Here is a 53,991-nt window from a genome sequence, read left to right on the forward strand (position 1 = left end):
GACACCCGCTCGGCCTCGGCTCGCCTCATCGACCGGGAGCGGCTGATGGTCCAGCTTGCCGACCAAGTCGCCCAGACCCTCGAGCGCACCCGCGCCGAGTCGGCTTCGGGCGAGGCCGACCAGCCCCGCGGTGGCGAAGGCTCGTTGGGTCCGCTCCCGCCCGGCTTCGAACCAGCGAGGCGGCCCACCCCTCCGCCCCCACCCGGCACTTCATCTCTGAAGGGATACCGACCCATGAGCCAGACTCAGCCCTCCGACCCTGCCTGTACTAGGGACGTCTATCTGCTCTTCGCGCACGAGCCCTACTACCTCGGCAATGGCGCGCAGGAGATCAACACCACCGTGATAGCCGCCGACTCCCTGCTCCACCCCCAGGTGCAGCAACCCGACGGCGCTCGGATCCACGACCGCCTCACCCAGGGACGCCAGCCGGGCGAGATCATCCCGCTCTCCACTCTCACCCACGAACTGGACGGCGGCGCCGAGTGGCCGAGGGTCGGCGACTGGGAGAAAGTCACCACCGACCTCGTGCAACTCGTCCATGCAGGAGAGTGCGACGCCCTCAACCTCGGCCTGCCGGAAATCGCGCGCGCCCTGATCTGCACCGGACCCCACGGCCACGTCCGCACCCTTGATGCTGCGTCCGGCAAATTGATCGACCACGGGCCCGCGCAGCGCGACGAAGTCCTGGCCCGGATCAGCGGCTTCCTCGCCGGCCTGGTGGCCGAGCGGGACCTGTGGCCCGGAGACAACCTGCTGCCGGCGCCGGCCCGTGACGAAGCCCGTTGATGTTCGGCTACGAACCGCGCGCCGTCTGGGCCGACCTTCGGTGACTGCTCCACCGACGAACAACCACTCACTCCGCACGCACGGTCCGACCACGAGCCGTGCAGACACACCGCGTTCCTCCGCCTGCCGGGCAGACCCCTTGCACGACTGTACGGAGTTCCATACAGTCTTCGGTGCACGGAGTTCCGTACACCGAACCAAGGGGGATTCCATGATCCGTAGCAAGTTTCGCCCCGATGGCGGCATGGACATCACGGTGAGCCTGACGGCCGAGGAGGTCGCCGCGATCGGCGCGGCCGAAGCCGAGGGCCTGGCCGACTGGTTCGACACCGCGCTGTGGGGGCTGGCCATGCTCCGCACGGGCCAGGTCTGCCGCGATGAAGGCGCCGGCACCACCGAGGTCCACGACTCGGAGATGGACACCGTGATCCGGGACCTGGACGTGAAGCTTCTGCCTCGGCTGGCGGGCATCCGGGATGCCGCGATCCGCCAGCACCGCGAACTCGGCGGGTCCGTCGGGGCGCTGGCCGCCGCGATGGACGCCCCGCGGTCGACCGCCCAGACCCGGCGGGAAGCGCTGGAGAACCCCGGCCCGCGCGGAGTCTCCTCCCGGGCCTGGCAAGAGTGGGCGACCACTCCCCAGCAGCAGGCCTGAGCCCCGGCCGGGGCGGCCGTCCACTGCCAGGCGCACGGCCGCCCCGTCTCGCACCCATCCGTCGCAGACAGGAGGCCACGCATCATGAACCAGTCCGCTGCCACCTTTGCCGCCGTGTTCGCCACCCTGTACGTCGCCCATGAGGTCGGGGACCAGTGGGTTAACGCGGCGAAGGCCGTGTCCGCCTTCGCCGGTGTCTCGCTCCGGCAGGGAAGCTCATGTTCTTAGCCTTTCGGGAGAATCGGGTGTCTGTCTCGGTCGAATGGCGTCCATGTTGCGCCGCCCACTTCCTTCATGTGGGTGACATGCCCAGGCAGGTCGACGACCCTGACGGCCCTGTTCGTTTACGCACGCACGGCTGCACCGCCGTCGGAGGAAGAGCCGACGGCGGTGCAGCCCGTAGGCGCTGGGACGGGCGACCATCGGGCACACCGTAGACCGGCGGGTGTGCCGCTGTGGTGGGCGTCATGAGCGTGGCTTGCGGAGCCCCACGGACGGAAACCGAAGAGGGAGGTCAGCGGCGGTACATCACGTACAGCTTGCCGTTGTGGGAGGCGAGGGCCGGTTCGCCCTCCATGGCGCCAGCAGGGACGGTAGGAGCGCTCTGCCAGGTCTCGCCAGTGGTGTGCAGGAACCACAGCTTGCTGTCGTTTCCGCGGGCGGCCAGCCACAGTTTGCCGTCGTGGACGGTGATTGTCGGCGATTCGGGGGTAAGCCAGTTCGAGGGCATGGCGAGTTCACCGTAATGGGCGCCGGATACGATGCACCAGCCGGTGTGGTTGTGGCTGTTGGCCGTGCGGCAGGCGTACCAAATCCTGTCGTCGTAGCAGGCGATCGAATACGGCCCGGCCGCCGGCGACCATCGGCCGCTGGGGTCGCCGGCGGCGAACCAGCCGTCGGAGCCGGAGCCGTGGGTCATGCTGTGAAGCTTGGCCTGGCCCCCCATGTTCCGGTGGCAGAGTACGAGCTGATTGCGAACGACGGGGACGTTCGGGCCGTGAAGGGTCAGGGACGGCGCGCGTTCGGTTTGCAGGTCGGGCACTTTGGTTTCCGTGCTCCACGGCCCGCTGCCGGCGTAGCTGCACACATACACTGCTCCGTCCGTCCCGGTGTGCGCCATGTACAGCTTGTTCCCGTATGCGGCCAGGGCCGGTGCGTAGTCGCTGGCGAAGTAGCGCACCTGTACGGGTTCCGACCAGGTGCCGTTGTCCAGGACGCTCCACATGACGGCCCGGTCGCCTGGGCGGATGTAGGCGGCGTGGAGCTTGCCGTCGTAGGAGGCCAGTGCCGGGGGTGCGGAGCTGGTCCAGCCCAGCGCGAGGGGTGCGCTCGCCTTGGTGGCGGCGCCGGAGCCGGTGAGGGTGACGTACTCCAGGTCCCCGGCTGGGAAGACCGGGCGCTCACCGCTGTAGCGGATGCGCAGGGAGTGGTGGCCTTCACCGTTGAATTCCCAGGTGTCCTGCCCGCGGTTGTACAGCGTGACCAGGGTGTGGCGGTCGAAGATGAACATCCGCTCGCAGGACAGGTCGTCGTTGTTGCGCAGGTACTCCTTGAGGAAGATGAACAGCTTCGTGATCTCCAGTGCGTAGCCGATGAGATCACCTGCGAATGTGGGGTTGAAGTTGTTGAGGAGGTCCAAGATCTCCAGTCCGTCGATCACCTCTTGCAGGACTTCGAAGAGTTTGTCGTACCACTCGGAGCTGCTCTGGTCGGCCTCCCAGGCAGCGATGTGCAGGCCCAGATGCGTGCCGGCCTGCCCGTCGAAGACCACCCGGTCCGTTCCCGTGAACCGACGCGTGTTGCCCCTCTTGATCGAGCCGAATTCCCCGGACTTGTAGGTGGGGGCCTTGTGTTTGTCGGAGGAGGCCGCGACGGTCCAGTAGATCTCGTCCTTGCCGCCCCACTGGTCGCCCACCGCCCGGCGAACGTAGAAACTGTCGAACTCCACCTTGGCCTGGTAACCGGGCACGGGCTTGCCCCGCTCTTCCGGGGGCACCGGGGGTCGGTTGAACACGGTCGCCCCATGACCGAACTCGGTGAGGCCCTCGGTGAACTCCGCCGTGTCGATCGGCTGCCCGGCAGCGAGTACCGCAGGATCCACGATCGCAGCATTGGGCAGCGTGACCGCCTCCCGGCCGATTACCGGCAGGCGCTCCGCGAAATCGGCACGCGTGTACCCCGACGTTAGCGACCGAGAGGTGACCGAGGCCGGCACGATGTCCAGCGACCCCAGATCCGCGACCGCCGACCGGTACTCCTGCCCGCACGCGTGCACATCCGCCTGCGGCATCAGATCCCCCAACGCCTTCAGCAGCACCCGCTCCAAGTCGGTAGGGGCCTTCCCCAGCCTGGACCGCTCGGCGGCATGGAGCGCGGCACCGACCAGCACCCCCAGCTCCTGACCCTGCCGCAGGCCACGCATGAGCCGGCTCTCGCCTGCGGTGGCCGTACCGCGCAGCATCTCCCTCAGCCGCACAGCGCCCGACGCCGGCGCAACTTCTTCGATCGCCATACCCACTCCTCACCCTCGCCCATAGGAAACGACCAGGTGCGACCGTCCCCCGTCACAAGAGTCAATACGCAGCGCAACTGGATGCATGCGGAAAGTCGCGCAATTAGCTAGATGTCGCTACCTATGCGAAATCGGAGATGTGTGGCTGGAGCCCTGGAATCCCACCTCGGCCGGCGTCATTTCCGGTGATCCGCAGGCGGGTCACAATTGCGGCGGCTCCTGTTGCTGGTGAACGGCGCCGGGTGAGCCGTCGGAGCAGATCCAGCCCGACCTGATCATCCTCACCGGCAAGCGCAAGGGGGCAAAACCCTAGCCTGTCCAGCATCTACCGAGTCGACGCACCGGGGCAGGGGGACGACGCCCTCGGTGTTGTCCCCCTGCCCTTGGTCCGGGACCGAATCGAACGTACTGAGCTGGCGACGCAGACGCTGCAGCTCGTCGTCCTTGGCCGCCAGGACCGACAGCAGGTGCCGGTGACGCTCCTTGAGCTGGGTGAGCTCGTGTGGGTGCGGGCGAGTTTGCTGGTGAGCCGCTGGTTGAGGTCCCGCAGTCGGGCGATGCGCGCCTCGCGGGGGTCGGGCTGCTGGCCGGCTGCCCAGGCGGCTGCCCGCCGCTTCTCGAACTCGTCCTTGAGGTGGCCCCAGGTTCGGTAGAGGGAGGCGCGGGAGATGCCCGCCTCGCGCGCGAGCGTCTTGACGTCGCAGGCGCCGCCGGGCGGGATCTGCCCGGCCAGCAGCCGGTCGATAGCCGCGCGGACGCGCCGTTCGATCTGGTCGCGCTGCTGGTGGCTCAGTGCCATGTCATCCCGGCCTTTCCGGCTGCCGTGTCGATCTCTTCGAGAACCCGCATGGACCGCTCGTGCTCGGCCCGCAGCCGGGTCTTCTCCACGGGCGGGATCCGAGGGCTGGCCAGCAGGACGACGCCGTTGTCGGCTGTGGTCTGCCAGACGGAACGGTGAATGATGTGGTGGGTGGCCTGTGGGCAGCGGGCGCTGTCACACAGCCCGGTCAGCGGAGCTGCGGCGGACCTGGTGCCGGCGAGCTTGAGACACAGCGCCTTCGCCGGGTCCTCGAACCAGCAGTAGTTCGCCGCGGAAAGGTGCAGGACCGATGCCTTCTTCTTCAGCAGCAGCTCGATCTGTCGGTCGGTGACCGCCTTCGCCGGGCCCGGCTCGTGGTCGGCCAGTTCCTTCTCGACGGCGCGGAAGGAAGCCAGCAGCGCGTCGGCTCCCGGGCCGGCGGGCATCTGGCCTTGTTCGAACAGCCGGTATGCCTCGACCGTCCGCTTGAGCTTCTCCTTGGCCTCCTCCTTCTTCCACTCGTGGTGGAAGACGGCCTGGGCGCCGCCCGGTCGGCCGGCGTATCCCTCGCTGGTGGCCACCTGCAGATGCTTGAAGTGGACCTTGGTGGCCAGCAGTCCCCCAGGGCGGGCGGCCATCTCGACAGACAGTGTCCGCCGCAGGCGGCGGGGGTGCACCGGCTCGTCGGGGATCGGCTCCAGGCCCATGCGGCGCCCGGCGGGCGAGGCGACCCACTGCCGCAGCCAGGTCATGGCCCCGTTGGACTCGAAGCCGTTGAACGCGCCGAACAACGGCTGTCCAGGCCTAGAGTCGGTGAGCTGCTCGGCCATGGCGATGACACGGACGACTTCCTCGATGACGACCCACTCGTCGACCTCGCCGCCCCGTAGACGCCCCTTGACGACCTTGCTGACCAGGCGGTGCCGGGCCAGGCCGGTGCCTTCGGCGTCGTCCGTGCGGCGGCAGCCGACCGTCAGCTCCAACAGTTCGCTGGACCGCATCCCCGTCAACGCGGAGGTGGCGACCGTGCAGGCGTGACCTGCGATCCGGATCAAGGCATCAGAGGACCTGTTCGACAGGGGCAACGACCATGGGATCAACTCGCCGGTGTCCGCGCGAGGGGCGTCGGCAGGGTTGCGACACCAGAGGTACTCGGTGCCGACCTCGGCGACCGCATCCTCCAGCAGCGGCCGGGCCTGGGCGAAGAGAGCCTTGTGAATGTCCCGGTGTCCCGTCGGCCGTAGCACGTGCTGGAAGTTGGCTGTCAGCAGCGGATCCTTCGGGTCCCACCCCGAGCGGAGGCGCTTGGTCACTTGGAAGTCCTCAATCCGCGGCAGCGGCTGTCCCGTCCGCAGATGTTCCTCGACCAGCGCGGCAAGCCGGTCGCCGTCCCGCAGATTCCTCGACCACTCGACGTTGCGCCAGGACTCGCGCTCGGCCCGCAGCTGGTGCGGTCCGAGCACGTCGACCAGGTGGAGGGCCTTGAGCTTGGGCGCGGCCGGTGGCCCGGACCTCACGGATTGCGCGCTCGCGGAGCTCGTCCGGGTATTTACGAGGCGCTGCCAAGGTGCTGGTGGATCTCCTTCACCAGGATCGTAACCCTGGCATCAGGGCCTCCATGAAACGGGGTGCCGCTCAGTTTCTCGTTCTCGGTGGCGGGTTTGATGCCGAGGATGTGTTCGCACATCCATTGCTGCACGGTGGCGAAGCCTGGCCGATGGGGATCGATCGATGACCGGTCCAGCACCGAGTTGGCGCCGAGTGTGGACGCGGGTTGCCGGCCGTGGCCGTTCTCCCGCCCGCGTGTCTTTCGGGGGCCTATGGTGTGCCGGGCGCGGTGGTCGAGGGGGCTGCCGGTCGGCCGTATCCGTGAGGGGGCGAGGGGTGTTGGATGAGTTGGCCGCATTGGCGGTAGCCGGTGGGGGCGCGGTGGTCCAAGCCGCCGGTACCGACGCGTGGCATTCGGTGCGGCAGCTGGTGGCGGGTCTCATCGGCCGCGGTGACACGGCGGACGAGGAAGCCGAACTGCGCCGCCTGGAGCGGACCGCCATGGTCCTCGGCTCGGGTGCCAACGGAGACCGGGGCGCGGAGCGCATGCGGCAGGAGACGCTGTGGCAGGGGCGGTTCGAAGTGCTGCTGGAAGGACTCGACGCTTCCGGGCAGGAGCGGGCTGCCGAGCAACTGCGCGAGCTGACGGCATATGTGGCTGCTTGCGTCGGTGACACCGCTGAGAGGACGGGCAGTGCCACTGCTCGTGCCGGCGGGACGGCAGTCAGCGGGGTACGCCGTGTCGGGACCGCAGCCGTCGGTCCGGCACGGGCAGCGGACACCGGGGACGCCGAAGCTGACGGCCCGGGCTCCACGGCGGTCAGCGGTGTCGAGATTCAGTAGGCGCACGGCACCGCACTGCTGCGGTTGATCGACGGCGGTCGGAGAGGAAGTGGTCATGGGTAAACGGCGCGGAAAGAAGAACGGCCCGGCAGCCGGCTCGCGTAGCACCCCGCAGCCGGCGACCGGCAGTGCGGAACAGGGGACCGAGGGCGGCGGCACGGGTCCGGCTGCGTCAGGGGCGGGGATCACGTGGCAGGAGGCACGTGGCACCGGAGACGCCGTAGCCGTCAACGGTGGGACCGCCGTAAGCGGCATCTACAACGCCGTGCACCTGCCCGCCGGAGCGCTGCGCGAGCCCGCGGAGGTCGATGCCCCCGCGGGGATCGACAACCTGCCGTACCGGCCTGAGGTCTTCGTCGGACGCGAGACGGAGCTGGATCGGCTGGATGCGGCGCTGCGCACGCCGGGTGCGGCGTTGGTGCAGGCGGTGCACGGGCTGGGTGGGATCGGCAAGAGCGCTCTTGCCGCACACTGGGCCGCCACCCGGCCTCACGGCCGAGCCCCGGTCCGGTGGATCACCGCCTACAGTCCCGTCGGCATCCGGCAGAGCCTTGCCTCGTTGGCCGTCGCCCTCCAGCCCGTCCTCGATACCGTCCTGACCCAGAAGGGTTTGGCCGAGTACGCGCTGAAGTGGCTGGCCACTCACCCGGGCTGGCTGCTGGTCCTGGACAACGTCGACGACCCCGCTCACATCGCCGACCTGATCAGGAAATTCCCCGACGGTCGGTTCCTGATCACCAGTCGGCGTGCCAACGTCTGGCCCGACGCCGTCCCCCTGGTGCGGCTGGACACCCTGGGCCCGGAAGAGTCCCTCGACCTCCTCACCCGCAAAGTCACCCAGACCGGTCCTCGGAACCTGGACGGCGCAGCCGCACTGTGCGAGGAACTCGGCCACCTTCCGCTGGCCGTCGAACAGGCCGGCGCCTACCTGGCCCGCAACCCGCTGCTCACTCCCCGTGACTACCTGGGCCTGCTGGCCGCAGATCCCGCCGAGGTGTACGGCTGCGCGGACTTGGCCGCCGTGCCAGCGGTCTCCCGGGTCTGGCGCCTGACCCTGGACCGGCTTCACACGCTCCACCCCGCGACAACCGACATCCTGCGTGCCCTGGCCTGGTACGCCCCCGAACACATCCCCGCCGCCTTGGCGGGCGCGGACGTCGACCCGGTGGCCCGGGCCACGGCGCTGGGCCTGCTCCACGAGTACGGCATGATCACCCTCGACCCCGCCACGGACACCGTGGCCGTCCACCGCGTCGTCCAGGCTCTGGCCCGCACTCCCGATGGAGCCGATCCCCACCGCACTCCCGAGCTCATCGACCAAGCCCACCGGCAGGCCACCGGCAACCTCGGCCTCGTCTTCCCCGACGACCACGACGACCCCGCGAACTGGCCGGCCTGGCGCGCCCTGCTCCCGCACTTCGACGCCCTCATCGGCCGCAGGTCCGCGGACGCGGACACCGCCGAGACCGTCGACGTCATCAACCAGACCGCCCTGTTCCTGCGCAGCCAGGGCCTGGTCGTCGACGCCCTGCCGCGTCTGCGACGCGCCCTCGCCAGCAGCGAGAGGATCCTGGGTGAGGACCACCCCGACACCCTGGGTGTGCGCAACAACCTTGCCATGGCCTACGAGTCGGCCGGTGACTTGCGCCGGGCCGTCCCCCTCATGGAGCGGACCTTCAAGGACGCGGCGCGGGTGATGGGTAAGAAGCACCCCGCCACCCTGACCGCCCGCAACAACCTCGCGGGCGCCTACCGATCGACGGGCGACCTGCGCCGGGCCATTCCGCTCATGGAGCAGGCCCTGGAGGACCAGCTGCGGATCCACGGCGAAGACGACCCCGATACCTCCATGTTCCGGAACAACCTTGCTTACGTGTACGAGTCGATCGGTGACCTGAGCCGGGCCGTTCCACTGTTGGAACAGACCTTGAGGGACAGGGCTCGGGTGCTGGGCGAAGACCACCCCGACACCCTGACCTCCCGCAACAACCTCGCCTACATCTACCGGTCCGCCGGTGATACGGCACGCGCCATCCCCTTGTTCGAACAGACCCTCAAGGACCGCGTGCGCGTGCTGGGCGAAGACCACCCCGACGTCTTCATGTCCCGCAGCGACCTCGCCACCGCCTATCAGGAAGCCGGTGACCTGCGCCGCGCGATCCCCCTGTTCGAGCGGACACTGGAGGACCGGACACGCGTCCTGGGTGCCGACCACCCGCACACCCTCGCCTCCCGCAACAACCTCGCCAACGCCTGCCAGACGGCCGGTGAGCTGCACCGGGCTCTCCCCCTGCACGAGCAGGCACTCGCGGACGCCGAGCGCGTGCTGGGCAAGGACCACCCGCACACCCTGACCTGCCGCCACAACCTTGCCAACGCCTGCCTGGCGACGGGCGACCTGCGTCGCGCGCTTGCCCTGATGGACCAGACCGTCAAGGACCGGGTGCGGGTATTGGGCAAGAAGCACCCCGACACCCTGACGTCCCGCAGCTGCCTCGCCGGTGCTTGCCGGGAGGTCGGCGACGTGCGACGGGCCCTCTTTCTGCTGACGCAGACGGTGAAGGACCGGGTGCAGGTGTCGGGCACGAACCACCCCCACACCGTCATCGCCCGCAACGACCTCGCACTGGCCTACCTGGCAGTCGGTGACCTGCACCGGGCCGTCCCGCTGCACGAGCGGGCACTCGCGGACGCCGAGCGCGTGCTGGGCAAGGACCACCCGCACACCCTGACCTCCCGCAACAACCTAGCCACCGCCTACCAGGCCGCTGGCGACCCGCAGCGGGCCGTCCGCCTGCTGGAGCAGGCCGCGAGGGACTTGACGCGGGTGGTGGGCAAGGACCATCCCCACGTCGTGAGGTGCCGCAACAACCTTGCCAGCGCCTATCAGACCGCCGGCGACCTGCGCCAGGCCATTCCCCTATTCGAGCAGACCCTAGCCCAGTCCCGGAAACTGCTGGGCGAAACCCACCCGACCACGGCCAAGGTCCGAGAGAATCTCGACTCCGCCATCGTCGAAAAAGGGACTTGAGTCCGGCGCCCCTCAGGCACGACCTCTTCACCGTCTTCGCCGCACTCACCAAACGCAACCCCCATCGGCTCAGCGCATCCGCACTCCACATCCGCGCCGGGTTGTACGACGAGATCACGGTCCCACCCGGTGCCGTACGCGCCATGCGGCGCGAGATCGCATCGGCCAGAGGACGTGGTGTGCGGCCGATACCAGGCCAGACAGATGCCATGCTACGCACTGTCGCCGGCCCCCACACCAGATGCGGAGCCGTCTTGCCGCCTCCCGGCATGACGACGGGCTGAGCAGTCGCGTCTGGCGCCGGGACGGGTGACCAGCGGGCGCGCCACATCACCGGGGTGTTGCCTGCGGTTGGCGGGTTGCAGCGCTCGGATTCGTCTGCGGTGATCCCTCTGGCATACCTGCGCCGGCACGACCCCCTGGCACAACTCGCCGCGGGTTTCCGTATCTCCGTCGGCACCGCCCACGCGTACGTCACCGCCGTCGTCGAGCACTTGGCCGACAAGGCGCCCGGCCTGCTGAAGGTCCTACGCGAGACAGACCCCGACTACGTTCTCCTGGACGGCACGCTCGCCGAGTGCGACCGGGTCGGCGACGGGCGCGCGGACTATTCGACGAAGCACAAGCGACACGGCGTGAACGTGCAGGTCATCGCGGACCCGGCCGGTCGCACGCTGTGGCTCTCACCCGTCCTGCCCGGCCGCACACACGACCTGACCGCCGCCCGCACCCACAAGATCATCAGGATCTGTGAACGTCAGGGCGTCCCCGTCCTCGCCGACATGGCCTACATCGGCGCAGGCGAGTGGGTCACCACTCCCAAACGCCGGCCGCCCCAAGGCGAACTCACCACGATCGAGCAGACGGTCAACCGGGCCTTGTCCGACGCCCGCGTACCCGTCGAACGAGCAGTCGCCCGCCTCAAATCCTGGCGAATCTTCCGTCGAGCCCGCTGCAGCCCGAACCGCATCACGTCAATCACCAAGGCCGTCCTCACCCTGGAGCGGCACCGTTGAACCATCAGTGATGAAGGGTGAGGGTGTAGGGACGAGGACCGGAAAGCCAGCCGCCAACGATCTGTGCAGGGACCTACCCAGCCGATGCGGGGTAGGTCTCTGCAACAGCGGGTCAGCACCTCCCGTTCGCCCGGTCTGCTGCTGCCTGCCATTCGGCGAGGCTGCGTCGTGTGGCGAGGACATGGAGATGCTCGGGGCCGTGTACTGCGGTCATGGACTCCAGCAGCCCTTTGAGGGCTGTTGCGGCACCGGTAGGATCCCCTGAGCGGCCTCGCGAAGTGGCGAAGTTGTGCTGGGTGACAAGCGTCTCGGGGTGGTGAGGGCCGAGCACCCGGACGAAGTCCGCCAGTACGTCCTGCAAGGCGGCGGTGGCGGTGGCCACATCACCTGCCTTTCCGCGCCAGGTGGCCAGGTTGCGGCGGGTGACGAGGGTATCGGGGGCGTCATGGCCGGACAGGCGCGTGCGAGCCGCAAGAATTTCCTCGAGTTCGTCCGCAGCTCCGGCCGCGTCTCCCGCCATAGCCCGCGCGTTGGCGAGTCTTTCGCGCGTGGCGAGGGTCTCGAGGTGCTCGGGGCCAAATAGCTGGACCTTATCCCTCAAATCCTCCCGCAGGGCGGTGACGGCTCCGGCTGAATCGCCCGCCTGATCCTGCCAGATAGCAATCTGAGTGCGGGTCTGGAGGACGTGCGGATGGTCGGGGTCGAGTGCGCGCAGCAGGTCGGCCAGAAGTTCCTTGTACGCATCGGCGGCTCCGGCTGCGTCTCCCGCCATGCCTCGCCAGTGGGCAAGGCGGTAGCGGAGCAGGACAACGTCCGGATGGGCTGGAGCGAGAAGCCGCCGTTTCGTCGTCTGGAGTATCTTCCGGAATGCGTCCACGGCGCCTGCTGCGTCTCCCGCGTCTCCCCGGCAGTCGGCCAGCTGACGCTGGACGGTGAGGAGCAAGGGGTCCTCGGGGTCGCGCAGTCGTTCAAGATCAGTGAGCAGGTGCTGAAAGGTCACGGTGGCCCCGGCCTCGTCTCCCGCCAGCCCCTGGTTGATCGCAAGGTATTGACGGGTGGTGAGGGTGTGCGGGTGGTCCGGTCCGAGGACTTGTCCCATTCTCTCCGCCACCTGCTCCAGTATGACAGTGGCCTCCGCCGCTTCCCCCTGCTCTCCCCGCCACCGGGCGAGGGTGCCGCGACCGAGGAGCGTACGGAAGTCGTCGGGCCCCAGCGCCTCGGTCATTTCCTGAATCAGCCGTGCCAGCGCGGTGACGGCCCCGGTGACATCCCCCGTGCTCATCCGCCAAAGGGCCAGGTTGTAGCGGACAGTCAGGGTGTGGGAATGACTGGGACCCAGTGACGAGCCCATCTCCTCCACCAGCACTTCCAGATCAGCAACGGCGCCTGCTGCGTCCCCGTTCTCTCCCCGCCAATAGGCATGGTTGGCGCGCGCCGTGAGGGTGGTGATGCTTGCTGCACCTAACACAGAGGCCATGTCGTCCCGCACCGCCTCCAGTTCGGCGATGGCATCGGTGACGTTCCCCTCCTGGCCTCGCCACTGACCGAGGTTCTGGCGCGCGATCAGGGTGTCCGGGTGATCATCGCCCAGACTGCGCCGGATGGTGTCGGCAAGACGCTTGTAGTAGTCGACGGCAGCGGTGATCTGGCCGGTGGCTCCCAAACTTGTTCCGGCGCGAAACAACACCACATGGGCACCGTCGGCGGGCCGGCACAGCGCGTCCCCGGCATGCCGGATGAGGGCATCGGCGTTGGCGCGCAGGGACAGAGCGAGGTCGGTGTCGCGTTCGTTGTCGGGCCAGGCGGCGAGCAGGGCGTCGGCGGCGGTGCGCGCGGCCTGGTCGTGCTGGTCGGGGGTGTGAGTGTCGCGGGTGGCGCGCTGGATGAGCTGGTGGATGCGGACGGCCTGGAGGGGGGTGTCGGGTTGGTGGTCGATGAGGCTGAGCCGGTGCAGTGCCCGCAGGGCGCCTACCGCGTCCCTGGGGGAGACGTGATTCGGTTCCGGGGTGGGTCCGGTTGCGGTGCGGTGTGCGGCGAGGTGGGCGCGGGCCGGCTCACTGGTCAGAACGGACTGGGGGATGCCGTTGGCGTCGAGCAAGGCGGCCAGGTGAAGCATGGGCCGGGCCAGGCCGGCAGGGCGCAGCGTGTCGGCGCGTTCGATGGACAGGGACCATGCGGCGGCGAGGGCGGTGGCCTGCTCGTCGGGCAGGGAGTCGGGGGCCAGGTGGGTGAGTTTCGTGGCGCGGTCGGCCAGCAGAGTGCGGTAGCCGGCGGCGGTCTCACTGGAGTCGATGAGATAGGCAGCGGCCTGGGCCAGGGCCAGGGGAAGATGCCCGAGGTCGGCGGCGAGGGCGGTGAGCTGGTCGGCGGGCTCACTGCGGCCCTGGGCGTGCAGGGCGGCGGTGAGGTGGGCGAGCGACTCGTCAGGGGTGAACAGGCCGACCTCGATGCGCCTGCGGCCGTCTCCGAACAGGGCGGCGTCGCGACGGCGGGTGGTGAGCAGGGTCCGGCCGTGCGGGCTGGCGGGCGGCCATAAGCTGAAGCGGCTGCCGGCATCGTCGGCGTGGACGATGAGGTCGTTGGGGTCGGCGACGTCGTCGAGGACGACCAGCCACCGGCACGGCCGCTGTTTGGGTCGGGGGGCCAGCGAGGCGAGGAACTGCCTTGCGGCCTGCTCGGGGTCCTCGGGGTCGGCCCGGCACAGCTCGACGCCGGCCTGCGCGTAGGCGCTCACCACCGCGGGCTGGGCACTCGCGGTGACCCAGACCAGGACGTCCAGAGCGCCCTCATCCCAGGCTGTGCGGGCGTAGTCGGCGGCGAGTTGGGTCTTGCCGACCCCGCCCATCCCGGTCAGCACCTGGGACAGTACGGCGGTGCCCCCGCCCTCTACCGCCGCACGCAGCCGGTCCGCCTCCCCGCGGTGCTGGAACGACCGGGCCTGGGACGGGATCACTCCGACCCGATGCGGCCAGCAGGCCGGTTCTCGGGGCGCGCGCTGCACGGTCATATTGTGAACGTAGCCGCTGATGGCGGTTGCGCCGTTGGTGGCGGTCGCATTCCCGGTGTGAGACAGGTCTACCGAGATGGGGGACTCGAGGCCGTTTCCCGGGGCCGGGCCGCGGTAGCCGGTCACGGCCGTCTCATCGCCGGCGGCCTGGGCGTTGCCAGTGTCCGCCACGGTCACTGACGGCTCGGGCTCCTCATCCCGTGCCGCGCGTGAGGATGCCTTCGTCATGAGGTGCGGGTCCTAGTTCGAGTAGTCGATGCCGGAGACGGATTTCTTGCCGCTGGCCTCTCCCGTCCGCTCGGCTGTGGCCGAGCCACGGCCCCGGCCGCCGGGCCGCCGGATGCCGGTGATGCCGCTGCGGCTGGCTTTTCCGGTCCGGACGGCTTTATCTATGGGCCCGGCAGAGGACGGACGCTGGAAGAGGGCCCAGACCAGGGCGGCAATGCCGGCGGCGGCCTGGACCGTGGCCCCGGCCAGCTGTCCCGCACCGGGGCTGTCGAACAGCCAGACCAGCGGTGTGGACAGGACGCCGACCACCGCAAGCACGACGACCGTGATCTTCCAGCCCTGCGACACAGTGGCTCCCCCTCGCCCCCACACGTCCACCGCCATGGTTGACGGCTCGCCACTTTCCATTGTCCCGTGCAGTTCTCGCCTGAACTAGAGAACGCACTTTTTTGAACCAAGCGGTTGCGCAACCCTCAGGCTGTCCTCTATATCTGCGCAGGTCACCACGCAGCTTCGGCGTGGTCGGGGTGCTGACAGTCCCGTCTGCGCACCCCCGCGCCGCCCACGACCTGGAGGAGACGGTGGGATGTCACGGGCCTCAGCACACCGACCGGTCTGGCTTCCCTTGCCCCGGACAGTCCGGGGTACGGACAGGACTGACAGGGCTCGAGCCGCCTGTTCCCAGCGACATGCTGTGCGTCATGGCCGCGTAGGCGCAGGGTGGGTCGTCGGCGGCTGTCTCAGGTGACGTGTCGTCGACCACGAACGGGTCGCTGCCGTCGTCGGCCTCCCCAGCTACTGTCATTTTCCGGACTCCTCAACGTTCCTGTTCGCGACTCCTGTCCGGAATATTCCCATTTGCTATCTTGATTCGGCCTGAGCCACGCGAACCGGCGACCGCCCTGCGCTCACGTTCCAAGTCATAGCGTCCGGGAGTTTCCCCAGAGCTTCACGGGACCTCCACCGCCGAGAGGGCAGAAAACCGCAGGTCACAGATTCTCGTCGGTGGCCCACTCAGCAGCTCATCCTGGTCGGCCCTCAGAACCGCAGCTGGCAGCCTGCTCTCACAAGTCGGTCCACGGGCGGGGCTCGCCCCCAGTCAAAGGCACCCACACCGACCCGGATGGACCGTGATCCTCGATGTCCTCCAGGACAACGGCTCCCAGCTGAACCTCGCGGGCGAGGGCCGCAACGAGCGGGTGCTGAGCGACCATCGCCTGCAGATCGCTGATCCGGTCGCCCAGCCGGGCCCGGGAAGCGCCGGTGAGTACGAAGAGGATGCGAGGGAAGACCGGATACCAGCGCAGCCACGCCGGGCCGGTGGAGGCGGACCTGCGTCGGCCGACGGGCTGGGCTTCGTACTGGAAGAGCCGCGCGTACTCGATCAGTTTCACGGCCAGGCGCTCGCTGCTCATGGTGCTGCGATCGACTTCCACGAACGCGCGCAACTTCCGCCGGTGCTCGCCGTCGACGACGGTGTAGTGCATGACGGCATCGGCAACGAGCCGCTCGCCCTCACCGATGGGGTGAGCCACCTCAGGGGTCCAGTCCCACGGGCCGTGCTCGTGCCCGAGCCGGCGGGCGTCTGAGGCGAACGGAAGGTGGGACCGTACGACGGTCAGTGTGTGCGGCGTCTTCAGCGACGCTGCGGTTGTCGAGGTGATGGGGTACGGCGGACGCCCCCGAAGGACAGGGAGATCCCGAGTCAGACGCGACCCTTCTGGGGTGAGGTACCAGGCGTGCGTACGCGACCGGTCCGAGTCCTGCAGTGGGGTGAGGTCGACGAAGCCGGTCGAACGCAGCTTGTTCAGCACGCGGGAGAGCAGCTGACGGGAGCTGTCTGGCCGCAGCATGAGCCGCAACTGGCCGGTCGTGGCCATGCGGTGCAGGGCGAGCGCGGTCAGGACCTGCAGACGCAGCGGTTCAGCGGGGCTCGGGGCCACCTCGGCGGCCGGAACACCTGATGTGGAACGAGTCATGGAGGGGAGACAACCCTCAGCCCCCGACCCAAACCCCGACCACGGGGCCCCGACCAAGGTCACGACCCAAGAACACTCTCGTGGTCGGGGCCCACGGCCCCGACCACGAGACTGCGCGAGCTCAGGGACATCGGCGACCATGACGGATGACACGGAAGCGGCCCTTGGAAGATCGGCGATGGCCGGTCCGCAGCAGCGGATGCTGCTGCGGGACGTGGTGGCGAGCCACGCCATGCCGGCCATCGTGCGACACCCGGCCCGCAAGGGACCAACATCCAAAGCCGGATGTCGCGTTCATGGGGCGGTGCGCGGAGGTCCGCTCACCGCCGGGTACTACTGCCTCGACCGCTGGGCGGCCTGCTGGAGGATGCGCCGGCGCGTCCACCGCCGACGGCCGTTCTGGCGCCCGGCATTCTCGGCGACGCCGTCGGTGGTCTTCAGCAGCGGAAGGTTGCCCTGGGACAGGCTGCTGGAGAAGGAGCCAACGCTCTTGTACCCCAGCAAGGCGGCTGCCTGGCTCGCCCCCAGGAGTTCGTCGGGATCGCCGTCGACGGGAACGTCGGGCAGAGGCGGTGCCTCCTTGGCTCCGGCTCGTCTTCCGCGGCCGGGCCGGCTGGCCATCCATTCCTGCAGGGTCTGCACCTTCCAGAGCTGGCGGCGGTAAGGGTTCTCCGCCGTGCCCTTCTCTTCGACGACGTCCGGTTTGGGGAAGTAACCGGGGTGGTCGCGCATGTAGGTGGTGACCTGGTTGGAGTTCTTGTAGCCGAGGTACCTCGAGGCCTCCGCCGCGTTCAGCAACGTGTCCGGGGCGAGGGAGGGCGGTGCGTGTCCAGCGAGCCGTGCCGGCGCCCGGTGGGCGAACCACTTGGTGACCTCCGCGTGGTCCCACAGGCGGGCGCGGCCGCGCTTGTCGACAGGCTCGGGGAATGTCTCGCCGGCCGCGTTCTCAGCACGCTCGGTATAGAGGCCGGTGATCCGTGCGGGTGTCAGGCCCTGTTCAGCCGCGATCTCGGCAGCGTCGGCCAGGCGAGGCTCACGGCGCGAGGTCATGGCAGAACCGTCCGTCCTGTCAGCAGTGAGCCGGCCAGCCCGACTCACAAAGCAAATAATGGCAGGAGTTTCGGTTGGAGGTCCAGCCCGCGGCTCAAGGTTTTTCCCCGACGACGCCCTTACGGCTCACGGCCTACTCCTCGGGGACCAAGCAGATACCGCGACGCGCGGCGGCCTCGGCCATCTCCGCATACGCCATAGCGGCCGGTGTCATCTCCCACTCGACCAGGGCCAGCAGCAGGATCACCTCGTCGCGGTCCTGCGAGGGATCACAGGGCATGCCGGCGGTGTCCGCGGCGAGCATCAGATCCGCGGTGGCCAGCCCGCCGAGACGTGCTGCCACATCCAGGTGCAGGTCCTGAAGACCCTGCTGGTACAGCTCGTTCGCCTCGCTCAGGAGCAGCACCAGGTCCTCGCCGTGGCTGGCCGGTGCCGCCGCAGCGAGGTCGAGGATGCGCTGGGTCGTAGTCATCGTCATTGAGTATCCCTCCCGGATGGGGGTGAGCGCCGGTGTGGTGGTCAGCTGCAGCCATCGCACCCGGCGGCGCTGTGCAGGAGCTCGCCCGGCCCGGTCCGGGCCTTGGAGTCCCATGTGGGCGGCTTACGCAAGGCGGCGTGGACGTCGCGCTCCATCCGCTCGAAGTCCTCGGTCTCCTCAACCTCGACGCCAGGGTCCGGGGCGTCGCGCCGACGGGACAGCGCGATGACCTCGGCCATGGTGATGTTCGGGTTGAACGGCACCTGGCGGACGCGTTCGACCAGCGCGCACAGCTCGGCGAGCCGCGGGCGGCGCCCGGCGGTCAGCAGTAGATCACGGTGGTTGGCCAGGGTGCAGGCCGAGCACGAACAGCGACTGGAACCACGCCGGTCCTTGGCGCCGGGGTACGAGTCGTAGCACCAGTGGTAGGGAAGCCCGGCACTGATCGTGCGCTCCCAGACCTCCTCGGTGGTGACCTGGTGGGCGGGTAGCCACTCGTCGACGACCCGGGCCGAGTTGTCGGTCGTACGGCGCCACATCTCCCGGTTGCGGCGTTCCGTGCTTTCCTCAGCCCGCATCCCGAGCACGTTGGCGAACATCAGCGGGCCGTCCGTCTCCTTCCTGAGCGCGCGGACCTGCGGGGTGAACGCCTGGTACACCATCTTCGTCTTCCACGGGCCGGTGCAGGTGCGGGCCCGACCGAGCCAGGGCCAGTCGCCTCGCTCCGCGATGAAGGTCAGCAGGTCGAATGGCACCCGTGCACCGTCGACTTCACGGCTGCGCCGGACCTCGATGTGCCGCTCGGGCGGCACGCCGAGGGCCTGGCTGTGCTGTGCTGCGAGTTCGCTGGCACTCGGCCAGCGGACTCCGTCCACGGTGACGGCGGGCCACTCCATCGGGCCCAGACTCGCGTGGGCGGTCCAGACGCGGTCGACGACACCGGCCTGGCGAGCGGCGTCCATCGCGATCAGGCCGGCCACAAGTCCGTCCTTCCCGCCGGACAGGTTGATGACCATGCGGTGCCGGGTCGCGGCGAACTCGACCGGGTCGGCGTACAAGGGGGTGGGGTGCGACATGGTTCCTTCTTTCCTGATGGGCGGGTTAGCGGGCGTCCCCGACGGGGCTGGTCTGGTGGGGCTGGGAAACGGTGAAGTACGTGCACTGGGCATCGGGCGGACGGGCTTTGCAGTGCCAGCAGGGCCGTGCCTCGGGGTAGGCACGGATGTGGTGGTGGCACTGGTGTCCGGCGTACGAGCCGCTGGTGCGCAGGTGGGTGAGGAGGATGAGGTCGAAACGCGTGAGGGGAGCCCAGCCGGTGACGCCTCGTTGGGGGTGCGGGTACTCGAGGTCTCCGCCGGCGATGACGACGCTGCTGATCGACACGAGCAACTTGCTCTGTGCGGTGTCGACGGCGTGGATGCTGTATCGGGTTCGGTTACCGGGCCGCGTCGACCAGGGGGCGGTGTCCTTGGGGCCGTGTGCGTGGCCGATCACGGGGAGGCCTTCGAGCTGGTGCACTGAGAGGGTCGGCGGCGGATTCCAGAGGGCGGGCATGGGTCTCCTCCTGAGGGAGCACGGGGCAATGGGCGGTGAGACGGGCGACTGCGGCGGGCGGTACGGACTGCGCGGCTGGACAGCCCTCAGGCCGCGATCGGTTCGGGGTCGGGCTGCTTGGGATAGGGCCGTTGGGCGGGGAGGCCGAGCTTGATCTGCTCGCGCTCGCGCCGGCTTCGGCCCAGCCGCCATACGTAGCGGTGTTCTGTGGACATACGCTGTGTTGCCTCATGTCGTGTTGCGGCTGAGGGAGTCAAGTGGCTTACGAATGGCGGTTGTTCTGGGTTGGTGTCGGGGGTAATCCCGCAGGAAGCCAACCCGTCCCCGGCTGGGAGGACTTGGAGGAGCGCGAGCGAGCGCTTGGGCTGCGCGAGCGGCAGCCGATCCTCGTCTCGCCGGATGGCCGGGTCGATCCTCGGCTGAGTGAGTGCCTGCGACGCTCGGCGTTCTCAGCCAAAGCGAAGGGCACGCAGGTCACCTACGCCCCCCTCTACCGGCTGTTCTTTACGTTCCTGTGGCAGCGCGGACTGGATTGGGATGAGGCGTCGGAGGACGACGTCGAGGACTGGGAAGACTGGCGCCGACGAGGGGCGACGAACCCGGCGCCGGTCGACGGCGGCACGTGGGCGAAGGAGCAGGCTGCGTTGAAGCTGCTGTACGGCATCGCGGCCAAGCGCGGACTCGTACCGTCGAACCCGGTGACGCTCGTCTCGCCGTCGGACGTGAAGACCTCGGACGTGAAGTGGCTGTCGCCTCGGGCCTTTCAACTGTGGCGCAATGTCGGGCTCGGCGGCATGCTGCCGGGCGGCCTGGAGGACGAGGCGTGGCGCGGCCGTTCGGCCGGCCGGGACACGGCGAACGCCGACTTGATGTACTCCAGCGGCCTACGGCGCCGCGAGGGCGGCACTCTGTTGCTCTGCGAACTCCCGGCGCTCGGGCGACGGAACTACTACGCGGCCAGGGTAGGCCAGGCCGTGGCCAAGCGGGCCGGCTACACCTTCTACGTCGGCCATCCGGCGCTGCAGCGCGTCGAGGGCTACCGGATGAGCACGCGCGCTTCGGCGGTGGCTCGCGCGCGCCAGCGCGGCGTCTACGACCGGCTGCCCGGCCTGCGCATCATCCAGAGGGTCAGCCGGGCGGGCCGCGTGCAGTGGAGAAGCCGGGACGGGCGTACGGGCGAGAGCGCGCTCGGGAGGTTGACGGCTGCCGAGCGGATGCGGCTGTTCGTCGACGGCGTAGACGGCCTGGAGCCGGCGATGCTGTGGCTGACCGAGAGCGGGCTACCGCTTCAGTACACGAGCTGGACGAAGGTCTTCGAGCGGGCGAGCGACCGGTGCGCCGCCGCGGGGCTCGACGTCTTCGCGACGCCGAAGATGCTGCGGCACTCCATGGCCCTGCGGACGTTGATCGCGCTGCACAACGCGCTGGACCGCCGGCTCGGGCTGACGCCCGCCGAGCGCCTGCACTACGAGGAGGTGTACGGGCAGGTCTGGCTGATGGTCAAGGACATGCTCGGGCACCGCAGCGAGCAGGTGACGCGGGACGTGTATCTGGAGCCGGTGCGCGGGCTGCAGCTGGAGTCGCTGCTTGGCGACGACGACAATCCCGTGAACGCGGAGAAGATCGCAGAGCTGGCGGCCCGTACGGGTCTGATCCTGGACGCGGCGTGAGCGGGCGGGGGCGCCGGGCGGCGCTGCCGCCGACGGACTACCGCAAGGCGCCGGTGCTGGACGAGGACGGCCTGGTCATCCGCCCGGTCAGCGGCGCCGGAAAGCCGCTGGGCGTGTACGACTTCCGGGACAGCCCCGGCCCCGTCGACTTCCGGCGGGAGCTGGTGGCCGGGCTGGCCGCGCAGGGCCGGGGCTGGGGCAGCGCGGACACCTACCAAACGAACGCCAGCACGCTGCGGCTGCTGTTCAGGGACGCCGCGGCGGCCGAGCCGCCCGTCGCCGCGACCGAGCAGATCACGGTGGAGTGGTGGAAACAGTGGACCGGCAACATCCACGTCCGCCGGGTCCTGGCCGCGGTCGTACGGCGGGCGCCCGGGCTGCCGGAGGCGACCCGGGTGTTCCTCCAAACGCCGCGGCGCCGGCCGCCGTCCCGGCGCGGACGGCCGCGCAAGCAGGCCCACACCCGGGAGGAACTGCGCCGGATCCGGGACGCGGCCGCCGCGACGGTGCGCGCCGGGCGGCTGCGGATCGCGGCGAACACCGCGGTCCTCCAGCGGTGGCGGGCAGGAGCGATCGAGCGCGGGGACGGCGACTGGCCCCTCGGTGAGGTGCTGGACGTGCTCGCCCGCACCGGAGACCTTCCGCGCTACCCCAACAGCGCCGACCACGCGATGACCGCGTATGCGGAGCGCGCGTGCGGTTTCGAGGGCAACGCCGCCTCACTGAGCCGGCTCTTCGCGACGCCGGCGGAGATCGGGGCGGCGGCCGTGCTGCTGATCGTGCACGAGGCGTGGAACCTGTCGGTGCTCAAGAAGATGGACGTGCCCACTTGGTGGCCGAACGCGGACCGCGAGGACCCTGCCGTGCACCAGGTCGACACGGACAAGGCGAGGCGTGGCCGGCGCCGGCACGCGAGCAATACGCTCGTCGACGTCGGGGAGGGCTCCAGCGGCCGGGCCCTGCGGCACGTGCTGGAGCTTACCGCGCCGGCCAGGACCACTTTGGAGGCGCTGGGCCGCCCGACGACGAAGCTGCTGGTTGGCCACCGCGGCCTGGGCGGAGGCGAGAATCTGCGCGACCACGCGCTCGGTGCCGCTCTGGACGGGGCGATCCGGCGCTGGCAGCAGCAGGTCCGCGCCAACGGCGTCGACTTGCCCGCCCGGGTGAACTCCCAGGCGCTGCGCCACAGCGCGCAGTCGCACCACGGCCGGGCCCGCAACAACACCCAGGCCACCCACGAGCGCGACTACCAGCTCCAGGACGAAGACGTCCGCGCCGCCTCGCGCGGCGCGGTGGAGCTCGGTCTGGCCCAGGCTCTTACCTCCGCCCGGCAGACGGTCGCCATGCGCCTGGTCGAGGAGGTCGACGCCGATGGCGAGGTGAGTGCCGAGCTCGTGGCCAAGGACGCCGGGATTGACGTGGAGGTGGCGCGCCGGATCGTGGCCGGCCGGCTGCGTACCCCGGTCGCCTCGTGCGCGGACTTCCTCAACTCCGACCACAGCCCGGCCGGGGTGCCGTGCGCGGTGTCGTTCCTGCTGTGCTTCGCCTGCCGCAACGCGGTGGCCACCGGCCGCGACCTTCCCCGCATCGCCTACCTGCACCAGGCGCTGGAGTCCCTGCGGTCGGCCGTGACGCCAGCGGTGTGGGCGGCGGACTGGGCGACGCACCACGCGCGGATCGGCGACTTCCTGACCACCTACACCACCACCGACGCGCGGCCCCAGCTGGTCGCCGCCGTGGCCGACAGCGAGCGGGAGCTGATCCACGCGATGCTGGAACGGAGGCTCGACCCGTGAACGCGTCCTCGCCCGTCCCCGTCGGCCCGAACGTTGTCGACCCGGCTCCGGACACCTTCGTCCTCCCGTTCAACCGACTACGGCCCGGCTTCGACCCCGAGCAGCTTCCGCGCTTCCGTGACCTGGCCTGGCGCCTGGCGCTGATCAGCCCCAAGGAGTCGAACCGCACCCTGGTCATCGACTGGAGCCGCTGCCCCGCCGGGCTGCGGCCCGGCTTGATGCGCGCGGCCTTCGCCGAGCTGAACATCCCCACCCCGGCCGTGCTGCTCCAGCAGCGAGCCGCACGCTCCACCACCCAACCGGCCACGCTGCGCCACAACTTCCAGATCTGGACCCGCTTCGCCTCCTGGCTCGACGGACGCGGCATCACCGAACTCTCCCAGGTCACTACCAATGATCTGGAGGCCTACGCCGACCACCTGCGCCCGCTCGGCCGCCGGTGGCGCACCGACGCCAAGGCCCTGTGGGTGATCTCGCGGCTGTGGGCCTACGCCCCCTACCTGCCCGAGCGCGACCGGCTGGTCATGCCGCCGTGGGAGGACCCAGCCGCGGTCATGTCCGACTTCCTCGGCACCAACGACGACACCCCCAACGGCGAGAACAGCGTCGCGATCGTGCACCCGGCCGTCATGGCCCCGCTGCTGGTGTGGGCGCTGCGCACGGTCCTGGACCTGTCCCCAGACATCCTGGCCGCCGCCCGCGAGCACCGCCGACTGCTCGCCGCCATCCCCGACCGCCCCCCGCTCGGCGGCGCCGAGGCCGCGGTGGCCCACCTGCGCGGCCTGCTCGCGGCCGGCGAGAAGCTGCCCTCCAGCGGTGCGCCCGGCGCCACCGCCGTGCGCGCCCGCTTCGGCGGGGTGCTGCCGCCGATGGCCAACACCTTCCTGGCCAGCACCCTCGGCGTCACCACCTCCCAGGTCGCCCGCGCCCGCCGCACCCTGTCCGACGAGCTCACCCCGGCCAGCTTCGGCCCCGCCCCGCTCCTCGACCTTGCGCTCGGCGCCCGGATCGGCGCCGCCCCGTGGCGAGAGCAGATCGGCTTCGACGACGTGGACGTTCTGGTGCTGCACCTGTCCACCGCCGCCCTGATCTGCTGCGCCTACCTCTCCGGCATGCGCCCAGAGGAGGTACTGGCCCTGCGCCGCGGCTGCTGCACCCGCGTGGAGCGCGACGACGGCACCGTACGGTTCGAGGTCCGCGGCCAGCACTTCAAAGGAGTGCTGGACGAGGACGGCAACGCGATCGGCGAAGGAGAGGAACGAGCGGATCCGTGGATCGTGCTGGAGCCCGTCGCACGCGCCATCGCCGTCGCCGAAGAACTCGAAGCCGGCGAGCAACTGTTCACCCGCACCCTCTACCGGTACGCCAAGGGCACCTGCATGCCCCGCACCGGACTGTCCTCCGACACCGCAGTGGAACGGATCCGCACCTTCACCGCCTGGGCCAACCAGCTCGCCAGCGCCCACGACCGGCCCCACGAGCTGATCCCGCCCGATCCCGACGGCGCCGTCACCCTGCGCCGCTTCCGCCGCACCATCGCCTGGTTCATCTACCGCCAGCCCGGCGGCCGGATCGCACTCGCGGTGCAGTACGGCCACGCGGCCACCGCCATGTCGGAGTCCTACGCCGGCCGCTCGAAGGCCGACATACTCGAAGTCCTGGACCAGGAGAAGGGCCTGGCCCTGGCCGAGACCCTCACCGAGGCCGGCGAACGCCTCGCCGCCGGCGAGAAGGTCAGCGGCCCGGCCGCCGACCGCTACCGCGCCGCAGCCGCCGAGTTCTCCGACCGCTACGCCGGCACCTACCTCGGCAAACGCGAACTGCGCGCGCTGGTCGCCAACCCTCGCCTCCAGGTCTACGAGGACCCGAAGGCATTTTTGACCTGCAACCACGACGCGTTCACCGCGCTGTGCAACCCCGACCGCGACCGGGCGGGCGACGGCGCCCGTCACACCCCCGACCACTCCCGCTGCCACCCGGCGTGCGCGAACATCAGCCGCACCGACAGCCAGATCACCGCCCTGCGGGCCGAGGTCGAGCGCATCGACGCGGACGCCGACGCCGGCCTCGACCCCTATCCCATCGCCGCCCGCGAACAGCAGCGCAAAGCCCACCTCACCGCCATCATCCGCCGCCACGACGCACAGCAGCCGGCCGACACCGAAGTCGAGGAGCGCCGATGAACACCCCCGCCGCAGACGCCACCGGCCCGCGCGACGGCGCAGCGCTGGCCCAGCTCGTCGGTGAAGCCCTCACCCACGACCAGGGCCACGCCGACACCGAGGACGCCGCGGAGATCAGAGCCATCACCGACGCCATGGTGCGCCTGCTCATCGGCGCCCCGCTGCACTCCGACGGCAAGCTGACCATCGTCTCCCTGGCCACCGAATCCGGCCTACGCCGCAACAAGCTCACCCACAAGCACACCGGCCTCAAGGACCTGTTCTACGCCCTGGTCAAGGCCCGCACCCCCGTACCCGAAGCGTTGCCCGACTCGGTGCGGGTCCGCGCGGCCAAGCAGCAGCAGGACCTGGCCCGTATCCGGGCCGAACGCGACGATCTGCGCCGACAGGCACAGCTCCTGGCCCGGATCGTCCACGTCCTGGAGATCGAGAACGGCAAGCTCAAGGAGACCAACGCGGCCCTGGAGCAGCAGGTGGCTGCCGATGCCTCGGTCCCCGACCTCACCCGTCGAAAGCGCCAGCCCTGACCCTGGCGTCAACGCCGAGCGGCGGCACCGCTCGGGTGCCGCCGCTCGGCCGTACAAAGTCCTACGGACCGAAGGCGCCGCCCTCGATAAGGAGGAGCAGGCCGATGCCGATCAGAACGACGGGCAGCAGGATGTGGTCCAATCGGCTCGGCGCCTTGGCGATCACCGGCCAGGGGGCGAAGTACCGGCCAGCCGCGATCTACACCGCGAGCAGGATCAGGAAGAAGACCGCGTACACGCTGATGCCGCCGACGCCGGCGGTGGCGAGCACGGGCACGTAGACGACCGAGACCTCGATCGAGCGGACGGGGCTGGTACGGGTTTGGGCACCCTCGTGCCGGCTGCCTGCTGGGTTTCGACCGCCCCGCTAACTCCAGTGGGCCAACCGCGTTTGCGGGCCCTTCGGCCCCGGTGGAAGCGTCGTCGGTGAGGCCCGAAAGAGATGATACTGACGAACGGACCCGGGAGAGGAAGTAGGGCATGACCAAGGAAGGACTGCGGGTCACCGTCCAGGGCGACCTGCCGCCGGAGACGCTGAAGCGGATCGCGGACGCCGTGCGGCGGACGGCACTCAACGAGGTCGCCGAACTCGACCTGGCACCCCCGCTGCGCGAGGTGCCCCCCACCCAACGGGCCCCCAGGCCGGGGCCGTCGGACGATGCGCTGAGCCTCTTTCCGTTCCTGGGGATCATCTTCGAGCGGGAAGAGTAGTGGTCGGGGAAGGTCCCCGGGTGGACGCCGAGGGTGGGGCGACCTGCCCCAGTAGTTCCTGTGCCGCTGGCCATCTGCTGCTCGGCATCGTCCTGCCGGACGGGACCGTCGCCGCGCTGCACCCGCCGCTGCCGGTGAGTACTGAGTTCGTCGAGCGCGCCGCGGCCCCCGGGCTGCGCCCGCCCGAGGCCCGGTTCCGCTTCGCTGGTCCGTGTATCGAGTCGGCGTGCAGTCAGTGGGTGGAGGGCCGGTGCTCCGTGGGCGACGCGGTGGCGGGCCTCGGCCGCGCTGAGCGCGCCGTGGACGATGCGCTTCCGCCGCCGCCATGCGCCGTCCGTCCGACCTGCCGCTGGTGGGCCCAGGGCGGCGCCGACGCCTGCCGGATTTGCCCGCGTATCGTGCACACCACGAAGGCGTCAGCGCCTGCCTGACGACCTGGCGCTACCGGGTCACGGGGTGTCGCCGGCGGAAATCGCTGAACTCGTCGCTGGGGTACATGTGCGACACCCTTTACGACCTCGTGCACGGTAGGCCATGGCTCAGCGTTCTGGCAGCTCGTTGAACGGGGCATCGTGGGGTCTGGGGCGCGTAACGGCACTTGCGGGCCGACCGTGGTCGCTGCCGTTGGCCGAACGGGTACTCATGGTCGAAGATGTACTACCGGACGAACCTGACGATGCGGCAGCTGGGCCCGCTGTTCGGCGTCTCCTCGTCCACCGTGTGCCGGGTCACCCAACACCCGCACCGCCGATGCGACGGACCGGTTGTGGATCGTGGACGGCACCCTGGTGCCGGGCCGCGACCGGACCCTCGGCTCCTCCTCACGTAACTACCGATTCTCCGCGAACGCGCAGGTCATCGTTGACGCCATGACCGCCCTGAAGCCTGCTGCAACACGCTTCAGGTCTGGTCTGACGGAGATGCCGCTGGCGCAGTCTCCGCCTGAGGGCTTGCCCAGGGTTCGTACCAGGTGTAGCCCCAGCGCAGGTTGCATCGACAATCACGCGTGGAGTGGCAGGCATAGTGGTCACAGTGCATCATGGATGACGAGTCGCAACGTCGATATGAGAACCATCTGCAGGCAATCCCGGCCGCACCGCCGAAAAATCGCATCTCAGGTACTCAATGCCTACGGCGTGCGCACACATCGCGAAAGCATCAGGGAATCGCCATGAGTGAGACAATCACCGAAGACCTGCGCTCGTTCGTTAGCTTCGCTCTCGCCATGAAACCGGAAATCCGGTTCCAGCGCCAGCAGGATGACGTCGGACCGGCGCTGACAATGACTATCTCGGCCGAAGAGAGCGAATCCGCAGGAGAGGCAGAGAACGAGGCATGGTACGCCAGCCTCGAGCCCCTCATGGAGAAATACCAGCCGCTGCGTCCAATCCTTCAGTCAGTGATCGACTCCAAGGAGTCGATCACAACCTGCACGCCGATTACGAGCTTCAAGCCTGGGATGGAGTACCGACTTGTTCGTATATCGCAGACGCAGTTCGAGGTCGCACAAGAAGTGGCGTCGAAGCTGGATCTAATTCAAGTTCTCCGCGAAGGCGGGTACTCGGCAGAAGCCGGCCAAGAATTCGACAGGCTCCAAGACTACCTGGCGGAGAAACGGCAGCTTCTGATCGGCGACTTCAAGGGCATTAAGTTCTCCGACGCGGTCGCCACGTATGGCGCCGACCGACTCGCTAGCGCAGACGCGGACTGCAGTGGAGCAGTGATCTTTGTCCTCGCCGAAGCCTTCATCTGCCTGTGATCTGGCTGCCGGGAGACGCCGTGAGTCGCAATCCGCTGGAAACCCTCATCGAATCCCTCGAGCGGAATGCAGAGGACTGGGCGTCTCTCGGAGCTATATTCCTCGAACACGCCAAGAGTGATTTTCTCGCAGAATTCATCCACCGTGAGCTCGATGCCGCCGCTAAGGACAGCGATCACGTCGTGCGGCGAGGCGTCGGGCAGGCCAGCTTCACTCTAGTCAACACACCCGACTTCGAGTACTCGATCCGCATCTTGGGGACATTCAGCCGTAAGCCACGCATGGTCAAGTGGCTCGGCATGCCCCAGATCATCGCGGTGAAGGGTCCGTACACACTCACAGTGCGGAATCTGGAAGTGCCATCCCTCTGCGACATCGAGCAGTTCGTCGCGGGCGTCCAAATCAGCGAATGCTCGTTGAGGGACGTTCAGCAGGGTGACATTCTCGTCACTGAGAACCGACACAGAATTACGGACATTTGTGCAGCGACCGGCCCGATGATTGCTCAGATTCTGACGTACCGCCGAGCCGCCCCAAACCTAGTCTGGACATTTTCTCCCGAACTTACCTCGCTCTACTGCGAGCAGTCATCAATCACGGCATCACGTTTCCGGAACGTCATGCGAATCGCCCATGCAGCTGGGGTTGTGGTGCCCAACGACATCTACGAAATGGCGCTTACTTCCCATTCGCCCCAGGTAGTACTGACAGCGATTCAATCCATGCTTGCATCAGGGCACCCGGACAGCTTCACGGCGCTCCACAGTGCTGCCGCATCAGATCAGCCCGGGCTGCGGGAGGGCGCCAATGCAGTTCTTGATGCTCTTTTCTCTGGAGGCAGGTGAGCTACGTTGCCGATCGACCTTGGAGATTTCGTTGGCGAAGATTCGATAACGCTCGAGGAGTACGTGCGAGCCATCGACTGCAGCGGTTACGACTTGACTCGACATGAGGACCTGATTGCCTCCGCTCCCTTGCTTGGAAAACTGGCAAACAACAAATCTTTCGTCATTGAGCGCATGTTTGATGAGCTGCGGAACCAACTCCGATTCCAGGCCAACAATATGTACGCGCCTGAAGTTCTGCTGCTGCACTCCACAAAGGACTACTTCATCCGGGCAAACATCTGGAAGCCTATCTCCGCTGCAGAGGAGGCGATCCCTGGATACCAGTACGACGTCTGTCACGACCACAATTTCGACATCCTGACTGTCGGCTACCTCGGCCTTGGATACAGCTGCCGCTCGTATACGTACGACAGGACGGCATACGCGGGCCGCCTTGGGGAAGTGGTCGAGCTGGCCGACGAGGGCCTGTTCTCTCTGGCAAACGGTCAGGTTGCGCTTTACCGGGCCAAGGAGGACGTGCACATGCAGCTGCCGCCGGACCAGATCTCCGTCTCCCTCAATCTGGTTCCACGCGCGCCTGTGCAAAACGAGATGCAATTCCAGTTCGACGAGGACTCGGGGGAGATCTGTCGATACCTCAATTTCAGCGGCCTGGAAGCGGCTATCCGTGTGGCCGACGTCATGCGATCGCGTGAATGCGCCGATGCGCTCGTACGCATCGGAAACGGTCATCCCAGCGCACGGGTACGAGCGCTGGCCCTGACCGCTCAGATCCACATCGACGCCGACCGTGCCGATCAGATCCTGGCTGACGTAGCGGTCCATCAGTCCGCGACGGTGAACTACCTGGTCGGCTTGGAGCTCGCCGGCGATGGATCCGCGATGTGATCGCGAACCGGGTCAACCGGAACCTGAGAGGTCGTTTCCTTCCAGGGAGGCCTTTCAGCGTGGCCACTGCTCCCGTGCCGTTGGGGGAGGTGTTCAAAGTCTCAGTGTCGTGCCGGCGCAGGTACACCAGGGCACGCTGGTGCGGTGGGAGCTTGCAGCGGCGGTCACCCACGCGGGTGACCATGAGCATGGTTACCCACTCCCGCCCACGCCTACACGACACACGCTGGTCGTAGGCAGGTGTCCGCGGAGGACTTCGCTCGTCAGGAGCCGCTTTCGTGAGAGGAGGCGCCAGCAGCGGGGTAGAGCAGTTCGTTCTCCGGTGCTTGGGCTACTACGGTGGCGCGATGGTGCATGTGCGGGAGATGGATGAGGCCGACATCGAGGCCGTTTCGACGATCCGAGTCCGAGGATGGCAGGCGGCGTACGCCGGCATTGTTCCCCAGACGTATCTGGACGCAATGACGGTGGAAGGCGATGCAGGGCAACGGCGGCAGTGGTTTTCTCAACCCGGACGAAAGTCACGAGACCTTGTGGAGCTCGGCGACCGTGGCCCGGTGGGGTGGATCTCCTTCGGGCCGTATCGAGGTGAGATGCCCGGTCTGGAACGGGTCGGTGAGGTCTACGCCCTGTACATCTCGCCGGATCTGATCGGCCAGGGCATCGGCCGGACTCTCCTGGGCGAGGCTCATGCTCAGATGAAGGGCCAGGGCTTCGAGACATCAGCTTTGTGGGTGTTGTGTGACAACCAACGAGCCCGGCGCTTCTACGAGCGGGCCGGCTACCAGGCTGGCGAAGGGGCTCAGGACGAGGTCTACGACGGGATCACGCTCAGGGAGCTCCGCTACCAGCGTGTGCTTTGACATGGGCCGGCTTGTCGGTTCACGCTCACCGCGACCGGGCCGCCTTGTACGATCCGGTCCATGCTGGATCCCGAGCTGCTGGAACGGATCACCGCGCGTCGCGGGGAACTGGACGAACTCGAAGAACGGCTGGCCAAACAGCTGGCGGAAGTGCTGGCCGAGCGCGGTATTCCTCACACAATTACAACGGCCGCCGAGGACACCCCGGTATCAGCATCACTGCCCGTCCGGCCACCTGCCCAGGCACAGGGGGTGGCCGAGGTGCGTTCCTCGGCGCTACCCGGCATCCGTTCGAGGACACGTTCGGCGACGACGATTTCGTCCCGAAAATCGCGCCGAGGACACCTGCCCGCTTGCCTACCAGCGCCACCTGCCGCTGTCCACGCGCACCGTCAACCACCTCGCCGACCTGCTCAGGCGTCATCTGAAGGCGATCCGGTCCCGGCGGCCCTTCTCGTCGGTCAGGGCGAGGAAGTGTAGGCCCGTGGTTGCGGTGCTTGCCGGAGTAGTTCCGCCGGTCGGCCTTGCCGGCGCGGCGCTGGGTGCGGATGAGGGCGCCGTCGATCAGGACCACCTCTCCGCCCCCTGGCGATCTGCTTCAGGGCGCGGTCCAGGCGTGGAGCCCGGGCGGCGAGCAGCCCCATCAGCTCGTCGTGCCAGTGACGGACGGTGGTTTCGGACATGTTGTTGCCGCCGGCCATGTCGGCGAGGCGCTGGCCGTGCCGCAGTACGGCCAGGACGATCACCGTGATCTTTCCCGGTGATCTGGATATCCGCCGCCCGGCCCGGCCGCACCCACGACAAACTCGCCGCCCGCCACGACCGCATCCTGACCCACCTGCGCGCCGCCGGCCTCGGGGCACTGACGGACCTCGGCTTCTGCGGCCTGAACAACGACATCCATCACTCAACGCCGCTTCCCGCGCTTCCGCAGGCAAATCGAGCAGGTCACGATCCTCGACCGTGATGGGGGCTCAGCGTCGAGACGGCCGGTTTCAAGTGCTGGGGCGGCGCTTGACGGGGGCCTCGACAACTCTGGGGCGGAAGGGGCAGAGGGGGTGGGATATCACGGATCACGGGTGCGAATCGATTATCGGTGTTGAGACCGGAGCTGGCCGCGACGCTGAACGACCTCAGGTCACGGTCAAGAACCCGTTTGGGTGATCACAGCATCCGCTCCCATGATGTCCGTACATCAACCAACTCGTCAGTCATCCGCCCCTGGAGCGCCAGCATGGCGCGACTTTCGACCCAGCGATTGAAGGGCACATTCCGGGAAGAGGGAACATAGTTTCTGGTATCTGTGAGCGGGAGGATCCACGAGAATCGAAAGTTACCTGACACCAGCCGTTCCTCCCGCTGTGCGGCGGTTTTCGGCGGATCACCTTCATATTGGAGTGCACATACCCGCTCTCCCGCCAGTGGGTGACCCTTGACGAATCTGACTGTAATATAGTCCAGACCCATCTCAGGCATGCCATGCCACCATTCAACGGTGCGCCCACCCGGTCGTTCATCCCCGTATATTTCTCCGACCCATCCTCGCTTCAATAGATCTGCCAGCAAGCGCTCTCGCGTGATGGGGAACAAGCTGGCCAGCCGCCAAAGCGGCACGGCGTACTCTTTCTCCAAACACCCCCAATGCAAACTCCATTTTCTTACCGGCGAGGACAGCAAGTTCCGCAGCAAGAGCTGATAGGCGTCACATGGGAAGCGAACCCCCGCCCCCATGTGCGGCTGCGCCTCAACCAGGTTAGCGAGAGAAAGTACACCGTCAGAGATGTCCGGGGGTACAGAAGAAGGCCAGGCTTCGAACCCTAGCGCTCCCCTCAAGATTCCTCCGTCGACAACTTGTCGAGGGCCAACTCGCCGTGTGGCGGGGTAGGGGCCGGCGGCTGGCAGTGTGACGAGTTTCTGCGTGCGACTTGGTGGCGGGTGAGTAACAAACTTCGGGAGATCGAGTTCTTCTTTTGCGCACGCCGCCTCTATCCGGAGCCTACGAAATACAGAGTCATCCTCCCTGCGGAGCAATGAATTAAGGAGGAATACCCCACTATATGCCACTTTCCCGCTCTTCGGCGCAGTGGAACCCGGTCGAATGAGAATTTTGGCCGAATCAAGGTTGCAGATCCCTGGTCGCCATTCTCTCAGTCGACCACCAAGAAATGCAGTAGAATATCCGAGCATGCCGGACCTCAGAGCGTTTAGATCTTCGCAAGTGATCGCGACCTCGATATCCGCTGGCCCTTGGTCAACATTGACCGACATGTAACCGGATTCATCTACAGAAATATAGCGCTCTTCGGTCACAGCGGCGCTTTCGTCAAGAACGATGAATCGGTACAGGCATCGGCTGAATGAATGTTCTCCACGTACTCGCGGGTCGAGTCTCGCGTCGTGCTCAAGACCCTTATCGACGAAATCGAGTTTGCCGTACTTCGCACAGGACGTGATCGAAGAAAGGGGTTCTATGCGGCCGGCCGGCAAAAACCTTCTGTCCTGCACGGTCTCAAGCGGCTGCACGATACGGCTCGCTTGCGCGGCCTTTCGAACGGTCGGCTTGCTTGACGACACATCAATCGTGATTACTCCTCCTGGGACGCACCGGAGGATGGTCGAATCTGGCGCGCTTTCCTGTAGGACCTTTTCGACGCGTTCCCCGGAGACTGGAAACTTGAAGTGGTTTAGCCATTCTGCCCGACCCGTGCAGAAGTGCCCATCGGCGAAAGGTAAAATGTGACTAGGGCTGGTAACTCTCAAGAGCCTCTGCGTGTCGTCGAACGGATCGCCTTCGAGAGCGGGATCGAGTCCGTCGGTGATAGCTGTTTCCAGCAATGGGAAGCAGGGGAGCATTAGAAGGTCGAGACGATCGGATCCAAGTTTACTCAGCACCTTCTCTGCCGTATCTGGAATTTCTACGACAGTGTCAACCATGTCCCAGAGGAAGAAATCTTTGTAGCGTATAGCGAATCCATGTTCAGGCACTCGGTAGGTTGACGGCGTCCAGATCACACTTAGGTCAGGCAAGGGCTGAATAGTCGACCAATCCTGTACCGAAACTACTTGCTTGAAGCCCAGCTCACGGAGAACGAGGTGTATGCGCGCATCGACGGGGCAGAAGACAGGCACACTTTTATCGATTTTCGCTAGGCTTGGAACATCAAAATGATCTCGGTGCGAGTGTGAAATGAAGACGGCGTCGAGTCTCGGTATCTCTTCAATGTGCACTCGACGGGAAGGAAAGTAGCCAAAATGCCCGGACCCAAAGTCCTCATAGAAATGTGGATCGGTGAGTACGTTGACGTTGCCAAAGCGCATCAGAACGGTGGCATGGCCTAGGGGCTCGATTGCTACGGTTGATTCGTTAACCGGCGCAGACCAGGTAGGTTGCACACTCATCGTAAATATCCTCCAGGTGCAGATGCTGCTGAGCTACCTTCACATTGAGCGCGGGGGTAAGGAAAGTCTTCAGTCCCACAGCTTGACAGCAGAGGATAAGTGTCTGAACGAAGTGGCCGACATCAAGGTACGTGAAAAGGAAACTCTTGGCGTACCTATATTTCCAAAGGTTGCGGGAGAAGCGAGCAGTGATGATGAACGCGAGCGGCACGTTACGGCAGCCGGACTGGTTTTGACCGAGCTGGCGGAGAAGTGCATTCGACGTGTGTCCCAAACGCCGCAGGCGGTGCTCCACCGGATCGTAGTGGTAATTTCCTTGCGGAAAGCCGTCCACACGTAGAATCTGAGGATAGATCTCGACTGGGTGACGGGCGCCCCCCGAGGGGCTGGTGCGCAAGATATGATCACCGAAGAACGGGTTACGGAGCGAGCCATGCGCGCGGGCCGAGAAGTGCAGTAGCGTCAACAGGTTTTGTTCTGTCAAGCGAGTCGATGGATTGAACGTTCGACGTGTGCGTCGGTTGATGAGGACATCGAAGAAATCCGTATTCGGGCGGTCAGTGGGTGGATCTTTCAAGTCGATCACATCTTGTGCAAATGCATCTACATCGCGTGTTACCGGAGGGCCGCTTCCAACTGCGGCAAGTGAACTCCCCACCTGGGCAGTCTGTTTCCAGCCGTCAACATCATCCTGTACAAACTCCGTGTTCACGGTGGCCTCGTGCAGGAGTTGAGCCATGCCCCAACCCATGGATGTCCAGGGAAACTTTGGGGGCTGTGAATCAGGAGTTCCGTCCAAGAGAGACGGACGAATGATGCCGCAGGCGCAGAGGATATCCCACGCGTTTGTTGGGACGTGCCTCAACTCGCGGGCGACGCTGAGGAAGTCCTGTTGAGTGAACCCCTCGGGATCCGTCAACTCTCCCGCTAATGCGAGCAGCCATTGACCTGCTTCCGCGTAGGTACCGTCAGCCATATAAACTTGAACGTGTCCCGCCGCTGGTCGCAGCACGAGATCGCCGGCGAGCCTGTATCGCACCGTATCGGTCATATCCCGTGCTGCTTCAGCGCTCACTGGTTTCCCTCACTCACTGGTCCTTGATCTCGGCGTGATGGCCCGACTGCAGTAGCCCGATGGTTGCGGGCTGTACCACCCGGAAGCGCTCGTCCACTGACTGACCATCCCTCAGCTCGACGCAGAGCCCGTGTCCCCGAGCCAGGGCAATGAGACGCGCCACCTTCTCTGCGTCGTCTCTAGACCCATTGGTGGTGCCTGCGACGGCCGGAGCCGGGTCGACGCCCTGCTCCCTTAGCTGCCTGGTGAGGGACTCGACCTGACTGGAGGCGTCCCCCGTTATCTGCACGATCTGCGAGAGATCGAAGGCTGAAGAAGGCGTTGGCATAGCACACTCCTTGCAGGTGCCTTATTTTCAGGGGATTTTCATGCTATGTACGATATGTCGTTGCGGCAACTCGACGGTGTAGGAGCCGGGGACGAGACGATCGTTCAGACGGTCGGGCGCGTACGACGTCCGCAGTGACACCGGACGCGCCGTTCCCGCAAGGGGCCGCATTCGCCCGAACGGATGCGGACGCAGGACGGCCCCACTCACAGCAGCGGCCCGCAAGCAACGCACCACCACCTGGCCGGAACTCCAGCAGAAGACCGACCTGCGCCAGCTGGGTCGCCTCGACCACCACACCAGGACCACTCTCGACCCTTCTTGCCGCTGCCGTCGCCGCGCTACGCATCCCCCGCCGGTGGTAGCTGGGACCCGGTCTGCCGAGGCTCTTGGCGCACGCCGCGATGATGGACACCTTCCACCGACAGCCCGAGGGCGGCGATGCCGACGGGCAGCCGAGCGGCGTGCGCGCCGCTGCCGTTCTCGTGCTTGGCCACGGCCCGCGAACCGGATCCGTAGCCGCATCACCCAAGTAGCGGTGAGGCGGGACCCGGCGCAGACTGGAGATAGGGGAGACCGGAAGGTATAAGCGCGGTGAGGATCGCTGCGGGGGAAGATATCGGTGGTGGCGCTGTCGCGCGATAGTACTCTTACTCCCTGTCGGAGGCAGCCATGACCGAGGACGTCGCTGCTGTCAGGCTTCGCCTGGTACAGATGGTTGCGAAGGCCGAAGCCGATGATGCGTTCCGAAGGCGCTTGGCAGAGGACCCCGGGTCCGTATTTGCCGAGTATCAGATTCCCGAGAACGCGGTCGAGGATTACTCTCGGGCAATCACCCAAGCGCGAGCGGACGGCGAGTGTAGCGATTTCACCTGCTTCTCCTCAGAATGCGGACCTACCTGCTATGTCACGGTCTTTACCCTCTGACGATGGCACGGGAAGCCGCCCCGATGACGGCTGATCGGCCCGAGCCGTGGCTCCTTGACACCGTCGTGGAAGCGGTCGGCGGCGGGCTGTCCGGCTGGCGGATCGTGCCGTCCCACGACTCGCTGCAGCCGTGGATAGCCGCCTTCCCACCGGGGCCTGACCTCCCTCGGCAGGGCTGGAAGCTTCACGTTTCCAGCTATGTCTCGACGGCCGCCGAGACCCTTCGACGGGCCCTGCCTCCCCTGGTCACGCTGGGAGTCGCCTTCAAGGTGTTGGGATCCCTCTCCTGGCTCGAACGGCTCAACTGCGGAGGGGCGGGAATCTCGCAGGTCGGAAAGTTCATCACCGTCTATCCGCAAGACGAGGATTCGGCCCTTGAGATCGCGGCCGCGCTGGCAGCCGCTACACGGGGGATGCGCGGTCCCCACATCCCGTCGGACCGCTCCTACGCGGATGGGAGCGTCGTCTTCTACCGCTATGGCGGGTTCGACGGCACGCGGATGCAGACCTTGCTTGGCGACATCGTCCTCGCCGTGCTGGATCCCGATGGCCGTCTGGTCCCGGATCTTCGGGAAGCGACCCCTTCGGTGCCAGAGTGGGCCGACGACCCGTTCCGCAGGAACGGCATGGGCGCCTCGCCCGCTTTAGCGAGAACGGTGGCAGGCCGGTACCGGCCCGTCATGACCTTGGCACACTCACCTGGGGCCGTCGTCCAACTGGCCCTCGACCTGGCCACGCCGTGCGCGTGCATTTTGAAGCGCGCCGCGAAGCGGCCTGTGAACCAGGGCAGCGAGGCTGGCGACGGCGCCGCAGCGCTGCGGCGCGAAACGGCCGTGCTCCTCAGGCTCTCCGGACGGCGGGTGACCCCGGAGGTCCTCGACGTCGTCGAGGACGATGACGAACTGATCCTTGTCTTGGAGGACCTGGGCGGGGAGACGCTCGACCGGCACGTGCGAGGACTCGCCGGATCGGGTCGTAGCTGCTCCACCGCTCGCGTGGTCGACCTCGGAGCCGCCATCGCGGATGCACTGTCTGTGCTCCACGAAGCCGGCCACGTGCACGGCGACCTCAAGTCGGCCAACATCATGCTCCCGGCGGACGGCCCAGTACGGCTCATCGACCTCGAGTTGGCTCATCCCGTCGGCGCCAGGGACCGGCCCGCCGAGGCCGGGACCCGCGGTTACCTTTCGCCCGCATGCAGGGCGGGAGAGGCGGTGTCACCGGCCGACGACATCTACGCCCTGGGAGCTGTGCTCTACCTGTTGGCCACCGGCGCCGAGCCCTCACGGGCCCCCGACCCGCACGACCTGCTGGCCAGACAACTCGGACAGCTTCGGCCGGCCGTCGACGGTTCTCTGTCGAAAATTGTGTCGCGGTGCCTAGACCCGGATCCCGAGCGACGGTTTAGCTCGGCGCGCGAGGTGCGACGGGCACTGCTGACGGTCGGGGAGAACCTGTCACCACAGCCACCCGCACCACCAGACGCGGCCGAGCTCGACCTGACGCGGGCGTCGGACCTGCTCGAACTGGCTCGCCGTTCAGGCGACTTCATCTGCGCCCATGCGGAGTATTCCGAGCAGGGGGTGACATGGCGCAGCGAATACTACGTCGGCAAGGGCCTCGTGGGTCGCGACATCAACACCGGGATGGCCGGCACGGTCCTCGGGCTGGCTGAGCTGGCACAGGAACTGCGTGTCCCCAGGCACATGGGCGTCCTGCGCGCTGCAGCACGGACACTCGACGCCATGCCAGCCGTCCCGGGGGACCGGCCGCGCGGGCTTTATGTGGGCGAGATGGGCGTCGTCGCCGCCCTGCTGCGGGCTGGCCAAGTGCTGTCCGACGAGGACCTTGTCGGGCTCGCCGTCGACCGGGCGGCGGCGCAACCCGCGGCAGATCTCGACGACTCCCCCGACCTCTTCCACGGTCTCGCTGGCCGACTCCGAGTGCACTTGATGCTCTGGGACGAGACTGGCGACGGACGAAGTCTCGACCGGGCGGTGCACTGCGGCGACACCCTTCTGCGGCAGCGCGAGGGCGGGCACGGCACCGCACACTGGCGCATTCCGCCGGGTTACGGAGATCTCAGCGGCAAGAGCCTCCTTGGCTATGCTCACGGTGCAGCCGGCATAGCCGACGCCCTGCTCGACCTATACGAAGCCACCGGCGCGTCCGGGTACGAGGAGGCCGCGCGCGAGGCCGCCGGATGGATCGCGGACCAGGCGATCCGTTGCCTGGAGGACCTCACTGGGGTCGCCTGGCCCATGGCGGAAGGAGGCCGGGCACACCCGCCGTTCTGGTGCCATGGAGCGACGGGCATCGGCCGGATGCTCCTGCACGCCCGGCGCCTCGGCCTCGAACCAGACCCGACAGAGACACTCCAGCGTGTCTGTCGCTCGGTGGCCCTTGCGGCCCGCTGGAGCGGACCGACCCTGTGCCACGGACTGGCGGGTAACGCCGAGTTCCTGTGGGACGCTGGCCTGGCCATGGACGACGGAGAGCTGCTGGCACAGGCCCGTGGGCTCATCAACATCCTTCCAGCGTTCGCGGTCGATTCCCCCTACGGGCGGGCGTGGATCTCCGACGCCCCTCGCCAAATAACCCCCGACTACCTCGTCGGGTACGCAGGCATCCCCGTTGTCCTGCTGAGGATGGCGAGACCGCGCCGCCGCTACCAGCTCAGTCGGGAGGGTTTCCGGTACGGGGCCTATAAGGCTTCGCATTAGCTAAGCTAGGCGTCGAGCTGACGGGGCACGGTGCCAGGGCTGCGGCGAGCCTGATAAAGGGCGCGTGGTGTTCGTAGCGGGGGCTGAGTCGGCGGTAGCAGGACGGTGACGAGAGCGTCCGCTCCATCACCCACTTGCGTCGTCCCCCCGGAGCGCAGAGGCCTTACCAAGATCAGGAACGCATCAAACGCACCGAGCTCCCCCCCGTTCAGTTTCAGCCAGTCGGCCCGTCGCCCTGGTAGCGTCATCGGCCAAGCGGCAACAAGCGGCAACCGTCCGCAGAAGCGGTGCGCTCCGCGGTGCCGTACGTTGCGGGCGCCGACCGCGATGAGGACCTCCCGGAGCCAGACGGCCCGGTTGCACCCGGCCCGCGGCACCGGAGCTCCGAGCGCGATGAGCTGGGCTTCGGCGTACTGGTGGCCCTGCTCCTGGCGGCGGATCTTCTGCGCCGTGCGGTCGTGGAAGACGGTGCCGTCCGGCAGGAGCTTCACCGTCCGGGCGGTGGCCCGGCTGGCGTAGACCGCGTTCGTGGCTGCGTAGATCGTGCCGACGTGCCCAGGCATGACGAGAACGCCCGAGGCTGTCCGGCGCGGGACGGGATCCGCGAACGAGACGACCCCGCGTACACCCCTGGCGAGCAGGCGTCTTAGGCAGTTCGCGAGGAACCACGACTCCGAATTGGCCGGGCACTCATCCAGCAGGACGAACCGCGAACAAACGAGCGCTTCGGTGTACGGCCGGAGCTCGGGCAGTGGCTTGGTGAGGACGGCGGTGCTCACCGGCACCCCGAACGCAGCCACACCACAGAGCCGCCGCTCGCCGTCGACGACGTCGTACAGGCCGAACTGCACCGTCACCGCCGGGTTTATCTACACCTGTCAAGTAGACCAGCTGGTCACAGGCTTGGATTCTCAGCAGGCACGTAAGACACGGCTCACCGACGGTGCCCGGGCACGCCGCTTCTACGTGTCCGGGCACCGTGGCGTGGTAATCGTTGCCTGCCTGGCATTTCGGCCTCGGCGGCGGGTCCTTACTGATCGTTTCAAGATCGGGTTTGTACTCGTCTCAAGTAGATGATGTTGCGGGCGAGTTGGAACAGTCCGACTGGAGGTACTGGTGGAGTGCTTGTACTCGAACTTGCCGTACTCCTTGGATCAGGTGCCCCTGGATCCGACCCGCTAGCATCTCCGGCCGGGTCCAGGGGTCGAAATCAGTGCCCAAGCATCCAGGCGATGACCGCACGGACGGTGCCGGAGACGGCTCCGGAGACTGCGCCGCGGACGGCGGCGAGGGTGAGCTTTTCGCGCCAGGTCGGGTTGGTGGGCTCGTTGGACATTGGTGGCTCCCGGTCGTTGACGGGTGGGAGCCGGCCGGTCTCCCGCGTTGACGTCTCGAGAAAACCGCCTGGTCACGGGGTTCGGCATGGGGTGCGAAGGAAGCCGAACGAGCTGCGGGGCGCCGGTCTGGGTGACCTCGGCGCTCGCGCCGGATGTGCTGAGGTTCTACGGTGGTTCGGCAGTGTTCGGTAAGAGCCGCCGAACAGCAGGGAGGGCGCACTATGGCCGAGGACCCCGTTGTTGCTGCCGCCAAGGGACACCAGATTGACTTGGACTCGGTGCAGTCCCTCGCGGATTTCGCCCAGGCATGCAACTGGTTGCGCGCCGGCCGCTCCTACGCCGCGCTGAGGAGGGCGGCGAAGCCTCGGCTGCTGCCCCCAGCGACGCTGAGCGATCTGCTCAACGCTAAGTCCACACCAACTCGGGACACTGTGATCAGCTTTTTGATCGCATGCGGACTCGACCAGGACGCGGCGCAGCGGCCATGGCTCGCCGCCTGGGAGCGTGTGGCCACGACGAATCAGCCACGCCCCGCGGGCGCCGTACGCGTTCGGCTGGCGCGTCCGCGCCTACTCGGCGTACACGCCGCGATCCAGGTTCCCGGCGTCACTGAGGACATGCCAGCGTACGTGCCGCGGGATTTCGACGCTGACCTGAACGCCACCCTGACCGCCACCGCGGCGCAGGGCGGATTCATCCTGCTTCTGGGCGGCTCGTCGGTTGGCAAGACCAGGGCCCTGTACGAGGCGATCCGTGCCCAGTTGGCGGAGTGGTGGTTGCTCCACCCCGCCGACCCGCTAGCGATCAACGCCCTTGCTGAGGCGCCCACACCTCGCACCGTGCTGTGGCTCGACGAAATGCAGCGCTACCTCAACCACCCCACCGGACTTTCCGTCGGCACCCTGCGGCAGCTCATCACCGCCGGCACGGTCGTGGTTGCGACGTTGTGGCCGCATGAGTACACCATGCGGACTGTCCGGCCTCCGGCTGGCCAACCAGATCCGTACGACAATGACCGTGAGTTACTCAAGCTTGCCCAACTCATCAAGGTGTCCGAGACCTTCAGCCTGGCCGAACGCCGCCGGGGCGAAACCTTCGCCGGCACCGACCAGCGTATCCGTATCGCACTGGACAGCCCCGAGGCCGGCTTCACCCAGGTTCTCGCCGCAGGTCCCGCCCTCATCCGCCGCTGGGAGCACGCGGACCCCTACGCCCGCGCCGTCCTGACCGCCGCCGTCGACGCCACCCGCCTCGGCATGCGGCACCCCCTCCCACCGGAACTGCTCATGGCGATGGCGCCGGCCTACTGCACCGGACGGGAGCGGGCCGTCGCCCCGGCCAAGTGGTTCGAGATGGCGCTGGCGTACGTGACGGAACTGCTGCAAGGCGCTGCGGCCGCGCTGGCCCCGGCCGGCGGGGCGACGATGGGCGAGGTCGCCGGGTTCGATGTCGCCGACTACCTACTCCAGCACGCCAGCGCCCAGCGCCGCGTCCAGCCGGTCCCGGCCGGCGCCTGGGAGGCATTGCTGGCCCATGCCCACCACCGCGACGACGTCGAGCGGCTGGCTGCCAGCGCGAAGGACCGGCTGCGGTTGTGCTACGCAGTGCCGCTTTATCGTCGCGTCCTGGAGGCTGGCGACTCACAAGAGGTCAATGACCGCCTCGCCGAACTCGCCGCCAGACAGGGGCGGACCGAGGACATCCAAGAGGCAACCCACAGGCAGCCCGGCAACTACCCCCCCATACCTGAGGTTCTGGCTACGTTGCTTGCCAATCCAGGCCGAGTCGAGGAACTCCGCGTCGCCGCTCACAGCGGCGACTGGCATGCGGCCGACCGGTTGGCCGAACTCCTGGCCACGCGGCAGCGCAAGGAACTGGGCGACCGCGCCGCTAGCGGTGACCTGAAGGCAGCTCGGCTGCTGACCGAGCACGACCTCCACAACGACATCTGGATCCAGCACGGCTATAACTGCGGATGCCTCAGATGGCGGACCTACTGGCGGGCCTGGCTGCTGGCCGAGGACGGCTACGTCGACGACGCCATCACGATCGCCCGAGGCCATCGCCATTACAACGACGATCCCATCGCCCTGTGGGCCTGGTTGTTGGCCGAGCACGGCCGCGTCGATACGTTGGTCGCGCACGCTAAGAACGAGCGGCAAGCCGCGAGGCTGCTGCTCGACCACGATCACATCGAGGCGCTTCGCATCCGCGCTGAGGATTCCTACGACCCTGCGTACAACCAAATAAGGAATGCCAACAGGCACGGCAAGTGGAGGCGAGCCCTCGACGACGACGGCAGCAGTCTTGGCGCGTGGCGCTTGGCTGAACTGCTAGCCGACCCCGGCCGGGTTGAGGATGCCCTCGCGGTCCTTCGAACCTACGCGGACCTCCCGCTGCCATGGGTCTGGACTATTTGGGCCGACAGGCGGCTGATCGAAGTCTTGTTCGACCATGGCCGGGTCGATGAGCTTCGCTTTCGCGCCGCCCGGAGCAACGCTGCCGCCCGGCGGCTAGCCGATCTGCTCGCCCAGCGGGGCCGGGTCGAGGAGGCGCTCACGATGCTCCGCGGCCTCGCTGACCAAAACCACGCTCAAGCCACGTGGCTGCTGGTCAGGATGCTCGTCGAGCGCGGACGAACCCAGGAGGCCCTGGCCATCCTGCGACCGCTGGTCAAACTGCACGAGAGTGACAGTGTGTCGGCTGACGAACGGTGGGAATGGCCCACCCGGCGCTTGGCTCAACTGCTGGCCGCGGAAGGTCATATCGGCGAACTCCGCGACCTCATTGAGGGATTCCGTGCCAGCTTCCATTATGCCAGTGACCGGCGGTTGGCCGAACTGCTAGCCGAGCACGGTCACCCGGGTGAACTCCGCGCGGAAATAGATGCGGGCAACCCATTCGCTGCCGAACGTGTGATCGATAAGCTCGCCAGTCAGGGCAAGTTTCATGAAGCAGATCGCATGTGGCGGTTCGGGCTTACCGCCGAAGGACTAATCGCGGAGCGCCCTTCCTGAAACTCGCTTCCACGATGGGCTGACGATCGGTGATTGCCTCCATCATGGCTATGTTCCGTCCGTCCCCGGCACGCCGTGACCGAAAGGGCGCCGAACGGCCTCGACTCTGTGCACCGTACCGGGCATGCGCGGCACGGTGACTGAAGTGCTCTCGCGAGCCTCCACCACATGGCTGTCAGGGAGCGTTCTCCGTCCGGATCATGCGGCGCTTAGCCAGGGATATACAACCCCTCGATCTCGGCAAATTCATCGAGGAACTCATCCTCGTGGAGGATTCTAATTTTCACGAAACGATCCCGGCATTCATTTCCGGCGTGGTCGACGTCCCCTTTTTTCGTTGGCCGGTAGACAATGTAATACCGATGCGCTCCGCTTTGATCTCCAGGCTTGAGGCGCTTTCGATGCTTTGGCGTTATAGCGCACCGCACTCGATAGCTGTTAGCCAAACCGTCGTCAGGGTCGTTTATATCTACCTGTTCGGGAAGCCAATTTTCGGCCACTTCGAAGATTTGGTTAGCGATACCCTTGTCGGCCCTCGCTATGTCACCGAGTTCCGTCAAAGCCTGAGGCGAGTAGCACATGAAGAAACCGTAGGCGCCCGGGACGGCGAAGGCACCCACGGTTAGGGCGTATGGGTTAACGCGGAGACTTGAGCCCAAGCGCCTGGGCCACTTCTGAGGCAGGAACCGCGCCCTTGGTGCCCATCTCCTCGTCTGCCGCCGTCACCGACTTGTGTAGACGGCTGTCGGTTTTGGCCAGGACTGTGGTGGCTATCCGGGCGTTAGCCAAGGGGAGGATGATCGCTTGGGGATGGCCGTGCCTCGTTACCAGGGCGGCCCGCCCGGTTTCGTTGATCCGTTCGATGGCCTTGGCAGGAGCCTGCCCGAGCTCGCGCATCGTGACGACATCCGTCTCCTCGAACGCCAGCGGTTCTTCCAGTGCCATGATCCGTCCTCCTGGTCCTACCCCCGCGGTCGGGCGTGTCGCCTCGGGCGATCCTTGCCCGCGCCGGTCGCCGGGTGCCTTGCAAGCGGCGGCCATCCGCTCCACGCGCTCGAGCGTGTCGCGACCTTTAGGGTGATATGCCCGATTTTTAGGGCAGTCAAGACAGCCTAGCAGACATTTGTAGCGCAAGATGATGTGCAAGTGTAGATCAAGGAGGTGCACTCAGTGTGGGCTCTGCGTGACTGGGTTGACCGCATCCTTAGGGGCTCGCCAGGGACACCTCCACCGACGCCCGAGGGAGAACCGGCGGAAGCTGAGGCTGCCGAGTTCGGCGCCCCCGAAGTGGCAGCCGTGGAGGATTATCCGGCCGCCATTGCAGCGTATCGTCAGTGCGCTCAGTGGCTCACTGCTGCGATCGCCGCAGTCGCTGCCGTCTTCGTTGCAGGGCTGCAAGTATCCGTGCTGCAAGACTTGACCGTGGAGCGCGCCGTGCTGGGGTTCTTAGCGGCCGCTGTTGTGGTGGGCTGCGCCGGCTACATCATCAGCCGCGCTGCCAACGTTCTCTCTCCCGCAGAAATTACTATGGTGCAGTTGGCTCGAGACAGTGTCCGCCTAGCGCAAGCGGCGGGAGCCCGTCGACGACCACAGGGTCTAGATAAGGGGACAATCTCCCTAATCACGGACATCAATGCCAACAAGGGGTTGCTATTCCCCGTCGGAGTTAGAACCATCTCCGATCTCTATCATCTCGCGTGCGGTCATCGTCTGCGCCGTCAACATAGGCTCCCTAACCAGGCAACCGCCCACCGCTACACGCGAAGTTTGATGGATTTTGTCGAGTTGCAGCAGATTCGTAAACGCTATAAAAGCCTCTTGAAGGCGCTTCCGTGGTCTGGGCTGGTTGCATTGGCGGCTGTTCTCGGATTCGTTCTTCTGGCTCACAAAGATGAGTCGCCGCCAAAGGTCACAAGCCCTCTCCCCGTACAGATCTTCTTCACAGACGACAAGAAGGCCCTACGCTCAGAACAGTGGCCAGAGGGATGTGCTCGGAAGGTGCCGCGTGGCACCGCAGTAGGGGGTTCGCTTAAGGAGCCCGAGGTTGCCATTCCCAGAGTTGACGATGCGTGCCCTCAACATCGCGGCACTGTCTCAACGCGCGTCGGGGTGGTGATCTACCCGAAGTGACCTCGCAAGGGTCAGACGGGAACCTCGCGCCGCACCATTCGACGCCGGTCATTTCCGGCTGGCTTGGTTCTCAGCGCGCATCATGCGCCGCAGGCTCATCCGCGCGCCGGCCAGATCGTCCTGGACCTCGCTGAGCTGGTCGGTCAGGTCCTTGACGCGGGCCAATGCCTCGTCGCGTTCGCCCTGCAGGCGCTGGTTGTCGGTGGTGAGTTCGTCGACGCGGCTTCCAAGGTCGGCGGCACCAATCTGGTCGACTTGCTGGCCGAGATTTCGGCGGACGGCGCCCTTCAGGCGCTCGACTTCTTGGCGTAGGCGCCGGTTGTCCTCATGGAGGAGCTGCTTCTCCACCTTCCATCCAGCCGGTGCCTTGGGTCCGGCGTGGGCATTGTTGGTCGCGGCGCGTCCCTGACCGCGCCGGGCGGCCTCGATGTGCTCGCGCACGCCCTCTGCGTAGACGAGCCAGTGGGAGACGTTCGCGGCGCGGGCCACGCCGGTGAAGGTGACCGGCTCGTTGTCGGTGAGGAGTTGGTCGACGACCGCCAGGACGCGGGCGCGCTTGTCGCGCGAGTCCTTCTGCCGCGCCTCGCGCAGGACCTGGGCGGGGGTGCGGGACTCATTCATCGGTACTTCTCCGGGCGGGGATGGAGGGCACGGGCAGGACGGGTGGGGGCGCCGCGGCACGAACCTTGCGCAGGACGGCAGAGGCCTCTTCGAGGTGGCGCCGATCGTCTTCCGGCATCAGCTGTATCTGGCGGCGGAGGCTGGTGACGACATTCTGGAAGGAGTCGATCTGGTCGCTGAAGTTGCGAACGACGAACTCCGCGGTCCCAAGGGCCCTGGCCATCTCGCGGTCCGCTTTGAGAGCCCGGATGTGGCCCTCAACCGCAGGAAGGAATGAGGGATCGGGACGGTAAAAGGCACACCCGGAGCACTGGAAGCGGATCGGGCAGCTACCGCCGCCGGCCTTCACGTTGGACGGCTCGCTGCAGTTGCCAAACGGCACGGCGACCGAGCGGGCCTCGTATGCGGTCGCAGACGGCGTCGCCGCCGGATTGCCGGACCGGTCGACGACGTGCCGGCGCATCGTCTCGACGGCTTTGCGGCGCTTCTCCATCGACACTTTGAAGTATCCCATGGTGGTATCTGCCGATTTATGATCCATGAGGTCGCGCAGGGTGTTCAGTTCGGTGCCGGCGTCCGCGTGACGCTGGGCGTAGGTGTGGCGGAAGGCGTAGGCGAAGATGCGGCTGCGGTCGAACGGCAGGAGGTTGCCGTCCTTGTCTACGGTGTCGGTGAGCAGTTCCGGCAGGCCGTCGACCCAGCGCCGGAGCATCTTGGCGACGGTGTCCGAGTCGATGCACGCGTCGTAGCCGTGGCGCGCCGTCGGGAAAAGGAAGGTTCTCGATCGGGCTGGGACATTCAGGGTCTGGCGGATCGCGAGCCACTCCTGGATGGCAAAGGCGGTCTCCCTGCCGATCTCCAGGCGGCGTCGGTTGCGGCGGGCCTTGTGGTTGTCCCAGATCAAGATGTACTCACTGTCCTGCGCTTCGAGACCGTCCATTCGGAGCCAGCGCACTTCCCACGGGCGGCGGCCGGTGTCGCGCAGCAGGATGTAGACAGTGCGCAGCATGGCCTTGACCGCGTCGGGCGCCATGTCCCCGTAGGCGAAGTCTTCGCCGATCAGGTGGACTTGTGCATCGAGCTGGGCGACGACGTACTCCGGGATGGCCTTGCCCGCCATGTCCTCGGCGGGGTCCTCGTACGGGATCTTGTGGTGCGGGTGGCGGGCGAAGACGGAGGCGACATGGTCGAGGATCTGAAGGCGCCGCCCGAAATCGAGCAACTGGCAGAAGTGCGCGAGGAGCTCGGCGCGGGATCCGTAGGCGAGGGTGGCGGTGCCGTCCTGGCGCTTGCGGTCGCGGATCGCGGCGACGACCGCGTCCATGTCCGTGACCTTCAGTGCGCCGGGGTCATGCCCGCCGCCCGGTCGCGCGGACAGGGCCCGCGATGCCGACAGGCAGCCCTCGAAGGTGACCCGGAAGTCGTTGTTGTCGGGGGTTGTCTCCTTGACCCAGTCGGCGATCAGGCGGCGCAGCCACTCCTGTCGGATCTGCGTGATGTCCAGGCGGCGCGAGGACACGCGGACTCCGGATCGTGTGCGTGAGCGCAGGCCAAGGTCGCCGAGCTCCCAAACCGGCCGGTCCAGCGGGTCGACGCCCCGGAAGCGGTCGAAGGCCCCGCGTACGAGACGTACGACGTCGTTCCAGTGGGCCTCGCAGTTGCGGTCGAGGTATCCGAGGTCGCCGAGCTTCTTGTCCGTGAGCTCTGCGATGGACGAGACGCCCTCGAGTCCTCGGACCATCAGCCGCATCCCGACCGGGCTGAGGGTCGGGCGCTGCTTGTCGCGTTCCGCCAGCGCGAAGCGGAGTTCGTGGCGGAGCAATTCGGGCAGGGTGATGAGCGAGAACTGGAAGCCGGTCAGCCACGGCGGCTGTACGGCGGCCCACTCCTCCAAGCCCTCGCGGATCGTGCCCTTCATGCCGGTCTCGTTCCGGTGACGGCGCCAGCGATCACGGTGGTAAGTGCACAGCGGCACTCGACCATGGGCGTTGCCGGCGCAGGCCCCGACCAGGCACGGTGTGCCCGGCGGGAGCGGCTCGGCCTCGGCCTGGAGCCACGCGTCCAGCGCCATCGCCGTCTTCCCGCTCCGCAGGAGGTAGCGCCATCGTACGTAGTGCGGGGTGCAAGCGCCCCGCGACTGGGCCTCCAGGGCGCAGCGCACGCCGTCACGCTCGACCGAGCACGGTGGCCGCTCCCCAGGCAGGGAGCGAACCAGGGCCCGGCGGCCGACCTTGGCGAACTCTTCGCGGCTTAGTCCGCTTTCGAGGAACTGCTCGTAGCAGGACCGGCACAGATGCCGCGTCGCGCGGACCGCGACGTGGCAGCCGGCGCTGTTGCACCGCCATATCGCGGTCTCGTCCTTGTCTGGATCGCCGGTGAACAGCCAGTTCGCCGCATCCCATTCATCCGGCCGCCAGTCAGCCTTGGTGTTCGCAATCAGCCAGGCCATCCACCCTGCACGGTCGACGGGCAGCGTGACGACGCGGGACTCGGGCACGGCGGCCGTCGTCTCGATGGTCACCGCGCTATCTCCCGGCGTCGGGCGTCCGCGCGCTCGACTGCGGCCCGCCGGGATCCCTCGTCGACGTGGATGTACGGGGCCATGGACGATTCAGACATGTGCCCGAGGAGGTCGGAGACCACCGACCGGTCGGTGCCCTGACGGATCCACTCGGTGGCGGCGCTGTGACGAATCATGTGGGGCCGGGCGATCAGGTCCGCCCGCCGGGCGAGCCTGTCGAACAGCCCCTTCACCCCGGAGTACGTCATCGCTTGTCCGAGCGGCTCCCGGAAGAGGTTGACCAGCACATGCTCGGTGAAGTCGGCCTGCGGAACCGCTGAGCGCTCGTGAAGGTAGTCGGCGTAGCAGATGCCGAGCTCGCTGGTGACTGGGATGGCGCGCGGCTTCCGGGACTTCGCCCACGCGCCGTTGCTATTCAAGCGGCGCCGTACGTGCACGTGCGGGCCCTTGACCTGGCAGCCGAAGGCCTGCGAGTCGGCCAGGAGGTGCATGTCCTCACGACGCAACCCGAGCGCCTCGCCGATCCTCATGCCAGTACACCACAGTAGGAGCACCAGGAAGCGGTCCCGCGCGTGCCGGGTCACGTCGATCAGGCGAGCTATCTGCTCGACCGTCAGCCACTCGATCCCCGAGTCGACGCCCCGGAGCCTGAGTATTCGCGAGCGGACCGTGCGGTGCTGGTCGTTCTCGCCCGGGTTGAAGCCCTTCGGTAGATACCGTAGGTAGCGGGGCTCGGTCAGCTGCCCGGCGAGTTCAGGACCGACCCACTGCATGCGTACGCCGAAGCTCAGAAACTCGCAGACCGTGCCCACGATCGCGTTCGCGGTGTTCTCGTCGCGGAATCGTTCCGGCCTGCCCCCGCCGCGGGCCCGCGAAGGCAGTGGCTCATCCACCAACCAGTGCAGGAAGCGCGCAAGCTGCCACACGGTGATCTTTGCCCATTCCAGGCGGTGGAAGGTGCAATACGACAGGTACAGCGCCGCCCGCCCGGCGTACGTCCTCTCCGTGTTGTAGGCCCGGCCGGCGTCTCGCAGGCCTGCGAGGAACAGCGAGCCTTCACGATGGAGGGCGTAGTCGTCGGTTCCGACGATCACCCACCCTGTCTTGTCCTGGGCCAGCGTCGCTCGCTCTGCGCGGAACGACGTGACAAACGTGCCTGTGATGCCGAACACCCCTTGGATACCGATGGTCCGGCCAGTTCAGCATGCATGTGGCTGACGTGGCTGTTGGAAAGATCACGGTGAAGATAACCGGGTACGAGCCGGAGTAATGGTGTGCGAGCACGAACCCCTTGGCGGGCTCCTCGTCGGGGATGACGTCCACGGTGTAGCGGCGGGCGTCGAAGCCGCCGTCGCGGACATGCGCCCAGGAGTGCCTCCCTTCGCGCCACCGCTGGCACCAGGGCGACGCGGTCGGTACCTCCGGCAGTTCCTCGAACGGCAGGGTCTCCTGTACCGGGGACCTCATAGTGCCTCCCTGTCCCCGCGCCCCTGCAGGCCGCTCGCGAAGAGGATGAGCTGTCCCTCCGGGGCGGCTGCAGGCCGGTGCGCGGGGATGGCGTGCTGGGAGGCAGGGGGTTTCTCGGCTTTGCCCGTGTCGGCGGTCTCTTCGACGTCCGCCGGGTGAGGGCAGGGGCAGAGCCACCGGCAGGGCCGCTGGCCCGGTCCGTACCGGATCACGGCGACGACGAACCCTCGGGCGTCGGTGACGGCGTCGGCGTGTTCGTCGACGCGGGGGCCGTCGGCGCTGACGCACCCGTCGTGGTGCCCGGAGGCACAGCCGGGGCAGATGCCGCGCTCGCAGGAGCACCAGCGGTGGAAGCCGCGGGGGTAGGCATCGTCGATCTTGCGCAGTCCCTTGGTCCAGGCGTGCGCGCGGACCCAGGCGCCTTCCTCCTCAGTCATCGAGGAGGGCGTGGTGGAGGGAATGGGGTCGAGGATGCCCATGATCGCGGCGCCGATATGGCGCAGGAGGGTCGTCATGTCTCGTCTCCAAACAGGGTCGGGGTGGTGTGGAGTTCGTTCATCCAGCCCAGGAGGCGGGGGAGGTTGGTGTCGGGCCCAAAGGCGAGGTAGGTGCCGTCGCAACTGGTGCAGCCGAAGGCCTGCGCGATGCGCAGCCGCCGGCGGGAGTTGACGCGGCCCATGTGGACGGCCAGGCCGCGCTCTTGGGCCTCAACGGCCAGCTGATGGGCGGCCGGTGAGGTCTTCCAGGCGGTGGAGCCCGCCAGGAACAGGACGTCGATCGAGTCCCAGGGGATGAGGCCGTGCTCGCTGCCGTCCTGGGCGGCGAACGCGGCCGGGATGCCCAGGGCGCGGATGGGCTCCAGCCAGGGCAGAGACTCGGCGAGGGTGGCCGCGGCGTCCATCGGGACGTCGGGGGCGACGGTCCATAGACAGCGGTCGGGGCCGTAGCGCTTGACGGTCGCCGTCAGCCAGGCGAACCAGGCCTGCTCGCCGGGCCATCCCTTGCCGAACTTGCCGTTGTCGCACGCGTACAGGGCGCCGGGCGGGATCACGTTGCCCTGGGCCGGGGTCGTCATGCAGGCCAGGAGTCCGGCCTGCATGACGGCCCGTACGTCAGCTCCGGACGGCGTGGCCAGGTACAGCACGGCGGAGAAGCGAAGGAGGAGCAGGGACTGAGGGCATGGGTGCGCGCACGGGAAGTCCTTCCAGAGGTGGCGGTGAGGGGCGGTTCAGACGAGGGGGAGTTGGGCGGCGGAGCCAGAGACGAGGGCGTCCCAGTGCTGCTCGAAGTTCTTGTCCTGCTTGTCGATCACCCGGGCGGGGGCGGTGGCGAAGAGTTCCTCCGCCATCGGCCAGTCCTTGGCGCGGGGGCGGACCCAAGCCCGGGCGCGCCCGTACACCGGGTCGTGCTCGACGTCGACGCCGTGCCGCTCGGAGATGGAGATCAGGCGCCTGGCGAGCTGGTGTGGGCGGCCGAGGTCGATGCGCTCGGTGGAGCGCTTCACCGGGCGCCGCCTGCCGTCCTCGGACAGCAGGAACAGGCGGCGCACGCGGTAGAGCGCCCACGGCATGTCGAGCTCGCGCTCGAAGGCCTCCAGGCACGCCCGGTCCCGCGGCTGGGTCGGGTCGAACATCTCCAGGAGGGTCTTGCGGCCGTAGAGCTTCGCGTTCGGGTTGAGACTCATCGCCGTGTACTCCAGGCGCAGCACCTCGCCGGCGATGTCCGGGTGGGAGCGCATGCGCTCCATGTGGGCGGGCAGTGATCCCATGGAGGCGGAGAAGCAACAGAACGTGCAGTACGACTTCGGCCAGTGCACGCCGAACCGCTCCAGCAGGTAGGCCTCACACCGCTGCCGGTTCCAGCCCCAGTCGATGAGCGGGAACTCCCCGGTACGTCCGGGCATCTTCGAGGTGACCTGGTCGCCGAGGCGGCGGCCCTCCTCGTCGGCGTTGAAGCCCATGATCTGCCTGAACGGCCGACCGCCGAAGACCTGCTTGAGCCACCAGTCGCCGACGTCGCCCTTCGCCCACAGGGAGCATTTGCGGGTGCCGGCCACCTGGGGCACCGTGCCGACGGACTCCTGGTCGTTCCACAGCGTCCACGGCCCGCGCGCGATGAGCTGCTCGGGTTGGCGGGAGTCGTCCAGGACCGTGAAGCCGTCGGCCTGGAGGTGCCCGTTGCGCGCCAGCTGGACGAAGCGCACGCCGTTCTCGCGCAGCAGCGGGAGCATGAACTCGTCGGCCAGGAGCCGGGTTTCGGGCCACTCGCTGCCGGTGGTCATGTAGAGGACGGCGGTGCGGTCGAGGTCGATGCCGTGCGCGTCCGGGGCGGTGAGCATCTTGGCGAGGTAGGCCGAGGAGTCAGCGCCGGCGCCCCAGTTGATGATGGTGTCCAGGCCATCGTCGGCGGCGCTGAGGCCGGGCAGTGACGGCGTGTACGTCGTACGGGACATGGCGGCTCTCACTCCTCGAGGGGCCGGTCGGTCAGCCGGTGGGCGGAGACGATGAGCAGGAGGTCGTTGGCGGGCCACGGATCGCAGGACTCCCAGGGATCGCCTTGGGACAGCACCACCACCTCGCCGGGATCCGTGATGAGGCAGCACACGCCGCAGCCACAGGACGGGTCGAAGGGCTCGGGGTGGGCGATGTAGGGGGTGTTGAAGTAGTCGGCTCCCTGCTCCCCGACCGCGGCCAGGAGCAGGTCGCCGTCCGCGACGTCGCCGGCGCGGGCCACGCGCGCGTGGGGCAGTGCGAGTGCGAGTCGGGGGTCCGGGCTGTTCACGGCGAGTTGCCCGTCGAGCAGGCGGGCGTTGCCGCTGGAGCGGACGTCGCCGGTGGCGGGCGCGGCGAGCAGGGGGCAGTGGAGCTCGACGGCCGTCTCGGCTGCGTACATTGACCCGACGTGGTCCAGGGCCTCGACGAGGATCACCGCTCGGGCGAGCGCGGCCAGCACAACGGCGCTGGCCTTCAGCGTCGCGCCGCTGGCTGCGGTGCCGGGCCGGTAGAGGCTGACTGCCGCTCCGCCGTTGTCGAGGATGGAGCTCAGTAGCGGGGCGTGCGCGTGGGGGTGGGCACCGTCCAGGCCGCGCGGCAGGACGGCGAGGGATGCCTGGCCCGTCTCGGCGGCGGCCTGGTGGGCGGTGGAGTCGACGCCGTAGGCGAGCGTGGCGGTGACGGTGTGACCGGCCTCGGCGAGGGCGGTGGCGAAGTCGTGCGCGCGGGTGACGGCCTGCTCGGTGGGGGCCCGGTTGCCGGTCACGACGACGGCGCTGTCGGTCAGCCGCGCAAGTCGCTCGCGGCCGCGGACCCACAGGCCCAGCGGGCAGGCGGGCCCCAGGTCGGCGAGGGCGGTGGGCCACTCCTCGTCCGAGGGGATGATGAACGGGCAGGTCAGCTCTGCTTGGGCGAGTTCCTCGTGCGGCCGGTAGGAGGCAAGGAGCCCGCTGCCGTTGCTGCGGACGCGCCGGTCCCACACCTCGGCCGGTGTGTACTCGTCGAGCTCGGTGGCGAGTTGGCCGGGGGCGAAGTGGGCGGCGAGCGCGGCGCGTGCGGCTCGTTCGGACAGGGCGTGTGCGGGCATGATGGCCGGCCTTTCGGGCAGGGCGCGGCACCGGCAGGCGAACCGGTGCCGCGCCGGGGCGGGCGAAGGGGGGACGTGGTCAGCGGCCGACGGGAAGGGGAGTGCCGTCGGCGGCTGTGGGGGAGGGGTCGGG

The 53,991-nt window shown here is 67.5% G+C and carries 45 protein-coding genes and 5 pseudogenes (1 of these 50 cut by a window edge); 24 read left to right on the forward strand and 26 right to left on the reverse strand.

Features of this window, described 5'->3' with window-relative positions:
• From HNR57_RS39980 to HNR57_RS34590, 3 genes are all read left to right on the forward strand, one after another.
• Positions 1 to 789: the 3' portion of a hypothetical protein gene (locus HNR57_RS39980; RefSeq protein ID WP_313675591.1), read on the forward strand. Its footprint begins 516 nt before the window's first position; the window shows 789 of its 1,305 coding nt (coding positions 517–1,305); the start codon falls outside the window, past its left edge; its stop codon occupies positions 787 to 789.
• A 211-nt stretch (positions 790 to 1,000) separates the two neighbouring features.
• Positions 1,001 to 1,444 carry a hypothetical protein gene (locus tag HNR57_RS34585; protein WP_184566508.1) on the forward strand — a complete coding sequence of 148 codons (444 nt, stop codon included), beginning with the start codon at positions 1,001 to 1,003 and terminating at the stop codon, positions 1,442 to 1,444.
• An 84-nt stretch (positions 1,445 to 1,528) separates the two neighbouring features.
• Positions 1,529 to 1,672: a hypothetical protein gene (locus tag HNR57_RS34590; RefSeq protein WP_184566510.1), complete on the forward strand. Its 144-nt coding sequence runs from the start codon at positions 1,529 to 1,531 to the stop codon at positions 1,670 to 1,672.
• Between the two features lie 286 nt (positions 1,673 to 1,958).
• Here the strand turns inward: HNR57_RS34590 and HNR57_RS34595 are convergent, their stop codons facing one another.
• The 3 genes from HNR57_RS34595 to HNR57_RS34605 all read right to left on the reverse strand — a co-directional run bounded on the left by HNR57_RS34595 (position 1,959) and on the right by HNR57_RS34605 (position 6,272).
• Positions 1,959 to 3,956: a hypothetical protein gene (locus HNR57_RS34595; RefSeq protein ID WP_184566512.1), complete on the reverse strand. Its 1,998-nt coding sequence runs from the start codon at positions 3,954 to 3,956 to the stop codon at positions 1,959 to 1,961.
• A gap of 325 nt (positions 3,957 to 4,281) precedes the next feature.
• Complete coding sequence (locus HNR57_RS34600) at positions 4,282 to 4,755, reverse strand: hypothetical protein (protein WP_184566514.1); 474 nt, start codon at positions 4,753 to 4,755, stop codon at positions 4,282 to 4,284.
• Entirely contained in the window at positions 4,746 to 6,272 is a 1,527-nt protein-coding gene (locus HNR57_RS34605) for a hypothetical protein (protein ID WP_246555236.1), read from the reverse strand. The genes HNR57_RS34600 and HNR57_RS34605 overlap by 10 nt, the downstream gene beginning before the upstream one ends.
• A gap of 367 nt (positions 6,273 to 6,639) precedes the next feature.
• Here HNR57_RS34605 and HNR57_RS34610 point away from each other — a divergent pair, with 367 nt between their 5' ends.
• The 3 genes and pseudogenes from HNR57_RS34610 to HNR57_RS34620 all read left to right on the forward strand — a co-directional run.
• Positions 6,640 to 7,146, forward strand: coding sequence for a hypothetical protein (locus HNR57_RS34610; protein WP_184566516.1), 507 nt, complete (start codon positions 6,640 to 6,642; stop codon positions 7,144 to 7,146).
• A gap of 55 nt (positions 7,147 to 7,201) precedes the next feature.
• Positions 7,202 to 10,177, forward strand: a complete 2,976-nt coding sequence (locus HNR57_RS34615; protein WP_184566517.1) for a tetratricopeptide repeat protein — start codon at positions 7,202 to 7,204, stop codon at positions 10,175 to 10,177.
• A 389-nt stretch (positions 10,178 to 10,566) separates the two neighbouring features.
• Positions 10,567 to 11,193: pseudogene (locus tag HNR57_RS34620) on the forward strand (transposase); the annotation flags it as partial.
• Positions 11,194 to 11,305: 112 nt separating this feature from the next.
• On the opposite strand, the gene fxsT reads toward HNR57_RS34620, so the two are convergent.
• From fxsT to HNR57_RS40440, 8 genes are all read right to left on the reverse strand, one after another.
• A complete protein-coding gene (gene fxsT, locus HNR57_RS34625; protein WP_184566518.1) occupies positions 11,306 to 14,428 on the reverse strand; it encodes an FxSxx-COOH system tetratricopeptide repeat protein in 3,123 nt (1,040 codons plus the stop codon).
• 12 nt (positions 14,429 to 14,440) lie between these two features.
• Positions 14,441 to 14,776, reverse strand: coding sequence for a hypothetical protein (locus tag HNR57_RS34630; RefSeq protein WP_313675595.1), 336 nt, complete (start codon positions 14,774 to 14,776; stop codon positions 14,441 to 14,443).
• Between the two features lie 716 nt (positions 14,777 to 15,492).
• Entirely contained in the window at positions 15,493 to 16,407 is a 915-nt protein-coding gene (locus HNR57_RS34635) for a replication-relaxation family protein (RefSeq protein WP_184566520.1), read from the reverse strand.
• 333 nt (positions 16,408 to 16,740) lie between these two features.
• Positions 16,741 to 17,457: a hypothetical protein gene (locus tag HNR57_RS34640; RefSeq protein WP_184566521.1), complete on the reverse strand. Its 717-nt coding sequence runs from the start codon at positions 17,455 to 17,457 to the stop codon at positions 16,741 to 16,743.
• Positions 17,458 to 17,590: 133 nt separating this feature from the next.
• Positions 17,591 to 17,929 carry a hypothetical protein gene (locus HNR57_RS34645; RefSeq protein ID WP_246555237.1) on the reverse strand — a complete coding sequence of 113 codons (339 nt, stop codon included), beginning with the start codon at positions 17,927 to 17,929 and terminating at the stop codon, positions 17,591 to 17,593.
• Positions 17,930 to 17,976: 47 nt separating this feature from the next.
• A complete protein-coding gene (locus HNR57_RS34650) occupies positions 17,977 to 19,011 on the reverse strand; it encodes an adenine nucleotide alpha hydrolase family protein (protein WP_184566524.1) in 1,035 nt (344 codons plus the stop codon).
• Between the two features lie 25 nt (positions 19,012 to 19,036).
• Positions 19,037 to 19,489, reverse strand: coding sequence for a hypothetical protein (locus HNR57_RS34655; RefSeq protein WP_184566526.1), 453 nt, complete (start codon positions 19,487 to 19,489; stop codon positions 19,037 to 19,039).
• A gap of 86 nt (positions 19,490 to 19,575) precedes the next feature.
• Positions 19,576 to 19,704 carry a hypothetical protein gene (locus HNR57_RS40440; protein WP_281403935.1) on the reverse strand — a complete coding sequence of 43 codons (129 nt, stop codon included), beginning with the start codon at positions 19,702 to 19,704 and terminating at the stop codon, positions 19,576 to 19,578.
• Between the two features lie 123 nt (positions 19,705 to 19,827).
• Between HNR57_RS40440 and HNR57_RS34660 the strand changes: the two genes are divergently transcribed.
• The 10 genes and pseudogenes from HNR57_RS34660 (at position 19,828) to HNR57_RS34705 (ending at position 29,871) form a co-directional block, all read left to right on the forward strand.
• The gene (locus HNR57_RS34660; RefSeq protein ID WP_184566528.1) at positions 19,828 to 21,159 is read left to right on the forward strand and encodes a site-specific integrase; all 1,332 of its coding nucleotides are present in this window, start codon (positions 19,828 to 19,830) and stop codon (positions 21,157 to 21,159) included.
• Complete coding sequence (locus HNR57_RS34665; RefSeq protein ID WP_184566530.1) at positions 21,156 to 22,955, forward strand: hypothetical protein; 1,800 nt, start codon at positions 21,156 to 21,158, stop codon at positions 22,953 to 22,955. Before HNR57_RS34660 ends, HNR57_RS34665 begins: the two co-directional genes overlap by 4 nt.
• The gene (locus HNR57_RS34670; protein ID WP_184566532.1) at positions 22,952 to 25,138 is read left to right on the forward strand and encodes a site-specific integrase; all 2,187 of its coding nucleotides are present in this window, start codon (positions 22,952 to 22,954) and stop codon (positions 25,136 to 25,138) included. Before HNR57_RS34665 ends, HNR57_RS34670 begins: the two co-directional genes overlap by 4 nt.
• Positions 25,135 to 25,665, forward strand: a complete 531-nt coding sequence (locus HNR57_RS34675) for a hypothetical protein (RefSeq protein ID WP_184566534.1) — start codon at positions 25,135 to 25,137, stop codon at positions 25,663 to 25,665. The genes HNR57_RS34670 and HNR57_RS34675 overlap by 4 nt, the downstream gene beginning before the upstream one ends.
• 104 nt (positions 25,666 to 25,769) lie before the next feature.
• The gene (locus HNR57_RS34680; RefSeq protein ID WP_184566536.1) at positions 25,770 to 25,946 is read left to right on the forward strand and encodes a hypothetical protein; all 177 of its coding nucleotides are present in this window, start codon (positions 25,770 to 25,772) and stop codon (positions 25,944 to 25,946) included.
• A gap of 199 nt (positions 25,947 to 26,145) precedes the next feature.
• Positions 26,146 to 26,376, forward strand: a complete 231-nt coding sequence (locus HNR57_RS34685; RefSeq protein ID WP_184566538.1) for a hypothetical protein — start codon at positions 26,146 to 26,148, stop codon at positions 26,374 to 26,376.
• Between the two features lie 603 nt (positions 26,377 to 26,979).
• Positions 26,980 to 27,257 (forward strand): annotated as a pseudogene (locus HNR57_RS34690) (helix-turn-helix domain-containing protein); the annotation flags it as partial.
• Between the two features lie 290 nt (positions 27,258 to 27,547).
• Positions 27,548 to 28,135 (forward strand): hypothetical protein, encoded by a 588-nt coding sequence (locus HNR57_RS34695; protein ID WP_184566540.1) that lies wholly within the window; start codon positions 27,548 to 27,550, stop codon positions 28,133 to 28,135.
• A complete protein-coding gene (locus HNR57_RS34700; protein ID WP_184566542.1) occupies positions 28,132 to 28,980 on the forward strand; it encodes a hypothetical protein in 849 nt (282 codons plus the stop codon). Before HNR57_RS34695 ends, HNR57_RS34700 begins: the two co-directional genes overlap by 4 nt.
• Before the next feature lie 6 nt (positions 28,981 to 28,986).
• Positions 28,987 to 29,871 (forward strand): hypothetical protein, encoded by an 885-nt coding sequence (locus HNR57_RS34705; RefSeq protein WP_184566633.1) that lies wholly within the window; start codon positions 28,987 to 28,989, stop codon positions 29,869 to 29,871.
• 103 nt (positions 29,872 to 29,974) lie between these two features.
• Here the strand turns inward: HNR57_RS34705 and HNR57_RS34710 are convergent.
• Positions 29,975 to 30,061: pseudogene (locus HNR57_RS34710) on the reverse strand (IS5/IS1182 family transposase); the annotation flags it as partial.
• A 157-nt stretch (positions 30,062 to 30,218) separates the two neighbouring features.
• On the opposite strand from HNR57_RS34710, the gene HNR57_RS34715 reads away from it, so the two are divergent.
• The 3 genes from HNR57_RS34715 (at position 30,219) to HNR57_RS34725 (ending at position 31,701) form a co-directional block, all read left to right on the forward strand.
• Entirely contained in the window at positions 30,219 to 30,734 is a 516-nt protein-coding gene (locus HNR57_RS34715; protein WP_184566544.1) for a GNAT family N-acetyltransferase, read from the forward strand.
• A gap of 60 nt (positions 30,735 to 30,794) precedes the next feature.
• Positions 30,795 to 31,214, forward strand: a complete 420-nt coding sequence (locus tag HNR57_RS34720; RefSeq protein WP_184566635.1) for a hypothetical protein — start codon at positions 30,795 to 30,797, stop codon at positions 31,212 to 31,214.
• 280 nt (positions 31,215 to 31,494) lie between these two features.
• Positions 31,495 to 31,701 (forward strand): hypothetical protein, encoded by a 207-nt coding sequence (locus HNR57_RS34725; protein ID WP_184566546.1) that lies wholly within the window; start codon positions 31,495 to 31,497, stop codon positions 31,699 to 31,701.
• A gap of 197 nt (positions 31,702 to 31,898) precedes the next feature.
• Here HNR57_RS34725 and HNR57_RS34730 read toward each other — a convergent pair whose 3' ends face one another.
• Genes HNR57_RS34730 through HNR57_RS34740 form a run of 3 tightly spaced genes read right to left on the reverse strand, consistent with a single transcriptional unit; the run spans position 31,899 to position 35,536 of the window.
• On the reverse strand, positions 31,899 to 34,133 hold the full coding sequence (locus HNR57_RS34730) for an MBL fold metallo-hydrolase (RefSeq protein ID WP_184566548.1): 2,235 nt from the start codon (positions 34,131 to 34,133) through the stop codon (positions 31,899 to 31,901).
• Positions 34,099 to 35,208, reverse strand: a complete 1,110-nt coding sequence (locus HNR57_RS34735) for a SagB/ThcOx family dehydrogenase (protein WP_184566550.1) — start codon at positions 35,206 to 35,208, stop codon at positions 34,099 to 34,101. The genes HNR57_RS34730 and HNR57_RS34735 overlap by 35 nt, the downstream gene beginning before the upstream one ends.
• 13 nt (positions 35,209 to 35,221) lie before the next feature.
• Positions 35,222 to 35,536 carry a hypothetical protein gene (locus tag HNR57_RS34740; RefSeq protein ID WP_184566552.1) on the reverse strand — a complete coding sequence of 105 codons (315 nt, stop codon included), beginning with the start codon at positions 35,534 to 35,536 and terminating at the stop codon, positions 35,222 to 35,224.
• Positions 35,537 to 36,208: 672 nt separating this feature from the next.
• Between HNR57_RS34740 and HNR57_RS34745 the strand changes: the two genes are divergently transcribed.
• Together HNR57_RS34745 and HNR57_RS34750 are read left to right on the forward strand one after the other, a co-directional pair.
• Positions 36,209 to 36,463 carry a hypothetical protein gene (locus HNR57_RS34745; protein WP_184566554.1) on the forward strand — a complete coding sequence of 85 codons (255 nt, stop codon included), beginning with the start codon at positions 36,209 to 36,211 and terminating at the stop codon, positions 36,461 to 36,463.
• Positions 36,464 to 36,465: 2 nt separating this feature from the next.
• Entirely contained in the window at positions 36,466 to 39,186 is a 2,721-nt protein-coding gene (locus HNR57_RS34750; protein WP_184566563.1) for a class III lanthionine synthetase LanKC N-terminal domain-containing protein, read from the forward strand.
• Here the strand turns inward: HNR57_RS34750 and HNR57_RS39985 are convergent.
• The 3 genes and pseudogenes from HNR57_RS39985 to HNR57_RS40445 all read right to left on the reverse strand — a co-directional run.
• Positions 39,140 to 39,331 (reverse strand): annotated as a pseudogene (locus tag HNR57_RS39985) (hypothetical protein); the annotation flags it as partial. The gene HNR57_RS34750 and the pseudogene HNR57_RS39985 overlap by 47 nt on opposite strands.
• Before the next feature lie 265 nt (positions 39,332 to 39,596).
• Positions 39,597 to 40,043 (reverse strand): annotated as a pseudogene (locus HNR57_RS41105) (Mom family adenine methylcarbamoylation protein); the annotation flags it as partial.
• Positions 40,044 to 40,396: 353 nt separating this feature from the next.
• Positions 40,397 to 40,522 carry a hypothetical protein gene (locus HNR57_RS40445; RefSeq protein WP_281403936.1) on the reverse strand — a complete coding sequence of 42 codons (126 nt, stop codon included), beginning with the start codon at positions 40,520 to 40,522 and terminating at the stop codon, positions 40,397 to 40,399.
• 222 nt (positions 40,523 to 40,744) lie between these two features.
• Here HNR57_RS40445 and HNR57_RS34760 point away from each other — a divergent pair, with 222 nt between their 5' ends.
• Positions 40,745 to 43,540 (forward strand): hypothetical protein, encoded by a 2,796-nt coding sequence (locus HNR57_RS34760; RefSeq protein WP_184566565.1) that lies wholly within the window; start codon positions 40,745 to 40,747, stop codon positions 43,538 to 43,540.
• Positions 43,541 to 43,740: 200 nt separating this feature from the next.
• Positions 43,741 to 44,166, forward strand: coding sequence for a hypothetical protein (locus HNR57_RS34765; protein WP_184566567.1), 426 nt, complete (start codon positions 43,741 to 43,743; stop codon positions 44,164 to 44,166).
• Positions 44,167 to 44,176: 10 nt separating this feature from the next.
• Here the strand turns inward: HNR57_RS34765 and HNR57_RS34770 are convergent, their stop codons facing one another.
• Positions 44,177 to 44,485, reverse strand: a complete 309-nt coding sequence (locus tag HNR57_RS34770; protein WP_184566568.1) for a type II toxin-antitoxin system Phd/YefM family antitoxin — start codon at positions 44,483 to 44,485, stop codon at positions 44,177 to 44,179.
• 225 nt (positions 44,486 to 44,710) lie between these two features.
• Here HNR57_RS34770 and HNR57_RS34775 point away from each other — a divergent pair, with 225 nt between their 5' ends.
• Positions 44,711 to 45,670, forward strand: coding sequence for a hypothetical protein (locus HNR57_RS34775; protein ID WP_184566569.1), 960 nt, complete (start codon positions 44,711 to 44,713; stop codon positions 45,668 to 45,670).
• 48 nt (positions 45,671 to 45,718) lie between these two features.
• On the opposite strand, the gene HNR57_RS34780 is transcribed toward HNR57_RS34775, so the two are convergent.
• The 7 genes from HNR57_RS34780 to HNR57_RS34810 all read right to left on the reverse strand — a co-directional run bounded on the left by HNR57_RS34780 (position 45,719) and on the right by HNR57_RS34810 (position 53,858).
• Positions 45,719 to 46,291, reverse strand: a complete 573-nt coding sequence (locus HNR57_RS34780; protein WP_184566571.1) for a DUF6262 family protein — start codon at positions 46,289 to 46,291, stop codon at positions 45,719 to 45,721.
• Positions 46,284 to 48,812 (reverse strand): tyrosine-type recombinase/integrase, encoded by a 2,529-nt coding sequence (locus tag HNR57_RS40700; protein ID WP_184566582.1) that lies wholly within the window; start codon positions 48,810 to 48,812, stop codon positions 46,284 to 46,286. Before HNR57_RS40700 ends, HNR57_RS34780 begins: the two co-directional genes overlap by 8 nt.
• Entirely contained in the window at positions 48,809 to 49,906 is a 1,098-nt protein-coding gene (locus tag HNR57_RS34790) for a tyrosine-type recombinase/integrase (protein WP_313675609.1), read from the reverse strand. Before HNR57_RS34790 ends, HNR57_RS40700 begins: the two co-directional genes overlap by 4 nt.
• A gap of 369 nt (positions 49,907 to 50,275) precedes the next feature.
• Positions 50,276 to 50,794 carry a DUF6248 family natural product biosynthesis protein gene (locus HNR57_RS34795; protein ID WP_184566583.1) on the reverse strand — a complete coding sequence of 173 codons (519 nt, stop codon included), beginning with the start codon at positions 50,792 to 50,794 and terminating at the stop codon, positions 50,276 to 50,278.
• Positions 50,791 to 51,423 carry a hypothetical protein gene (locus HNR57_RS34800; protein ID WP_184566585.1) on the reverse strand — a complete coding sequence of 211 codons (633 nt, stop codon included), beginning with the start codon at positions 51,421 to 51,423 and terminating at the stop codon, positions 50,791 to 50,793. The genes HNR57_RS34795 and HNR57_RS34800 overlap by 4 nt, the downstream gene beginning before the upstream one ends.
• Before the next feature lie 84 nt (positions 51,424 to 51,507).
• Complete coding sequence (locus HNR57_RS34805; RefSeq protein ID WP_184566587.1) at positions 51,508 to 52,731, reverse strand: hypothetical protein; 1,224 nt, start codon at positions 52,729 to 52,731, stop codon at positions 51,508 to 51,510.
• 8 nt (positions 52,732 to 52,739) lie between these two features.
• Positions 52,740 to 53,858: a DNA-processing protein DprA gene (locus HNR57_RS34810; RefSeq protein WP_184566589.1), complete on the reverse strand. Its 1,119-nt coding sequence runs from the start codon at positions 53,856 to 53,858 to the stop codon at positions 52,740 to 52,742.
• Between the last annotated feature and the right edge of the window lie 133 nt (positions 53,859 to 53,991).

This window comes from Streptomyces paradoxus (assembly GCF_014202475.1).
GTDB lineage: Bacteria > Actinomycetota > Actinomycetes > Streptomycetales > Streptomycetaceae > Streptomyces > Streptomyces paradoxus.

Coding starts and splice junctions, on each gene's coding strand:
- HNR57_RS34695 (WP_184566540.1), top strand. CDS start 27,548: ATGAGTGAGACAATCACCGAAGACCTGCGCTCGTTCGTTAGCTTCGCT.
- HNR57_RS34685 (WP_184566538.1), top strand. CDS start 26,146: ATGACCAAGGAAGGACTGCGGGTCACCGTCCAGGGCGACCTGCCGCCG.
- HNR57_RS34740 (WP_184566552.1), bottom strand. CDS start 35,536: ATGCCAACGCCTTCTTCAGCCTTCGATCTCTCGCAGATCGTGCAGATA.
- HNR57_RS34715 (WP_184566544.1), top strand. CDS start 30,219: ATGGTGCATGTGCGGGAGATGGATGAGGCCGACATCGAGGCCGTTTCG.
- HNR57_RS34585 (WP_184566508.1), top strand. CDS start 1,001: ATGATCCGTAGCAAGTTTCGCCCCGATGGCGGCATGGACATCACGGTG.
- HNR57_RS34730 (WP_184566548.1), bottom strand. CDS start 34,133: ATGAGTGTGCAACCTACCTGGTCTGCGCCGGTTAACGAATCAACCGTA.
- HNR57_RS34615 (WP_184566517.1), top strand. CDS start 7,202: ATGGGTAAACGGCGCGGAAAGAAGAACGGCCCGGCAGCCGGCTCGCGT.
- HNR57_RS40440 (WP_281403935.1), bottom strand. CDS start 19,704: ATGTCCACAGAACACCGCTACGTATGGCGGCTGGGCCGAAGCCGGCGC.
- HNR57_RS34765 (WP_184566567.1), top strand. CDS start 43,741: ATGCGGCGCTTAGCCAGGGATATACAACCCCTCGATCTCGGCAAATTC.
- HNR57_RS34680 (WP_184566536.1), top strand. CDS start 25,770: ATGCCGATCAGAACGACGGGCAGCAGGATGTGGTCCAATCGGCTCGGC.
- HNR57_RS34760 (WP_184566565.1), top strand. CDS start 40,745: ATGGCCGAGGACCCCGTTGTTGCTGCCGCCAAGGGACACCAGATTGAC.
- HNR57_RS34745 (WP_184566554.1), top strand. CDS start 36,209: ATGACCGAGGACGTCGCTGCTGTCAGGCTTCGCCTGGTACAGATGGTT.
- HNR57_RS34805 (WP_184566587.1), bottom strand. CDS start 52,731: ATGTCCCGTACGACGTACACGCCGTCACTGCCCGGCCTCAGCGCCGCC.
- HNR57_RS40445 (WP_281403936.1), bottom strand. CDS start 40,522: ATGTCCAACGAGCCCACCAACCCGACCTGGCGCGAAAAGCTCACCCTC.
- HNR57_RS34795 (WP_184566583.1), bottom strand. CDS start 50,794: ATGACGACCCTCCTGCGCCATATCGGCGCCGCGATCATGGGCATCCTC.
- HNR57_RS34750 (WP_184566563.1), top strand. CDS start 36,466: ATGGCACGGGAAGCCGCCCCGATGACGGCTGATCGGCCCGAGCCGTGG.
- HNR57_RS34650 (WP_184566524.1), bottom strand. CDS start 19,011: ATGTCGCACCCCACCCCCTTGTACGCCGACCCGGTCGAGTTCGCCGCG.
- fxsT (WP_184566518.1), bottom strand. CDS start 14,428: ATGACGAAGGCATCCTCACGCGCGGCACGGGATGAGGAGCCCGAGCCG.
- HNR57_RS34780 (WP_184566571.1), bottom strand. CDS start 46,291: ATGAATGAGTCCCGCACCCCCGCCCAGGTCCTGCGCGAGGCGCGGCAG.
- HNR57_RS34590 (WP_184566510.1), top strand. CDS start 1,529: ATGAACCAGTCCGCTGCCACCTTTGCCGCCGTGTTCGCCACCCTGTAC.
- HNR57_RS34675 (WP_184566534.1), top strand. CDS start 25,135: ATGAACACCCCCGCCGCAGACGCCACCGGCCCGCGCGACGGCGCAGCG.
- HNR57_RS34810 (WP_184566589.1), bottom strand. CDS start 53,858: ATGCCCGCACACGCCCTGTCCGAACGAGCCGCACGCGCCGCGCTCGCC.
- HNR57_RS34770 (WP_184566568.1), bottom strand. CDS start 44,485: ATGGCACTGGAAGAACCGCTGGCGTTCGAGGAGACGGATGTCGTCACG.
- HNR57_RS34600 (WP_184566514.1), bottom strand. CDS start 4,755: ATGGCACTGAGCCACCAGCAGCGCGACCAGATCGAACGGCGCGTCCGC.
- HNR57_RS34640 (WP_184566521.1), bottom strand. CDS start 17,457: ATGACCTCGCGCCGTGAGCCTCGCCTGGCCGACGCTGCCGAGATCGCG.
- HNR57_RS34655 (WP_184566526.1), bottom strand. CDS start 19,489: ATGCCCGCCCTCTGGAATCCGCCGCCGACCCTCTCAGTGCACCAGCTC.
- HNR57_RS34595 (WP_184566512.1), bottom strand. CDS start 3,956: ATGGCGATCGAAGAAGTTGCGCCGGCGTCGGGCGCTGTGCGGCTGAGG.
- HNR57_RS34645 (WP_246555237.1), bottom strand. CDS start 17,929: ATGACTACGACCCAGCGCATCCTCGACCTCGCTGCGGCGGCACCGGCC.
- HNR57_RS34720 (WP_184566635.1), top strand. CDS start 30,795: ATGCTGGATCCCGAGCTGCTGGAACGGATCACCGCGCGTCGCGGGGAA.
- HNR57_RS34635 (WP_184566520.1), bottom strand. CDS start 16,407: ATGACTCGTTCCACATCAGGTGTTCCGGCCGCCGAGGTGGCCCCGAGC.